At 59.8% G+C, this 57,671-nt stretch carries 50 protein-coding genes (1 of these 50 running past the window's edge); 27 read left to right on the top strand and 23 right to left on the bottom strand.

Features of this window, described 5'->3' with window-relative positions; genetic code table 11:
• The 7 genes from algG to yaaA all read right to left on the bottom strand — a co-directional run.
• Positions 1-854, bottom strand: the 5' portion of a protein-coding gene (algG, locus tag ACYYKW_RS13465) for a mannuronan 5-epimerase AlgG (protein WP_090288431.1). It extends 733 nt beyond the left edge of the window; 854 of the gene's 1,587 nt are visible here — the first part of the coding sequence; its start codon is at positions 852-854; the stop codon falls past the left edge of the window.
• A 26-nt stretch (positions 855-880) separates the two neighbouring features.
• Positions 881-2,362 carry an alginate export family protein gene (locus ACYYKW_RS13460; protein WP_090281862.1) on the bottom strand — a complete coding sequence of 494 codons (1,482 nt, stop codon included), beginning with the start codon at positions 2,360-2,362 and terminating at the stop codon, positions 881-883.
• Positions 2,359-3,870, bottom strand: coding sequence for an alginate biosynthesis TPR repeat lipoprotein AlgK (gene algK, locus ACYYKW_RS13455; RefSeq protein WP_464990345.1), 1,512 nt, complete (start codon positions 3,868-3,870; stop codon positions 2,359-2,361). The genes ACYYKW_RS13460 and algK overlap by 4 nt, the downstream gene beginning before the upstream one ends.
• A gap of 9 nt (positions 3,871-3,879) precedes the next feature.
• The gene (locus tag ACYYKW_RS13450) at positions 3,880-5,049 is read right to left on the bottom strand and encodes an alginate biosynthesis protein Alg44 (RefSeq protein ID WP_090281864.1); all 1,170 of its coding nucleotides are present in this window, start codon (positions 5,047-5,049) and stop codon (positions 3,880-3,882) included.
• A gap of 35 nt (positions 5,050-5,084) precedes the next feature.
• Entirely contained in the window at positions 5,085-6,566 is a 1,482-nt protein-coding gene (gene alg8, locus ACYYKW_RS13445; protein ID WP_162098720.1) for a mannuronan synthase, read from the bottom strand.
• 99 nt (positions 6,567-6,665) lie between these two features.
• Positions 6,666-7,982: a nucleotide sugar dehydrogenase gene (locus ACYYKW_RS13440; protein ID WP_016771595.1), complete on the bottom strand. Its 1,317-nt coding sequence runs from the start codon at positions 7,980-7,982 to the stop codon at positions 6,666-6,668.
• Between the two features lie 809 nt (positions 7,983-8,791).
• A complete protein-coding gene (gene yaaA, locus ACYYKW_RS13435) occupies positions 8,792-9,571 on the bottom strand; it encodes a peroxide stress protein YaaA (RefSeq protein WP_464990344.1) in 780 nt (259 codons plus the stop codon).
• Between the two features lie 326 nt (positions 9,572-9,897).
• On the opposite strand from yaaA, the gene ACYYKW_RS13430 reads away from it, so the two are divergent.
• The 6 genes from ACYYKW_RS13430 to ACYYKW_RS13405 all read left to right on the top strand — a co-directional run bounded on the left by ACYYKW_RS13430 (position 9,898) and on the right by ACYYKW_RS13405 (position 15,233).
• Positions 9,898-11,022, top strand: a complete 1,125-nt coding sequence (locus tag ACYYKW_RS13430; RefSeq protein ID WP_464990343.1) for a polysaccharide deacetylase family protein — start codon at positions 9,898-9,900, stop codon at positions 11,020-11,022.
• A 338-nt stretch (positions 11,023-11,360) separates the two neighbouring features.
• Positions 11,361-12,755 (top strand): PhoH family protein, encoded by a 1,395-nt coding sequence (locus tag ACYYKW_RS13425; protein ID WP_090281867.1) that lies wholly within the window; start codon positions 11,361-11,363, stop codon positions 12,753-12,755.
• Positions 12,756-12,993: 238 nt separating this feature from the next.
• Positions 12,994-13,467 (top strand): cyclic pyranopterin monophosphate synthase MoaC, encoded by a 474-nt coding sequence (gene moaC / locus ACYYKW_RS13420; protein WP_139053800.1) that lies wholly within the window; start codon positions 12,994-12,996, stop codon positions 13,465-13,467.
• Positions 13,464-13,706: a MoaD/ThiS family protein gene (locus ACYYKW_RS13415; RefSeq protein WP_090281868.1), complete on the top strand. Its 243-nt coding sequence runs from the start codon at positions 13,464-13,466 to the stop codon at positions 13,704-13,706. Before moaC ends, ACYYKW_RS13415 begins: the two co-directional genes overlap by 4 nt.
• A gap of 3 nt (positions 13,707-13,709) precedes the next feature.
• Positions 13,710-14,162: a molybdopterin synthase catalytic subunit MoaE gene (gene moaE, locus ACYYKW_RS13410; RefSeq protein WP_038357637.1), complete on the top strand. Its 453-nt coding sequence runs from the start codon at positions 13,710-13,712 to the stop codon at positions 14,160-14,162.
• 294 nt (positions 14,163-14,456) lie between these two features.
• The gene (locus ACYYKW_RS13405) at positions 14,457-15,233 is read left to right on the top strand and encodes an ABC transporter substrate-binding protein (protein ID WP_093104546.1); all 777 of its coding nucleotides are present in this window, start codon (positions 14,457-14,459) and stop codon (positions 15,231-15,233) included.
• Positions 15,234-15,341: 108 nt separating this feature from the next.
• On the opposite strand, the gene ACYYKW_RS13400 is transcribed toward ACYYKW_RS13405, so the two are convergent.
• The 5 genes from ACYYKW_RS13400 to ACYYKW_RS13380 form a co-directional block, all read right to left on the bottom strand.
• Positions 15,342-15,968, bottom strand: coding sequence for a helix-turn-helix transcriptional regulator (locus ACYYKW_RS13400; RefSeq protein WP_464990342.1), 627 nt, complete (start codon positions 15,966-15,968; stop codon positions 15,342-15,344).
• 90 nt (positions 15,969-16,058) lie between these two features.
• Complete coding sequence (locus ACYYKW_RS13395) at positions 16,059-17,186, bottom strand: NAD(P)/FAD-dependent oxidoreductase (RefSeq protein ID WP_090281872.1); 1,128 nt, start codon at positions 17,184-17,186, stop codon at positions 16,059-16,061.
• 149 nt (positions 17,187-17,335) lie between these two features.
• Complete coding sequence (locus ACYYKW_RS13390) at positions 17,336-18,280, bottom strand: ornithine cyclodeaminase family protein (protein ID WP_464990341.1); 945 nt, start codon at positions 18,278-18,280, stop codon at positions 17,336-17,338.
• A 117-nt stretch (positions 18,281-18,397) separates the two neighbouring features.
• Complete coding sequence (rhlB, locus tag ACYYKW_RS13385) at positions 18,398-19,888, bottom strand: ATP-dependent RNA helicase RhlB (RefSeq protein WP_464990340.1); 1,491 nt, start codon at positions 19,886-19,888, stop codon at positions 18,398-18,400.
• A 96-nt stretch (positions 19,889-19,984) separates the two neighbouring features.
• On the bottom strand, positions 19,985-20,641 hold the full coding sequence (locus tag ACYYKW_RS13380) for an alpha/beta hydrolase (protein ID WP_336354929.1): 657 nt from the start codon (positions 20,639-20,641) through the stop codon (positions 19,985-19,987).
• Between the two features lie 468 nt (positions 20,642-21,109).
• Here ACYYKW_RS13380 and ACYYKW_RS13375 point away from each other — a divergent pair, with 468 nt between their 5' ends.
• The 4 genes from ACYYKW_RS13375 (at position 21,110) to ACYYKW_RS13360 (ending at position 25,272) form a co-directional block, all read left to right on the top strand.
• The gene (locus ACYYKW_RS13375; protein ID WP_090281876.1) at positions 21,110-22,141 is read left to right on the top strand and encodes an amino acid ABC transporter substrate-binding protein; all 1,032 of its coding nucleotides are present in this window, start codon (positions 21,110-21,112) and stop codon (positions 22,139-22,141) included.
• Between the two features lie 66 nt (positions 22,142-22,207).
• Complete coding sequence (locus ACYYKW_RS13370) at positions 22,208-23,389, top strand: amino acid ABC transporter permease (RefSeq protein ID WP_464990339.1); 1,182 nt, start codon at positions 22,208-22,210, stop codon at positions 23,387-23,389.
• Between the two features lie 10 nt (positions 23,390-23,399).
• Positions 23,400-24,494 carry an amino acid ABC transporter permease gene (locus tag ACYYKW_RS13365; protein ID WP_090281878.1) on the top strand — a complete coding sequence of 365 codons (1,095 nt, stop codon included), beginning with the start codon at positions 23,400-23,402 and terminating at the stop codon, positions 24,492-24,494.
• Between the two features lie 13 nt (positions 24,495-24,507).
• Positions 24,508-25,272 carry an amino acid ABC transporter ATP-binding protein gene (locus ACYYKW_RS13360; protein ID WP_016771581.1) on the top strand — a complete coding sequence of 255 codons (765 nt, stop codon included), beginning with the start codon at positions 24,508-24,510 and terminating at the stop codon, positions 25,270-25,272.
• Positions 25,273-25,324: 52 nt separating this feature from the next.
• Here ACYYKW_RS13360 and ACYYKW_RS13355 read toward each other — a convergent pair whose 3' ends face one another.
• Together ACYYKW_RS13355 and ACYYKW_RS13350 are read right to left on the bottom strand one after the other, a co-directional pair.
• Positions 25,325-25,807 carry a type II toxin-antitoxin system MqsA family antitoxin gene (locus ACYYKW_RS13355; RefSeq protein ID WP_093104526.1) on the bottom strand — a complete coding sequence of 161 codons (483 nt, stop codon included), beginning with the start codon at positions 25,805-25,807 and terminating at the stop codon, positions 25,325-25,327.
• Positions 25,804-26,115: a type II toxin-antitoxin system MqsR family toxin gene (locus ACYYKW_RS13350; protein ID WP_464990338.1), complete on the bottom strand. Its 312-nt coding sequence runs from the start codon at positions 26,113-26,115 to the stop codon at positions 25,804-25,806. Before ACYYKW_RS13350 ends, ACYYKW_RS13355 begins: the two co-directional genes overlap by 4 nt.
• 166 nt (positions 26,116-26,281) lie before the next feature.
• On the opposite strand from ACYYKW_RS13350, the gene ACYYKW_RS13345 reads away from it, so the two are divergent.
• The 5 genes from ACYYKW_RS13345 (at position 26,282) to ACYYKW_RS13325 (ending at position 30,274) form a co-directional block, all read left to right on the top strand.
• The gene (locus ACYYKW_RS13345; RefSeq protein WP_464990337.1) at positions 26,282-26,941 is read left to right on the top strand and encodes a FadR/GntR family transcriptional regulator; all 660 of its coding nucleotides are present in this window, start codon (positions 26,282-26,284) and stop codon (positions 26,939-26,941) included.
• Positions 26,931-28,235: a CynX/NimT family MFS transporter gene (locus tag ACYYKW_RS13340; RefSeq protein WP_464990336.1), complete on the top strand. Its 1,305-nt coding sequence runs from the start codon at positions 26,931-26,933 to the stop codon at positions 28,233-28,235. The genes ACYYKW_RS13345 and ACYYKW_RS13340 overlap by 11 nt, the downstream gene beginning before the upstream one ends.
• Positions 28,236-28,440: 205 nt before the next feature.
• Entirely contained in the window at positions 28,441-28,911 is a 471-nt protein-coding gene (locus ACYYKW_RS13335) for a nuclear transport factor 2 family protein (protein ID WP_464990335.1), read from the top strand.
• A 40-nt stretch (positions 28,912-28,951) separates the two neighbouring features.
• Positions 28,952-29,254 carry a GIY-YIG nuclease family protein gene (locus tag ACYYKW_RS13330; protein WP_083366939.1) on the top strand — a complete coding sequence of 101 codons (303 nt, stop codon included), beginning with the start codon at positions 28,952-28,954 and terminating at the stop codon, positions 29,252-29,254.
• An 84-nt stretch (positions 29,255-29,338) separates the two neighbouring features.
• On the top strand, positions 29,339-30,274 hold the full coding sequence (locus tag ACYYKW_RS13325) for a glutathione S-transferase family protein (protein WP_464990334.1): 936 nt from the start codon (positions 29,339-29,341) through the stop codon (positions 30,272-30,274).
• A 116-nt stretch (positions 30,275-30,390) separates the two neighbouring features.
• On the opposite strand, the gene ACYYKW_RS13320 is transcribed toward ACYYKW_RS13325, so the two are convergent.
• Both ACYYKW_RS13320 and yejK read right to left on the bottom strand, forming a co-directional pair.
• Positions 30,391-30,741 (bottom strand): glutaredoxin family protein, encoded by a 351-nt coding sequence (locus ACYYKW_RS13320; protein WP_464990333.1) that lies wholly within the window; start codon positions 30,739-30,741, stop codon positions 30,391-30,393.
• Positions 30,741-31,745, bottom strand: coding sequence for a nucleoid-associated protein YejK (yejK, locus tag ACYYKW_RS13315; RefSeq protein WP_093104504.1), 1,005 nt, complete (start codon positions 31,743-31,745; stop codon positions 30,741-30,743). Before yejK ends, ACYYKW_RS13320 begins: the two co-directional genes overlap by 1 nt.
• 395 nt (positions 31,746-32,140) lie before the next feature.
• Between yejK and ACYYKW_RS13310 the strand changes: the two genes are divergently transcribed.
• Entirely contained in the window at positions 32,141-32,422 is a 282-nt protein-coding gene (locus ACYYKW_RS13310) for an HU family DNA-binding protein (protein ID WP_003221909.1), read from the top strand.
• A gap of 192 nt (positions 32,423-32,614) precedes the next feature.
• Here the strand turns inward: ACYYKW_RS13310 and rlmF are convergent, their stop codons facing one another.
• Together rlmF and ACYYKW_RS13300 are read right to left on the bottom strand one after the other, a co-directional pair.
• Positions 32,615-33,634 carry a 23S rRNA (adenine(1618)-N(6))-methyltransferase RlmF gene (gene rlmF / locus ACYYKW_RS13305; protein ID WP_464990332.1) on the bottom strand — a complete coding sequence of 340 codons (1,020 nt, stop codon included), beginning with the start codon at positions 33,632-33,634 and terminating at the stop codon, positions 32,615-32,617.
• Positions 33,635-33,867: 233 nt separating this feature from the next.
• Positions 33,868-36,714 (bottom strand): valine--tRNA ligase, encoded by a 2,847-nt coding sequence (locus ACYYKW_RS13300; RefSeq protein WP_464990331.1) that lies wholly within the window; start codon positions 36,712-36,714, stop codon positions 33,868-33,870.
• A gap of 359 nt (positions 36,715-37,073) precedes the next feature.
• On the opposite strand from ACYYKW_RS13300, the gene ACYYKW_RS13295 reads away from it, so the two are divergent.
• Complete coding sequence (locus ACYYKW_RS13295; protein ID WP_464990330.1) at positions 37,074-39,830, top strand: RHS repeat domain-containing protein; 2,757 nt, start codon at positions 37,074-37,076, stop codon at positions 39,828-39,830.
• Positions 39,831-39,881: 51 nt separating this feature from the next.
• Here ACYYKW_RS13295 and ACYYKW_RS13290 read toward each other — a convergent pair whose 3' ends face one another.
• The 3 genes from ACYYKW_RS13290 to ACYYKW_RS13280 are packed head-to-tail and all read right to left on the bottom strand — an operon-like array spanning position 39,882 to position 42,262.
• On the bottom strand, positions 39,882-40,277 hold the full coding sequence (locus tag ACYYKW_RS13290; protein WP_464990329.1) for a DNA polymerase III subunit chi: 396 nt from the start codon (positions 40,275-40,277) through the stop codon (positions 39,882-39,884).
• An 8-nt stretch (positions 40,278-40,285) separates the two neighbouring features.
• Positions 40,286-40,714: a DNA polymerase III subunit chi gene (locus tag ACYYKW_RS13285; RefSeq protein ID WP_464990328.1), complete on the bottom strand. Its 429-nt coding sequence runs from the start codon at positions 40,712-40,714 to the stop codon at positions 40,286-40,288.
• A gap of 57 nt (positions 40,715-40,771) precedes the next feature.
• Positions 40,772-42,262, bottom strand: coding sequence for a leucyl aminopeptidase (locus ACYYKW_RS13280; protein ID WP_464990327.1), 1,491 nt, complete (start codon positions 42,260-42,262; stop codon positions 40,772-40,774).
• Between the two features lie 575 nt (positions 42,263-42,837).
• Here ACYYKW_RS13280 and lptF point away from each other — a divergent pair.
• The 8 genes from lptF to pdxJ all read left to right on the top strand — a co-directional run bounded on the left by lptF (position 42,838) and on the right by pdxJ (position 51,241).
• On the top strand, positions 42,838-43,959 hold the full coding sequence (gene lptF / locus ACYYKW_RS13275; protein ID WP_090281892.1) for an LPS export ABC transporter permease LptF: 1,122 nt from the start codon (positions 42,838-42,840) through the stop codon (positions 43,957-43,959).
• Positions 43,952-45,013 (top strand): LPS export ABC transporter permease LptG, encoded by a 1,062-nt coding sequence (gene lptG, locus ACYYKW_RS13270; RefSeq protein WP_090281893.1) that lies wholly within the window; start codon positions 43,952-43,954, stop codon positions 45,011-45,013. Before lptF ends, lptG begins: the two co-directional genes overlap by 8 nt.
• A gap of 173 nt (positions 45,014-45,186) precedes the next feature.
• Positions 45,187-46,983 (top strand): translation elongation factor 4, encoded by a 1,797-nt coding sequence (lepA, locus tag ACYYKW_RS13265; RefSeq protein WP_090281894.1) that lies wholly within the window; start codon positions 45,187-45,189, stop codon positions 46,981-46,983.
• Positions 46,984-46,992: 9 nt separating this feature from the next.
• Positions 46,993-47,847 (top strand): signal peptidase I, encoded by an 855-nt coding sequence (gene lepB / locus ACYYKW_RS13260; RefSeq protein WP_336354937.1) that lies wholly within the window; start codon positions 46,993-46,995, stop codon positions 47,845-47,847.
• Positions 47,848-48,016: 169 nt separating this feature from the next.
• On the top strand, positions 48,017-48,706 hold the full coding sequence (rnc, locus tag ACYYKW_RS13255) for a ribonuclease III (RefSeq protein WP_024011703.1): 690 nt from the start codon (positions 48,017-48,019) through the stop codon (positions 48,704-48,706).
• Positions 48,699-49,601: a GTPase Era gene (gene era, locus ACYYKW_RS13250; protein WP_064586098.1), complete on the top strand. Its 903-nt coding sequence runs from the start codon at positions 48,699-48,701 to the stop codon at positions 49,599-49,601. Before rnc ends, era begins: the two co-directional genes overlap by 8 nt.
• A 167-nt stretch (positions 49,602-49,768) precedes the next feature.
• On the top strand, positions 49,769-50,458 hold the full coding sequence (recO, locus tag ACYYKW_RS13245; RefSeq protein WP_464990326.1) for a DNA repair protein RecO: 690 nt from the start codon (positions 49,769-49,771) through the stop codon (positions 50,456-50,458).
• A gap of 39 nt (positions 50,459-50,497) precedes the next feature.
• Positions 50,498-51,241, top strand: a complete 744-nt coding sequence (pdxJ, locus tag ACYYKW_RS13240) for a pyridoxine 5'-phosphate synthase (RefSeq protein ID WP_464990325.1) — start codon at positions 50,498-50,500, stop codon at positions 51,239-51,241.
• A 126-nt stretch (positions 51,242-51,367) separates the two neighbouring features.
• On the opposite strand, the gene mltF is transcribed toward pdxJ, so the two are convergent.
• A complete protein-coding gene (gene mltF, locus ACYYKW_RS13235) occupies positions 51,368-52,828 on the bottom strand; it encodes a membrane-bound lytic murein transglycosylase MltF (RefSeq protein ID WP_090281899.1) in 1,461 nt (486 codons plus the stop codon).
• 285 nt (positions 52,829-53,113) lie between these two features.
• On the opposite strand from mltF, the gene purL reads away from it, so the two are divergent.
• Together purL and ACYYKW_RS13225 are read left to right on the top strand one after the other, a co-directional pair.
• Complete coding sequence (purL, locus tag ACYYKW_RS13230) at positions 53,114-57,010, top strand: phosphoribosylformylglycinamidine synthase (RefSeq protein ID WP_093104476.1); 3,897 nt, start codon at positions 53,114-53,116, stop codon at positions 57,008-57,010.
• Between the two features lie 20 nt (positions 57,011-57,030).
• Positions 57,031-57,342 (top strand): NGG1p interacting factor NIF3, encoded by a 312-nt coding sequence (locus ACYYKW_RS13225; RefSeq protein WP_464990324.1) that lies wholly within the window; start codon positions 57,031-57,033, stop codon positions 57,340-57,342.
• Here the strand turns inward: ACYYKW_RS13225 and ACYYKW_RS13220 are convergent.
• Positions 57,312-57,671, bottom strand: a 360-nt coding sequence (locus ACYYKW_RS13220) for a hypothetical protein (RefSeq protein WP_464990323.1), incomplete at its 5' end; no start/stop codon positions are given. The two genes, ACYYKW_RS13225 and ACYYKW_RS13220, sit on opposite strands and share 31 nt — an antisense overlap.

Raw genomic sequence — 57,671 nt, 5'->3', positions numbered from 1 at the left:
AAGCCGTACCACATGTCCGAGAACTCGGAGCCGACGATCCAGCCGGTCGGTTCAGGACGCTTGAGCACCTTGGCCATGTTCGGCGTGTACTGGGAAATACTCACCCCGTACGACTTACTGTTGGCGTAGCCGAAGCTGGCCATCTTGCTGTTGACGATGTAGGTCTCGGTGCCGCCCCAGGCGAGCAGGAACGGGCGGAATTCCTTCGGCGAACGGAAGGTTGCCGGGCCGTTTTCCTTTTCGCGCCAGCCAGTGACTTTGGTGTCACGCACAAACAATTGGCCGTCGTTGACCAGGAACGAACCGGCCTCTTGGGACAGACGCAGTTCCTGGGTCTGACCGTCGATTTCGAGGATGCCTTTCTCGCCGACCACGATCGGCAGTCTGGCCAGGTACACGCCTGGAGCGGTCTCGCTGAAGTACTGCTTGGGCAGTTTCTTCGCCAGATCCTTGAGGTTCATGTAGCCGTCGTCGATGAAGATCGCCTGCGGGATGCCGTGCTGACGCACCACCCATTCGGCCATCTTGTTATCGCCGCCGATGAAGTCCTTCAGGGCGTTTTCCTGCATCATCCGGCGCACGCTGATCTTGCCCGGCTTGCTGCGCACGATCTTCGCCGCAGCGGCTTCGGCGGTGAAACCGGAAAGGTCAGGCAGGGTCGGTTTGGCCAGTTGCAGCGCCTCGGTCGGCGCGCTGCTGACGGTGTAGGTCTTGGCCTGTTGCAGCTCTTTGGTCACAGTGGCCGGCTTGCCCGCCTGGGGCGCGACCGGTTCCACGTTGGCAAAGGCGCCAGCGCTGGCCAGCAGCATCGCGCCGGCCAGCAGGCTGAGTGAGCCTGTTCTGGTGCTGATCATGTCGGGCACTCCCTTGGCGGTTTGCATCAGAAGCGCCAGATCACGTCGATGAATGCGCGGTGCATGTACGAATCGACCTGGCTGCCATAGGCATCGCCCGGCTTGAACACACCGCCACGGAAACGCACCAGCGCCGAAGGCTCGTCGATCGACTGGCTCAACGCCGCTGGCAACAGGCCCTGCTTGAAGTACTTGGTGACGACCAGGTCCATCTCCTGACCCAGATCCTTGTTGCCGTCTTCAAGCGGCAGCGAGGTGCTGGAAAGGATCGCGCCGGTGACGTCGTCGGTGTTGTTTTCCACGGCGTTGATGCCGTTGCTGCCCACCGGCTTGTTGCCGTCGACACGCCAGAACTTGTGGTAGATCAGGCTGGCGTCGTATTCGTCGTTGACCATCCACGAACCGAACAGGGTCGCGGTCTGCATGTTGTTCATTTCGCCGCGGAACGCTTCACCGAAACGGTGTACGCGCGAACGAGTACCGGTGTAGTTGGAGCGGTTGCTCTCCAGACCGTTCTGTTCGTAATCGGCGCTGGCGCGGGCATAGGCACCGCCGACTTGCCACTGCGGATCGAGGCGCAGACGCACACCGACATCGGCCGCCCAGCCGCTGATGTCATCGCTGCGCTTGGCTTGTGCAGGACGGCTGCCATCGGCGTTCAGCGCGTTGACCGTGTCACGGTCGCCGCTCATGCCGGTGATGCTGCCCCAGTAGTTGACGGTGTTGGTGTTGCGCCAGTTGTAGGCGTCGCTGTCAGCGGTCAGGCCGATCCAGCTGATGTCGCCGTTCTCGGTCTTGTCCAGCGAATCACGCGCTACACCCGGTTCGGCGTAATCGAGCTTGCCGTCATCGTGGGTGTGGTGACCGCGAATGCCGACCCACTGGCCCGGCGTCCACTGGTAAGCGGCGTCGGCGTAGGCGTGCAGGCGATCCTTGTCTTTGGGCGCCAGCTCTTTCAAATCGGTGCGGTATTCGCTGAAGCGCTCGGCAACACCAGCGTTGGCACGCAGCAGGGTGGTGTCGAAGGTCCAGTTCAGCGCTTCGATGTTGGTGTCGCGCCATTGGCCGTCGTCATTGCGCAGACGCTGGCGACCGAACTTGAGGATCTCGCCAGGATAGGGCGTGAAGCCGCTGTAGCCGACCCAGAATTCGCGCATCGCCAGGTAGTTTTTCTTGGTTTCGCGATCACCGCTGTCGGTGGTTTGTGCACCGTCGGATTGTTGCAGGGTGTCGGTCTCGATGATGTCGGTCGAGGTCACCGCCTGGCCCATGGCGTAGGCGCTCCACGCGCCGCTTTCGCCGTAGATCCACGGACGCAGATCAAGGCCGACGCCGTTGACGTCGCCGCCACGGGCGGTGCCGAGGTCGCGGTCGTCTTCGGACTGGCCGGTGAGTTTCACTTCCAGGCCGAAGTTCTTGCTTTCAGTCATCGCGGCCAGTGTCGGGCAAGACCAGATCAGCGCGAAAGTGAGGCCAATGCCGGCCTTCACGAATGGGTTCAGCTTCATAGTTTTTCCTCGCCGTCTTCTTCTTGCAGGGCGTGCAGTTGCAGCGTGTTCGGGTTCAGCGAGCCACGGCTGGCTTGCTCTTGTTGCAGCAGGCGGCGAGCTTCAGGCAGACGCTCGGGCGGCAGCTGCGCCTCGAGGGTCGCTGCCAGCTCAGCGGCTTGCGGAGTGTTTTGCGCCTTGGCCAATTGGCTGAAGACGTAGGCGTTCAGTGGGTCGGGCTTGGTGCCTTTGCCTTGGGAAAACAGTTGGGCAATGGCGAAGTCGGCGCTGTTCTGACCGTTGCGCGCAGCGGTCAGCAAATGGTCGAGGGCCTTCTGCGGATAGACCTTGCCCAGGTAGCCACGGCGATAGATCTGGCCGAGGTAGTAATCGGCGGCGACCTCACGGCCCACGGCTTTCTGGAAATGTTCCTCGGCGACTTTCGCGTCGGCCGGGACCAGTTTGCCTTCGTAGTAGACCTTGCCCAGCAAAAGCTCGGCGCGTGGCTGGTCGGCGGCGCGGCCGTTGTCCAGGTACTTCATCATCTGATCGACGTCGCCCAGTTCCGGGAAATCGTAGAGCAGTTGCGCGAGGCTGACCCACGCCGCCGGGTAGCCCGGAGCGATCGGTTCGAGCAGTGACTGCGCGGTTTTCTCGTCAGTCTTGCCCAGAGTCGAATCGGCGAGCACGCGGGCGACCGAGTCAACGCGCTGGGCGGTGACGGTGCCACGGCTGTAACCGGCCCGCATCTGCTTGATCAGCTCGGCCTGTTGGTCCGCTTGGCCACGTTTCTGGTAAACGGTGGCCAGTTCGACGTAGCAGATATCGGTGGTGTTGAGCGCGGCCTTGCAGATTTTTTCCACGTCATCCAGGTGCTGGTCGTAGGTGCCTTGGGTGCGATACAGCAGCACCTGGGCCAGACCGGCTTCCGGGTAACCGGCCTTGCGCCACTGATCGATCTGCTGCTGAGCGTTGATGTTGGGGAAGCTGTGCGGGTATTGCAGATACAGCATCGCCAGCGGGATCAACGTGTTGCCTTCGCCATTGGCGGCGGCTTTTTTCAGCAGGGTTTCAGCTTCGTGGTGCTCGGCTTCGGTGGAGCCCGGTTTGGCCACCAGCAGACGACCGAGACGGGCCTGGGCACGCGGCGACACGCTGGCCGCGGCGCGGTAAGTCGCTTCGGCCTGTTTCATTTGCGCCGGGTCGCGGCTGTCGACCTGGATATCCGCCAGGCCGACTTGCGCCTCGCTGTAACCCAGGTCGGCCAGTTGCTGGTAGTTCTGCGCAGCGGTGGCGGTGTCGCCACGCTTGAGCGCTTCGTTGGCCAGACGCTGGTCGGGCAGACCGGCGCAACCGGCCAGAGAAACTGCCAATGCCAGCGAGCACACCATCAATCCCTTGTGGGAGCCAGCCTGCTGGCGATTCAGGCGACGCGGTGTTTCAGCTGTACCGCGCTGATCCAATCGCTGGCAGGCCAGCTCCCACAGGGATCGCGGTGTTTTCAGGATGGGTGGAGTAGTCACAGGCATGTCCTCGACTTAAAGACCGGCAGCCATGGCTTTGTCGATCAGCCAGTTCAGGTTCGGGCCACGGTCGCTGTTCACTTCCACCGGGCGGCCGGCGAAGCTGCTGTCGAGCGGCTCATCAGGCTGGATCTGCACGCGGATGTCGGAGGACAGGTCGGCGCTCTTCAAGCTGGTGCTGCTGACGATCTTGCCGGTGCGGGTCTTGTCTTCGCCGGCGATCTGGAAGCTCACTGGCGTACCCGGACGCACATCGCCGAACTGGCGATAGGAGAAGCGCGCATCGACGGTGGCCTGGGTGTTGCGCGGCACCAGTTGGAAGATCACGTCACCCTTGCTCGCGTACTGACCGTCGGCGACCAGTTGCTGGGCCACGGTGCAGTCGCACGGCGAGGTCAGGGTGCCGGTCATTTGCTTGCCGAACAGTTCTTCAACCTTGGCCGGGGCCAGTTGGTCTTCGGCCAGATGACCCTTGAGCACATCGAGCATGCTGGTGCTGAAGGTCGCCAGCGGCGCGCCTTTGGCGGCAACGCCGTCGGATTTGACCAGGCTCTGCACGGTGCCGTCACGCGGCATGGTGATGTTCATCCCCGGCACGCTGACCAGACCGGCCTGGGCGTGGCTGACGAAGTACATGCCGTACACCGATTTGAAGATGAAACCGGCTGCGACCAGACCGACAGCGAAAATACCGGCGCTGAACGTCACCGCTTTCAGACGGCCGAACGCGGTCATGCCGGTGTCGTTGCTCTTGTTCTTGCGCGCCTTGGTGAAGTTGTCACGCTGCAGGGTCGCCAGCACTTCGCCGATGCTGACGATGTCGCCGGCCAGGTGCGAAGTGATCAAGTGGCGCAGGGTGGAGATGTCCTGCGGCTCGAGGTTCTGGAACTGGCAACCGGCGCGGCCAGTGGCGCGATCGAAGGAACGCACCTGCAGTTCAACGTCCATGGCCAGGCCGAGGTTGTCGATGACAAATTGCAGACGCGCCTTGTACACCTCGCCGATGGTCAGCGGCATCTGCCCGGCGTTGAACGCCAGACCGCCAGCCGACAGGTCCAATACCCGCGCTTCGACCGGAGTCCGGTCAGGGCCGAAGAAACGCAGCTTGGCCGGGATTTTCACGCGAGCGTGCTGGCGCTGGGCTTCGGATTCATGCACTACGTTGACGTTGACGGCGGTATTCATAGGGGCGATTTCCTTGTTAATTCAATAGGAGCGGGTCAGACCATCATCAGCAGCACGGCGACAAAAATGCTGCCGGCGGAGAAGGTCATGGTCCGAGACGACCAGGTGTTGAACCAACGTTGAAAGCTGGCGAGGTCACGGGTCAGGGAAGTGGGCTGGCGAGTCCACGATTGTTGGTCGAGGCGGAAGAACACGTAGATCTTCACCAGCGCGCCAACGATCTGGTTGTAATACAGAATCGCCGGGTAAGCCGGGCCGATGCGGTGGCCGGAACACGACAGCAAGAGCGTCAGGATCAGGCGGGTGATACCGATCCACAGCAGGTACACGAGGATGAACGCGGTGCCGTACTTGAAGCTGGCGATCAGCGCTACGGTCAGGCCGAGCAGCGAAGTCCACATCGACACACGCTGGTCGAACAGCACCACTGAAGTGAACGCGCCGAGACGACGGATACCCAGGCCCAGTGCACGCGAGTTCTGCCGCAGGTTGTTGCCGTACCAGCGGAACATCAGCTTGCGGCTGGCCTTGATGAAGCTCTTTTCCGGCGGATGCTCAACGGTGTTGATCGCCGCGTCCGGCACGTAGAAGGTGTCATAACCCAGGCGCATCAGGCTGAACCAGCTCGACTTGTCGTCACCGGTCAGGAATTTGAAGCGGCCCAGACGCCAGTGTTGCAGCGAGTCGCTTTCAACGTCGGCGATGAATTCCGGATTGGTCACCACGGACGCTTTGAACACCGACATACGACCGGTCATGGTCAGTACGCGCTTGGACAAAGCCATCGAGCACATGTTGATGTGGCGCTGGGCGAAACGCAGCTTGTGCCACTCGCTCATGATGTAGCCGCCGCGCACTTCGCAGAATTCGTTGGTGGTCAGGCCGCCGACGTTGCCGAACAGCTGGAACCAAGGCACGGTCTTGCGCACGACGCCTTCGCCGAGCACGGTGTCGCCGTCGATCACGGCCACTACGGCACGGTCATCCGGCAGGTGACGGGAGATCGCGCGGAAACCGAAGGCCAGGCCATCGCGCTTGCCGGTGCCGGGAATGCGCACGAAGTCGAGCTTGACCCGCTCCGGCGGATTCATCCGTGCCCACAGCGCCTTGACGAGCAGTTCGTCGGACATTTCCACGATCGAGCAGACGATGGTGGTCGGCAGTTCGCAATCGATGGCTTCGCGGATCACCGAGCTGTAGACCTGCGCGGTGGTCAGCGCGTCAATACGGAAGCTGGTGACCATCAGGAACACATGCGATGGATCGGCGGCCTTGCCCAGCTTGCGCACTTTGCGGCGCAGGTGCGGGTAGACGATGTAGAGAAAAATCATGCCGCGCACAAAGTGCGTTGCACCCATCGAGTAGCGCCAGATACCCACGGCGCCAATCAGGAAAATGAAGTCCTTCGACTCGGAGTCGAATGTGGACGTGGGCAGCATCAAGGCCAGGCCCATCAGCAGACTGAGATAAAAAAGCCAGCCGGCTGATTGCAGAAAAAAATGTTTGAGCTTGGTCATAACCGTCATCCGAAGGTAAGGGAAGCCGCAAGTTGCAAGCTTCAAGCTGCAAGCCAATCGCGTTGACTTGCAGCTCGACGCTTGTCGCTTGGCGCTGCGTTACCAGCAAATACCTTCGGTGCGGCTACCGGCGCTGGTGGCCTTGGACATGAAGCCCACCAGGTCGATGACTTGCTTGCCCTGCGGCGCTTCCTGGGCCAGCGAACGGAATTTCTCGTCGCGGTTGCCGAGGATGATCACGTCGGAGTTGTCGATCACCGAATCGAAGTCCGAGTTGAGCAGGGACGATACGTGCGGGATCTTCGACTCGATGTAGTCTTTGTTCGCGCCGTGAACACGGGCGTACTCGACGTTGCTGTCGTAGATGCTCAGGTCGTAACCCTTGCCGATCAGCATTTCGGCCAATTCGACCAGCGGGCTTTCGCGCAGGTCGTCAGTGCCGGCCTTGAAGCTCAGACCGAGCAGGGCGACTTTGCGTTTTTCATGGCTTTCAACGATGTCAAAAGCGTTCTGCACTTGCGATTCGTTGCTGCGCATCAGCGAGTTCAGCAGCGGCGCTTCGACGTCCAGGGAACCGGCGCGGTAGGTCAGGGCGCGGACGTCTTTTGGCAGGCACGAACCGCCGAAAGCGAAGCCTGGGCGCATGTAGTACTGAGACAGGTTGAGGGTCTTGTCCTGGCAGACCACTTCCATCACTTCACGGCCATCGACGCCGACCGCTTTGGCGATGTTGCCGATCTCGTTGGCGAAGGTCACTTTGGTCGCGTGCCAGACGTTGCAGGTGTACTTGATCATTTCGGCAACGGCGATGTCCTTGCGGATGATCGGTGCGTCGAGTTCTTCGTACAGCGATTGCAGAACGTCACCGGAGGCGGTGTCGAACTCGCCGATGACCGTCATCGGTGGCTGATCGTAGTCGGCGATCGCAGTGGATTCGCGCAGGAACTCAGGGTTGACCGCAACGCCGAAGTCGACGCCGGCTTTCTTGCCCGAGCAGTCTTCGAGAATCGGGATCACCACGTTAGCCACGGTGCCCGGCAGAACGGTGCTGCGCACGACGATGGTGTGACGGGTGGTTTTTTCACGCAGAACAAAACCGATCTCGCGGCATACCGCTTCGATGTAGTTGAGTTCCAGGTCGCCGTTCTTTTTGCTCGGTGTACCGACGCAGATCATCGACAGGTCGGTGTCGCGAATGGCTTCGGCGAAGTTGGTCGTGCCGCGCAGACGACCGGTCTGGATTCCCTGTTGTAGAAGTTCGCCCAGACCCGGTTCAACGATCGGCGATTTACCGGCGTTGATCATGTCGATCTTGTCTTTGGCAACATCGACGCCAACTACGTCATGGCCCCGTGCAGACAGGCAACCGGCACATACTGCGCCAACGTAACCCAAACCAAATATGCTGATGCGCATCGCAATTACCTCTGTATATATCAGGCCTTAGAGGCCGGAGTTAATGGTGTTCAGCGGACACTAGTGCACTCGAAAGTGCGGCTTACAGGCGCCACAATGCCGTGTGCAGGCATACTAAGTTTCGAGTGTCTAAATAAGTGCACTCAAGATGTGCGCAACCAGGCCTTATTGTTATGACTTGCCCTGTTATGCAGCGGATCTTCTTTCTGAAGACTCTTGTGCAATCGTCTTGCGCGCTTGATGCGGAGATGAAAATCCCTGTAAATCAAGCGGTTCAGTGCTCAGGCGAGCACGTTTAAAGGGTACGACCATGGCCTTTGCAGGAGATATCAATGGTGCGTATCGCCTGTCCATCGTTTCGTTTTCAGACCCGTTAGTCATCTAGTCAAGTTGCTGTGACAAGTTGGTTACATGGCTATCAGTCCTGCGTAAGTTATCTCGTACAAACTCGCCGAGAATCGTTACCGGTGGTATGAGCTACGCATTTGGACATAGTTCCAGCCCGCTCATCGTGCCACCTGAAATTTTTTGAAATATTGGTAAAGATGGCACTGCTTTCAATTTGATAGCACTAGCGATTTCGCCCTTTAGTTCTGGGGCTATAAGCGTGCTAGATAGTTTTGTGCCACTACTGCAAAAAAATTTAGGTGCCACTACTGAAAAAACTGACGAGTGTCGAGTGAAAGAATTCTTAGAAAAGACAGGGGTATTTTTTTGGCGCCATTAAACTGGCGAAATGCGGCGGGGGAGTTCTGACATCGTGCGAGGTGCACGACTCTGGAGGAAAAGAGTCGTGCATTGGGCATGCTTTATTCCGGGGCGTGATCGCGCAGAAATACCAGATTGTCGGGTTTCGACTGCTCGGCGCTGTAGCGATAACCCTGCACATCGAAGTGCTTGAGTTGCGTCGGATCGTTGATCTTTTCCTGGATCACGAAACGGCTCATCAGACCGCGGGCTTTTTTCGCGTAGAAACTGATGATCTTGTACTGGCCGTTCTTCTGATCCTTGAACTCGGTATTGATGATCCGCGCGTTCAGGGCGGTGCGTTTGACGGCCGAGAAGTACTCGTTGGATGCCAGGTTGAGCAGCACATCATCGCCTTGTTCGGCCAGCGCTTCGTTGAGCCATTCGCTGATACGCGTGCCCCAGAAGGCATAAAGATCTTTGCCACGGGCGTTGGCCAGTCTGGTGCCCATTTCCAGGCGATAGGCTTGCATCAGGTCGAGGGGGCGCAGCAAGCCATAAAGGCCGGAGAGCATGCGCAGGTGTTTTTGCGCGTAATCGAAATCTTTTTCGCTGAAAGACTGCGCGTCCAGACCGGTGTAAACGTCGCCTTTGAAGGCGAGCAATGCCTGCTTGGCATTTTCTGGCGTGAAAGCCGGCGTCCAACTGCCGAAGCGCGCGGCGTTGAGCCCGCCGATCTTGTCCGATACGTGCATCAGCTCGCTGATCTGCGCCGGGCTCAGCTCGCGCAATTGCTGGATCAGTTCCTGGGAATGGTCCAGGTATTGCGGCTGGGTAAAGCGCTGGGTCGCCGGCGGTGTTTCGTAGTCGAGGGTCTTGGCGGGGGAAATCACCATCAGCATGAAGTCGTCTCCTTTAATCGTGGGGCGATTCTAGGGGGTTGGCGGGGTTGACTCCAGCTATGGGGGTCATAGGTCGGTGCAAGGGCCCAGGATTTGCGACGGTCGGTGGATCTTTTCCCTCACCCCAGCCCTCCCGGAGGGAGAGGGGGCCGATCTTCGCTGGTTTCTAAATTTGGGTTCGACTCGGTAGTTCAGGTAGGCGGATATCGAAAGAACGACTCGGTCGGCTCCCTCTCCCCCGGGAGAGGGCTGGGGTGAGGGGCGGCGACCTCAAGCCGTGCACATCAGCTATAGTGCCGCGCGGGTTTTGTTATGGAGACGTCCCCTTGCGCATTGTTCTTTTATTCACCGCCTGGCTGTTGAGTTTCGCTGCCGTCGCCGCGCCCGGCGATCCGGCGACGCTGGACCGCAGCACCTGGCCAGAACAGCTCAGCAGCCCGACGCTGTTCGACGTCGCGTCACGCGCAGAGATTCTGATGTTTGCCCGTGGCCTGCTCGGCACCGAGTCGATCGACGAGGCCGCGCTGGCCCAGCGCCTTGGGCTGCGCACGGTCAATATCGACGCGGTCAATCAATTGCGCCAACGTCTCTGGCAGCGCCTGCTCGCCAATTACAACCATGCCCAGCAAAGCTGCGACCAGGACGCCTCGTTCTGCTTTCTCGTCGAGGACCTGCCGACGCTGCGTGAGCAAGCCGCCAAGTTTGTGGTCAGCGACGACAGCTATTACACCAAGTGGGCCGAACCGAGCCGGATCTTCCATCTGCAATATCTGTATGAACTGCTGCGCAAGGCTGCGCTGTTTCCGCAGTCCAGCAGCGAAGTCGATCGTTTCGGCGACTATGAGCGCAACGGCGACGACATGCACGATCGCCTGTTTCTGCTGACCTTCGACAGCGCCGCCAACGTCCAACCGGACAACACCGACTGGCTCACCGAGTACCTGCGCAAATCCAATATGAGCGGCACGTTCTTCGTCTTGGGCAAGGATATCCAGGCGCGGCTGGCCGATCGTTCGGTCAGCAGCCTGCAAGCGAGTTTTTCGACCCAGTGCGTAGGCGTGCAAGGCTGGGAGTTCCGCTCCCACAGCCACTGGCAGGACTGGCAGGACTCGGTGCGGCGCAGCGCCGATCTGGTGAAAAACAAACTGCCGGAAAACTACGTACCGCTGTTCCGCCCGCCCGAAGGCCAGCGTCGCAGCGATGCGCAAGGCTTCTTCAACTCCCAGGGCCTGCAAGTTGCCCTGTGGGACATTGATGCTCAGGACGGCGCTGGCAGGCTCAAGGGCCCGGCGAGCGCGCAGCGGGTACTGACCCTGATGCTGTTGTGGCGCCACGGTGTGATCAATTTCAACATGAAACAGGATGCGGTGAAGACCTCGTTGCCGTGGCTGATCACGCAAACCGCGCAAAGCGGCATCGGTTGGGAAGACTGTCAGGACGCGCTTCGATGACTAACACCAAAAGCCCCGGAAACATTGGGCTTTGGGCAATTTTTCGACGGGATTCGATGCAGGCGGACTTCCGACTTTAGCGGTGTCTGGTGAGTCCGCCAAGGGCTTTTCGTCACTCTGCAAAATAAACTTAAAAAAACCGTCAAAGTACTTTTTTATGTCATCGGTTTTGGAGTATTACGAAGACAGACCGCCGAAACCTGCAACACAGGTGGCGTCTTCCAAGACCCGTTTGTTTGCAGTCACTTGAATCTCCGCAGGTGAGATTTCGGCAGTCACTTCGAGGCGCAGCACCGCTCAGGTATTGCGTCTACTGGCTCTGACATAGGTGACCGAGTATGGATGATCACGGACGTAGCCCTTCCTCCAACCAGCCAATCCTGTATGTACTCGATACCAACGTATTGATTCACGATCCAAACGCCCTGCTGAATTTCGAAGAACACCACGTTGCCATCCCGATGACCGTGCTCGAAGAGCTGGACAAGCTCAAGAGCGGGCACCACAGCGTTGCCGCCGAATGCCGTCAGGCGATCCGGCTGATCGACAAGACCCTGGGCGATGCGTCTCCCGAAGACGTCGAACTGGGCGTGCCGATCCAGCGCGGCAAGGGCGGGCCGAAGGGCTTGCTGTCAATTCTGATGAGCAAGCAGGCCGAATCGAACCTGATTCTGCCCGAGCATCTGAACGACAACAAAATCATCAACCAACTGATCGACCTGCACGCCCGCGACCCGCAAAAGCCAGTGGTGCTGGTCACCAAAGACATCAACATGCGCCTCAAGGCGCGCGCCTGCGGCATCGATGCCGAGGATTACAGCACCGACCAGCTGGTCGATGACGTGTCCCTGCTGCCCAATGGCTACCACACCATGACCGGCTCGTTCTGGGACCGCGTGAGCAAGGTCGACACCCGCCAGGATCACGGCCGCACCTGGCATCAAGTGCAACTGATCGACAACCTGCCGGCAGTGCACATCAACGAGTTCATCATCGACGAACAGGGTTTCGTCGGCTGGATCAAAGAGATCGATGAAGCCAAGTTGCTGATCCTCGATTTGCATCAGGAACCGCTGTTGCACCAGGAAGCCTGGGGGCTCAAGCCACGCGACATTTACCAAAGCCTGGCGCTGTACGCGCTGCTCGACCCGGACATTCACCTGGTCAACCTGTCCGGCGCTGCCGGTTCCGGTAAAACCATTCTGGCCCTGGCCGCGGCGATCGAGCAGACCATGGTCAGCAAGCGCTACCGGCGCATCATCGCCACCCGCAGCGTGCAGGGCCTGGACCAGGAAATCGGCTTCCTGCCCGGCACCGAAGCGGAAAAAATGGAGCCTTGGCTGGGCGCCATCACCGACAACCTCGAAGCCTTGCACATGGATGACGAAAACACCCATGGCAGCGTCGATTACATCCTCAGCAAAGTGCCGTTGCAGTTCAAATCGCTCAACTACATTCGCGGTCGCAGCTTCCAGCAGAGCCTGATCCTGATTGACGAATGTCAGAACCTGACGCCGCACCAGATGAAAACCATCATCACCCGTGCCGGCGCCGGTTCGAAAGTGGTGTGCCTGGGCAACCTCGCACAGATCGACACTCCCTACCTGTCCGCGACCAGTTCCGGGCTGACCTACCTGACCGAACGCTTCAAGGATTTCCCCAACGGTGTGCACATCACCCTGCAAGGGGTGCCTCGCTCGATTCTGGCCGAATACGCCGAATCTCATCTGTAACGCCTCAAACGAAACCGGGCGGCCCTCAAGCCGCCCGGTTTTTTTATGCCGAACACAAAACCAATGTAGGAGTGAGCCTGCTCGCGATAGCGGTGCATCAGCCACCATGAATGCTGAATGTCATACCGCTATCGCGAGCAGGCTCACTCCTACAGGGATTTAGGGTGAGGCGGTAATCGCGCTCGCGGATATCTGACCCACGGGTTTACAATCCACGCTCCTGATCAGGAGTAATTCCGTGCTGACTCATCTCGATTCCCAAGGTCGCGCCAACATGGTCGACGTCACCGAAAAAGCCGTGACGTTCCGTGAGGCGACGGCCCAAGCGCTGGTGCGCATGCTCCCTGAAACTTTGCAGATGATCGTCAGCGGCGGTCATCCCAAGGGTGATGTGTTTGCCGTGGCACGCATCGCCGGGATTCAGGCGGCTAAGAAAACCAGCGATCTGATTCCGCTGTGCCATCCGCTAATGCTCACCGGCGTCAAGGTCGAGCTGAGCGCCGAAGGTGAAGACAGCGTGCGCATTGTTGCCCGCTGCAAGCTCTCCGGGCAGACCGGCGTCGAGATGGAAGCACTGACCGCCGCCAGCGTCGCCGCCCTGACCATCTACGACATGTGCAAAGCCGTGGACCGCGGCATGATCATCGAAAGCGTGCGCCTGCTGGAAAAAGTCGGCGGCAAGAGCGGCCACTTTCAGGCGGAGCAGCCATGAACCTGACCGTGAAATTTTTCGCTCGATACCGTGAAGCGCTGGGCGTCGAGTCGGTAAAGGTTGAAGGGGATTTTGCTACGGTCGATGACGTGCGCAGTCTGTTGGCACAGCGTGACGGCGCCGAAGTGTTGCGCGAGCAGAACCTGATGTGTGCCCGCAACGAAGACCTCTGCCAGCTCGACGAGCCGGTAGCCGATGGCGACGAAGTGGCGTTTTTCCCCACCGTGACCGGAGGCTGAGCCATGGCGATTCGCGTGCAGGCCACGCCGTTCGATCCAGGTGCTGAGGTCAATGCCATGCATGCGGCCAACGTCGGCGTCGGCGCGGTGGTGAGTTTTGTCGGTTATGTCCGCGACTTCAACGACGGCCTCGACGTGGCAGGGATGTTTCTCGAGCACTATCCGGGCATGACCGAAAAAGCCCTGGGCAAGATCGCTATCGAAGCCGAACAGCGCTGGCCGCTGCTGAAGCTGGAAGTGTTGCATCGCATCGGCGCGCTGGAGCCGGGCGAGCCGATCGTCTTCGTCGGCGCCGCCAGCGCCCATCGCCAGGCCGCGTTCGATGCCTGCGCCTTCGTCATGGACTACCTGAAAACCCGCGCGCCGTTTTGGAAGAAAGAAAACACCAGCGACGGCCCGCGTTGGGTGGAGGGGCGGGACAGTGATCATGCGGCGGCGGATCGCTGGAAAAAGTAAGTCCTCTAGCGCCTTCAAATCCGCCATCGCTGGCAAGCCAGCTCCCACAGGGTTTGCGTCGTGCACCTGTTTTTTATGCACTGCTGCAACTGTGGGAGCTGGCTTGCCAGCGATTGCGCCATCTGCAACACCAAAAACCTCGAAGACACTCTCTCGTACCTGATTGACGATTTGTACCTTTGAGTCCAGTATGGATTTCCAAGTACAAAAAAGCTGCTGTCTTGCCGCTTATTGCCCGTCGCTTGTAACTGCTCTTCTTCGCCAAACCAACAACAACCCCGCGAGAGAACGAACATGAAGAAACTCCCCCTCATCACCGGCCTGGCCCTCAGTCTGTTGGCCTGCGCCAGCGCCTTCGCCGCCGAGAAAACCCTGCGCATCGGCATTGAAGCCGCTTACCCGCCATTCGCCTCGAAAACCGACAAGGGTGAAATCGTCGGTTTCGACTACGACATCGGCAATGCGCTGTGCGCGCAGATGAAGGTCAAGTGTGTGTGGGTCGAGGGTGAGTTCGACGGGCTGATTCCGTCGTTGAAAGTGAAGAAGATCGACATGGCCCTTTCGTCGATGACCATCAACGAAGATCGCAAAAAGTCAGTGGATTTCACCCACAAGTATTACTTCACGTCTTCGCGTCTGGTGATGAAAGAAGGCGCCAGCGTCGATGATCAATACGCCAGCCTCAAGGGCAAGAATGTCGGCGTCCAGCGCGCGACCACCACTGATCGGTTTGCCACCGAGGTGTTCGAGCCCAAGGGCGTCAACGTCAAGCGCTACAGCAACAATGAAGAGATCTACATGGATCTCGCGGCAGGGCGGCTCGACGCGATTTTTGCCGACACCATTCCGCTGAATGACTTTCTATCGATGCCACGCGGCAAGGGCTATGCGTTTGTCGGGCCGGAGCTGAAGGATCCCAAGTATGTCGGCGAAGGCGCGGGGATTGCGGTGCGCAAAGGCAACTCGGAACTGGTCAGCCAGTTGAACGGGGCCATCGATGGCATTCGTGCGAGTGGCGAGTATCAGAAGATTTCCGAGAAGTATTTCAACACCGATATCTACGGCGATTGATAGTCCGCTATCGCTGGCAAGCCAGCTCCCACAGGATTTGTGAACGCCACAAAACCCCTGTGGGAGCTGGCTTGCCAGCGATGGGGCCGCACCTGCCAATGCAGATATCTAGCCCTTCACTTCCTTCAAATGCTTGTAAACCGTCGCCCGCCCCATATTCAGCACATTGGCCACATAGTTCGAGGCGCTCTTGCCCTTGAACGCACCCTCGGCGTGCAGCGCCAGCACCAGTTCACGTTTGTGATCGCGGTTCAGCACATTCAGGCTCAACTGGCGTTCGCGCAGCCAGGCATGCAGGAAGGTGTTGATACGCTCCTGCCAGTCATCGCGAAACAGGGCGTCCGGTTGCGGGATCAGTTTGCTCGGCGAGAGGAACAGGTCGAGCGCTGCCTTGGCATTTTCGAACAATGAAATATTCAGGTTGATGCACAGCACCGCCAGCGGTGCGCCTTCGCTGTCGCGCAGGACGCTGCTCAGGCTGCGGATCTTCTGACCGTCCCAATTGAGCTTTTCGTACGGGCCGATGTTGCGATCGCTGACATCCTCGCTGAGCATGTCTTCCAGTGACGAATCGTCGCCGATCTCGCGTTTTGACAGGTTGTTGGCGATGTAGTCGACCTTCTGCGTTCGCAGGTCATGCAACACCACTTCGGCATGCGGGAAAAACAGCGTGGCGATGGCATCGGCGATGGCGCGGAAGTTATCCAGCGCCGGGTCGAGTTCGGGGGCGGTCATGACAGTGGAGCTCCAGGCAGCGTCAACGCCTCTGTGATCAGGAGGCGCAGGGAGTGTGCCGCAATCCGTGGCGCGCGTCACCGCAGGGATTCAGCGCAGGCGAGCAGGGGAGAGCATGGCGCTGTTCAGCCCGAATTGCTGCAGGTGTTCGGGCAGTGGCTGGCCACGCACCAGTGCCGCGCTGGCCTGGCCCATCGCCGGCGACGTCTGAATGCCGTAGCCACCCTGCGCCGCCACCCAGAACAACCCCGGCACCCGCGGATCGAAACCGCTGAGCAAATCGCCGTCGGCGACAAAGCTGCGCAACCCGGCCCAGGTGCGGGTCGGGCGGCGAATGGTCAGGGTGGTGGCTTCTTCGATCTGATAGATGCCCATGGCGATGTCCAGTTCTTCGGGCTGGACATCATGCGGTTCGACCGGATCGGCGTTGGCCGGCGAGCCAAGAAACATCCCAGCGTCGGGCTTCATGTAAAAGGACTCGTCGAGGCTGACCAGCATCGGCCAGTGATGAATATCGACGCCCTCAGGCCCGGCGAAGATGAACGCGGCACGGCGTTTCGGTTGCAGGCCCAGCGCAGTTGCACCGGCCATAGTGCCGATCTTGTCGGCCCAGGCGCCGGCGGCGTTGATGATCACCGGGGCGCTGAACGTCTGGCCGTTGGTTTGAACGTGCCACAAACCTTCGGCGTCGCGGCTCAGGCCGAGCACTTCACAGTCGGTGTGCACTTCGCCGTTGTGGCGGCGGATGCCGCGCAGGTAACCCTGATGCAGAGCATCGGTATCGATATCGCTGGCGCTCGGATCGTAGATTGCGCCGTGGACTTTTTCCCGGCGCAGAATCGGCAGGCGCGCGCAGGCTTCGTCGGCGCTGAGCAGTTGCATCTGCGGCACGGTGGCTTTGGCGCTGAGGTATTGGTTGTTCAATTCGGCGGCGTCACCGGTGAAATCCACAGTCATTTCGCCGCGTGGCGTCAGCAATGGGTGTTCGCAGAAACCGGCCGGTGGATGGTCGAAAAACGCACGGCTGGCTTGAGTCAGCGCGCGCACCTGTGGCGTGCCATAAGCCGCGGTGAACAGCGCGGCGGAGCGGCCAGTGGAGTGATAGGCCGGATGGGATTCACGCTCGAGGACAATGACTTTGGCGTGTGGTGACAGCCAGAAACCGGTGGAAGCGCCAGCAATTCCGCCGCCGATGATGATGAAATCTGCCTGGTTCATAAGGGGCTCCGGTGTGTACACCATATTCAGAAATTGCACTGTCCCCTGTAGGAGTGAGCCTGCTCGCGATAGCGATCTATCATTCAACGATGCATCGTCTGATATACCGCGATCGCGAGCAGGCTCACTCCTACAGGGGCTTTGTGCGTTCAGTGATGAAGGTGATAAATGGCATTGGCCAGGGCAATGTCCTCCAGCCCCAAACCGATCGAGCGAAAAAACACATGACGCCGGTAATCGGGACGCTGCACCTTCTCGCTGAGCAGATCCGCCAGGTCGCCCACAATTGAATCTTTGCTCCAGCCATGCTGCTCAGCCGCAATCAGCATTTCACCCGCCGAACCTGGTGTGGTCAGACGATAGTCGCAGAACACCTGCATGTCGTTGAGGTTTTGCGGCGGCACTTCGTGTGCGCGCGGGGCGTTGGTGCTGATCGAGGTAATCAGTGCCGGTCTGCTCAACTCGGCCGGCTCGATCACCGGCCCGGCGGACGACGTGCACAGCATGATGACGTCTGCATCAGCGAGAGCGGTTTCGCGGCTGGCGGCGATTTTCAGCCCCGGCGCGATGGCTTTCAATGCGGCCTGTGTTTCAGCATCTTCCAGCAAGGAGGGAGAATGCACGCTGATGCTTTGCCAGTCGCGCAACGGTTTCACATAGTGCAGATGCGCCTGGGCAACCTTGCCGCTGCCGATTATTGCCAGCCGTGTAGCGTTTACGGGGGCAAGGGCGTCGATCGCCACAGCGGTGGTCGCCGCAGTCCGCGCGGTGGTCAGTTCGCCGGCATCGCACAGCAACAGTGGCTGGCCAGTTTGCATCGACATCAGCAGTGTCCACGCTGTCACCAGCGCGCCTTGCTCGCGGACGATGTACGGCGAAGTCTTCACGCCGTACACGCCGTCTTCGGCCAGCACGCCCAGATAGTTGATGAAATCGCCGGCGCCTTGCGGAAATTCCACCCATTGCTGCGCCGGCTGCACGGCGCTGCCGGCCGCAAGATCGCGGAACAGCTTGCGCAAAATCTGCGGCACATCGATCTGGGCCAGCAGTTCACGAGCCTGGGCCTGGTCGATCACGTAGGGCGTGCTGGACATGATGCGCTCCGAAATTAAACTTATTTTTCCATTATGGACTTTTAGTTCTTTCGAGCAATACGCGGGCGAAAAAAAAGCGCAGTCCGTTGCCGGCTGCGCTTTTTTGTCGGGCGTCGCTTACTGCGGACGCTTTCGCTCAACCGGGCGCAACAGATGCGTCGGCGGCGTTTCACAGCTGATCTTGCGGCCGAGCTTTTCTTCGATGGACGGCAACTGGTAGGAGTCGTCCTCGCCGGCGAAGCTGATCGACACCCCATCGGCCCCAGCGCGACCAGTACGGCCAATGCGGTGCACGTAATCGTCCGGGACTTCCGGCAGGGTGAAGTTGATCACATGGCTGATGCCATCGATGTGAATGCCGCGACCGGCCACATCGGTGGCGACCAGTACGCGAATCTTGCCTTCGCGGAAACCTTCCAGGGTCTTGATGCGCTTGTGCTGCGGCACGTCGCCGGACAGTTGCGCGGCATTGATGCCGTCGCGCACCAGACGCTCTTCGATACGGCGCACTTCGTCTTTGCGGTTGGCAAACACGATGACCCGTTCCCAGCCGTTATCGTTGACCAGGTTGTAGAGCAGTTTGTATTTGTCGGCAGCGGCTACGGCGTAGATGTGCTGCTCGACATTCTCGTTGGCGACGTTGGTGATTTCGATTTCGACAATCGCCGGATCGGTGGTCCATTGCTTGGCGAGGTTCATCACGTCTTCGGTGAAGGTCGCGGAGAACAGCAGGGTCTGGCGCTCGGACTTCGGCGGGGTCTGGCGAATGATCTGCCGGACTTGCGGGATGAAACCCATGTCGAGCATGCGGTCGGCTTCGTCCAGCACCATCACTTCGACCATGTCCAGGTGCACGTCGCCACGCTGGTTGAAATCGAGCAGGCGGCCCGGGGTCGCCACGAGAATGTCGCAGTGCCGCGCTTCGAGGTGCTTGAGCTGCTTGTCGAAGTCCATGCCGCCAACGAAAGTCATCACGTTGAGGCCGGTGTATTTGGTCAGGTCAGCGGCGTCCTTGGCGATCTGCACCACCAGCTCACGGGTTGGCGCGATGATCAGCGCACGGGGTTCACCCATGTAGCGTTCTTTCGGCGGTGGCGTCTGCAACAGCTGGGTAATGATCGAGATCAGGAACGCGGCGGTCTTGCCGGTGCCGGTCTGCGCGCGGCCGATGGCGTCTTTGCCGGCGAGGGTGTAACCGAGCACCTGCGCCTGGATCGGCGTGCAATACGGAAAGCCCAGATCCTGGATCGCGTGCATCAGTTCTGGGGAAAGTTTGAAATCGTGGAAGCGGGTTTTGCCTTCCTGGGGCTCGACGACGAAGTCTTCGAGTTTCCATGGAATCACCGGGGCCTTGGGCTTCGGTTCGCGGCGTGGTCTGGCCGGTTTCGGCGCTTCGCTGCGTGCGGGCTCGGCGGCGATTGGCGCGGCCGTGGCAGGTTGCGGCGGTTGTTTCGGTGCTGGCTTCGGTGCCGCTACGTGAGCGGTGCGGTCGGCCTGCGCGGCATCGTTGCGATGACCGGCGGCGTGCGACGGCGCACTGGGAACTGGCGCGAGCTGCTCAGCCTCGCTTTTACCGAACATCTTCTTGAGTGCTTTGAGCACGGTCATCTCATCAGTTGGTTAAGGAATGTACGCCGGCCAGTGTAATGCAAGAAACGGGCGCGGCGTAGGGGGAGGCGCAAAGGCTGCCAATAAAGCCGACCCTTAGCGCAGGCGTTCGCTCAACCAGACACCGATGTCGCGAATTTCTTCGGGTAACACTTCGTGCTCCATTGGGTATTCCTGCCATGTCACGGTGACACCATGCTTGAGCAAGTGCTCATAGGCGCTGCGGCCCATCGAGCTCTGCACCACGCCATCGTACTGGCCGTGCAGGCACAGTGCCGGAATCCGCTGCTGACTGGCGGATAATTCCAGTTCATCGCTGAACGTCGGCGCGTAGGTCGACAACGCCAGAACCCCACCCAATGGCCCCTGCCACTTCACAAAAGCGGTGTGCAGCACCACGGCGCCGCCCTGGGAAAAGCCGGCGAGAAAAATCCGCGAGGCGTCTATTCCGCTGGCGCGCGCGGTTTCGATCAATTCAATGATGCGATCCGCCGACGCTTCCAGCTGGTCACGGTCAATCGCCCGGGCCGGGCTCATGGCTTTGATGTCGTACCAGCTGGGCATGGCATATCCGCCATTTATCGTCACCGGAAGGGTCGGCGCCTGCGGGAGCACAAAGCGTGTGCTCAGCAGACTTTCCTGCAGCGCCTCGGCCACCGGCAGGAAGTCATAGCGGTCGGCGCCGAGGCCGTGCAGCCAGATCACGCAGGCATCTGCGGGCTTAACAGGCTGAAGAATCAAGGGCTCGGTCATGGCTGCTCCAAAAATGTGCGGGCGCTCTCATTCAGTGCGTGATGGAAGTGCGCGCCCGGTTGATCCGTTAAGAAGATGTCGCAAGGTTACAAGTTTTGCTATTGACGTGTCGCGCAAACACTTTGGCAAGCGGTGTGGTACGGCGTTTGCTATGGAGGTTTCTGTACGAAGCGTCCTACGCGTGGCGGTAACACTATCAGTCTACGTCGCGCGATGGGACAGCAACGAATCCGGTGATGGATGTTCGCCAATGGCCGCTACGGGCTTAGCGAACGTGAAAGGGCTACAGCCCGTTCGGCCGATTGGTGAGAAGTGAGTGATCCATGATGTGGATTTTCTCCTACTAGACTCATAGCGAAGGTCTTACGTCGGTTGACCCCAAAAAAAGCCAACACGGGTCAACAACGCCTCAAAAGGGTGCGACTGGACTCAAGCTCCGACACAACAAGAGCAAAACTGGAGGTTTGAATGAAGATGTTGAAATCCACTCTGGCGGTCGTGACTGCTGCAGCAGTACTCGGCGTCAGCGGGTTCGCTCAGGCGGGTGCAACCCTGGATGCGGTACAAAAGAAAGGTTTCGTGCAGTGTGGCGTGAGCGACGGTCTGCCAGGCTTCTCGGTACCGGACGCAACCGGCAAGATCCTCGGCATCGATGCTGACGTCTGCCGCGCTGTGGCCGCCGCCGTTTTCGGCGACGCGAGCAAGGTCAAGTTCAGTCAGTTGAACGCCAAGGAGCGCTTCACCGCGCTGCAATCGGGCGAGATCGACATCCTCTCGCGCAACACCACCATGACCAGCTCTCGCGACGCGGGCATGGGCCTGAAATTCCCGGGCTTCATCACCTACTACGACGGTATCGGCTTCCTGGTTAACAACAAGCTGGGCGTGAAAAGTGCCAAAGAGCTGGACGGCGCGACCATCTGCATCCAGGCCGGTACCACCACCGAGCTGAACGTTTCCGACTACTTCCGTGGCAACGGTCTGAAATACACCCCGATCACTTTCGACACCTCCGATGAAAGCGCCAAGTCGCTGGAATCCGGTCGTTGCGACGTGCTGACCTCCGACAAGTCGCAACTGTTTGCCCAGCGCAGCAAGCTGGCCTCGCCGAAGGACTACGTGGTTCTGCCGGAAACCATTTCCAAAGAACCTCTCGGCCCGGTCGTGCGTAACGGCGACGACGAGTGGCTGGCCATCGTCCGTTGGGTCGGCTACGCGCTGCTCAACGCAGAAGAAGCCGGCATCACTTCGAAGAACGTCGAAGCAGAAGCCAAGTCGACCAAGAACCCGGACGTGGCCCGTATGCTCGGCGCTGACGGCGAGTACGGCAAAGACCTGAAACTGCCGAAGGACTGGGTAGTACAGATCGTCAAACAAGTCGGCAACTATGGCGAAATCTTCGAGAAAAACCTCGGCAAGAGCACTCCGCTGGAAATCGACCGCGGCTTGAACGCCCTGTGGAACAACGGCGGCATTCAGTACGCACCACCAGTGCGCTAATGGTTCTATCGCCCGGCGGGCCAACCGCCGGGTGATGTTCTTGTTCCATTTCTTCCGGGGCACTTCATGCAAAATTCAATCGGCGCACCAAAGCAGAGGCTCAGCCTCAGCGATCCACGAGTGCGTGCGTGGCTATTCCAGATCATCACCGTTGTGGCGGTGGTCTCGCTTGGCTGGTACCTGTTCGACAATACGCAAACCAACCTTCAGCACCGGGGCATCACCTCCGGCTTCAGCTTTCTGGAGCGCAGTGCCGGTTTCGGCATCGCTCAACACCTGATCGACTACACCGAAGCGGACAGCTATGCCCGCGTCTTTGTCATCGGTCTTCTCAACACCTTGCTGGTAACCGTGATCGGTGTGGTTCTGGCGACGATTCTCGGATTCATCATCGGCGTGGCACGGCTGTCGCAGAACTGGATCATTGCCAAACTGGCGACGGTGTATGTGGAAGTGTTCCGCAATATTCCGCCGCTGCTGCAAATCCTGTTCTGGTACTTCGCGGTGTTCCTGACCATGCCGGGGCCGCGCAACAGCCACAACTTCGGCGACACCTTCTTCGTCAGCAGCCGTGGCCTGAACATGCCGGCCGCACTGGCTGCCGATGGCTTCTGGGCCTTCGTGATCAGCATTGTGGTGGCGATCGCCGGCATCGTGCTGATGACCCGCTGGGCCAACAAGCGCTTCGAAGACACCGGCGTGCCGTTCCACAAGTTCTGGGCCGGCTTGGCGATCCTGCTGGTGATCCCGACCTTGTGCGCGCTGATTTTCGGCGCTCCGCTGCATTGGGAAATGCCTGAGCTGAAGGGCTTCAACTTTGTCGGCGGCTGGGTGTTGATCCCGGAGCTGCTGGCGTTGACCCTGGCCCTGACCGTTTATACCGCAGCGTTTATCGCCGAGATCGTGCGTTCCGGGATCAAGTCGGTCAGCCACGGCCAGACCGAAGCGGCACGTTCGCTCGGCCTGCGCAACGGCCCGACCCTGCGCAAGGTGATCATTCCGCAAGCCCTGCGCGTGATCATCCCGCCGCTGACCAGCCAATACCTGAACCTGGCGAAGAACTCTTCGCTGGCGGCCGGTATCGGTTACCCGGAAATGGTTTCGCTGTTCGCCGGCACCGTGCTCAACCAGACCGGTCAGGCGATCGAAGTGATTGCCATCACCATGAGCGTCTACCTGGCGATCAGTATCAGCATTTCCCTGCTGATGAACTGGTACAACAAGCGCATTGCGCTGATCGAGCGGTAAGGAAAAGCGCATGAGTACTCATACTTTCAAACCCGACATGCCACCACCGAACAGCAGCATTGGCGTGGTCGCATGGATGCGCGCGAACATGTTCTCCAGCTGGCTCAATACCCTGCTGACCCTGTTTGCGTTCTATCTGATTTATCTGGTTGTGCCGCCGATCCTCAGCTGGGCGATTGTGGATGCCAACTGGGTCGGCACCACGCGCGCCGACTGCACCAAGGAAGGCGCCTGCTGGGTGTTCATTCAGCAGCGCTTCGGCCAGTTCATGTACGGCTATTACCCGACCGAACTGCGCTGGCGCGTTGACCTGACCGTGTGGCTGGCGGTCATCGGCGCAGCACCGCTGTTCATTTCGCGGGTGCCGCGCAAAGCGGTCTACGGGCTGTGCTTCCTGGTGCTGTACCCGATCATTGCGTTTACCTTGCTGCACGGCGGGTTTGGCATGACCACCGTGCCGACCAGCCAGTGGGGCGGCCTGATGCTGACCTTGGTCATCGCTACGGTTGGTATCGCCGGGGCCTTGCCGTTGGGCATCGTACTGGCGCTGGGCCGGCGCTCGAACATGCCGGCTATTCGCGTGGTCTGCGTGACCTTCATCGAGTTCTGGCGCGGCGTGCCGTTGATCACTGTGCTGTTCATGTCCTCGGTGATGCTGCCGCTGTTCCTGCCCGAAGGCATGAACTTCGACAAGCTGCTGCGTGCACTGATCGGCGTGATCCTGTTTCAGTCGGCCTATGTTGCCGAAGTGGTGCGCGGCGGCCTGCAAGCGATCCCTAAAGGCCAATACGAAGCCGCGGCGGCGATGGGCCTCGGTTACTGGCGCTCGATGGGCCTGGTGATTTTGCCGCAAGCCCTGAAGCTGGTGATTCCCGGCATCGTCAACACGTTCATTGCGCTGTTCAAGGACACTAGCCTTGTGATCATCATCGGCCTCTTCGACCTGCTCAACAGCGTCAAGCAAGCCGCTGCCGATCCGAAATGGCTGGGCATGGCCACCGAAGGCTACGTGTTCGCCGCCCTGGTGTTCTGGATTTTCTGTTTTGGTATGTCGCGCTATTCCATGCATCTGGAACGCAAGCTCGACACTGGCCACAAGCGTTAGGAGTTCTCTGTAAATGAGCGAAGCAATCAAAAAGCCTGTGGGCCCTGAAGGCATCATCCAGATGCAGGGCGTCAACAAGTGGTACGGCCAGTTCCACGTACTGAAAGACATCAACCTCAACGTCAAACAGGGCGAGCGTATCGTCCTGTGCGGACCGTCGGGCTCGGGCAAATCGACGACGATTCGTTGCCTCAATCGCCTCGAAGAACACCAGCAGGGTCGCATCGTTGTCGATGGCGTGGAGTTGACCAACGACCTCAAGCAGATCGAAGCGATCCGTCGCGAAGTTGGCATGGTGTTCCAGCACTTCAACCTGTTCCCGCACCTGACCATTCTGCAGAACTGCACCCTGGCGCCGATGTGGGTGCGCAAGATGCCCAAGCGCAAGGCCGAGGAAATCGCCATGCACTATCTGGAGCGCGTACGCATTCCGGAGCAGGCGCACAAGTACCCGGGGCAACTGTCCGGTGGTCAGCAGCAACGTGTGGCGATCGCTCGCGCGTTGTGCATGAAACCGAAAATCATGCTGTTCGATGAGCCGACTTCAGCGCTCGATCCAGAGATGGTGAAGGAAGTGCTCGACACCATGATCGGCCTGGCGGAAGACGGCATGACCATGCTTTGTGTAACCCACGAAATGGGCTTTGCCCGCACCGTGGCCAACCGCGTGATCTTCATGGACAAGGGCGAGATCGTTGAGCAGGCCGCGCCGAACGACTTCTTTGATAATCCGCAGAATGACCGGACCAAGTTGTTCCTGAGTCAGATTTTGCATTGATGATTGATGAGTGAAACCAACCCGGCCATGTGCCGGGTTGGTTTTTTTTGGGTCAGGAAACCGAAAGGGATTCATGCTCTTTGTGGACGATGTGCTCGAAACCTCTCAAATCTGCACCTTCGCCAAGAGTCTTTGCATCGGTTAGCAAATACGGGTAACGATCCAATAAACGCATCAACAGTATGAGTGCCTTGGGCGGCAAGATTTCGCCGCGCTCGTAGCGAGAGAATGCGTTATGCCCACCACCAGACAGCAGTTGCACCGTCTCTTTTTGCGTCAGATGCAATTTGCGGCGAATTCTTCTCATCTCGTTGCCGACCATTTTCCTGCTGGCGATAACGAGTTCATCGCATGCATCTGAATAACGTTGCCCGCACATTTCATCGAGCTCGACCTCTCCGCACTTTTGACATTCCCACCCCGACAGGTTGTCAATCCGGCGCTCCATCCCTTTGACGCTCACCGTTTCGCCTCGGCCGTCGAAATGCACCATGCCTTCAGCGGCACCGCAACTGAAACACTGTTGCGTACTCATGAGTTGTTCTCCTTGAAAGAGATCACAGGTGGGCGCTTGTCGTAGTGATATGACACCTTTATGTAAATCTCCAGACCATGTGAATTGATGTGATAGACATCCTGCCAAATACGGTGGTTGTCATAAGTCGTCATCGACTTGTAGAGCATGCTGCGCTGTAGCCTGAAAACTACTTCCTGCATGTCTGCGAGCGTCAGCTCCAGCTCAGATCCGCTTCTTCTGGCAGTGTTCGTGAACGCTCTCCAGCCTAGCCTCCTGACATCCGCCTTGATCACCGCCAAGTCGTAATGGGGCGTGTTCTTTTCCATAAGAAGCCAAAAACCCTGTCCCTGAAATTACCCTTAAAGGGTAATTTTGACCAATCGAAAATGCCGCTCCATGTGTCTCGATTGACCCTAGGTGGTTGCCGTCCTACATGGGTCTGACTAACATGTCGGAAAATTCATCCCATGATTGGATGAAAGGACGAGACCTATGTCAGACATTTCTCCACTCATCAAACGGTCGCTGGTCGATCAGGCGCTGGATCAGTTACGCCAGCGCATCAACAGCGGCGCATGGCAGGTCGGCGAACGCTTGCCGACCGAGCCTGAGCTGTGCGCCGAGCTGGGCATCAGCCGCAACACCGTGCGCGAAGCCATGCGCGTGCTGGCGTTTTCCGGGCTGATCGAGATCCGTCAGGGCGACGGCAGTTATCTGCGCGCGCTGGTCGATCCACTGGATACGCTGAAGGCGTTGTCGCGGTGTTCGCTGGATCAGGCGCGGGAAACCCGGCACATCCTCGAAGTCGAGGCTATCGGCCTGGCAGCGTTGCGCCGCACCGACGAGGATCTGGCGGCACTGCGCGAAGCGCTCGGCACCAGCGGCAGCCATTACCACGGTGACCTCGACACCTACATCGCCTGCGATCTGGTGTTTCACCGGCGTCTGGTCGACGCTGCGCACAACCCGACGCTCAGCGAGCTGTATCGCTATTTCTCCAGCATCGTCGGCGCGCAATTGCGCCAGACCCTGAACATCGTCCCGCGCCGTCAGGAAGTGTTCGATCTGCACATTGCGCTGCTCGAAGCGGTCGAACAACGCGACCCGGAACGGGCCAAAGCCTTGTCGAGACAGTTGATCAATGAACCTTGAAACCGAGAAAACCATGTCCCGCAGTGAGTTATCCACAGCGCCGAATCGCACCACCGAACTCGAAGAACTGCTGATCGATGCCGAGGCGGATGACGAGCAAGTGCAGCAAAGTCATCCGCTGGTGAAGCGTCCGTGGCTTTTGCTGCTTGGGTTGATTCTGGTAGCGCTTAACCTACGCCCGGCACTGTCGAGCATGGCGCCGCTGCTCAGCGATGTCTCCAAAAGCCTTGGATTGTCTGCGGCGCAGGCGGGTTTACTGACGACGTTGCCCGTACTGTGCCTGGGTTTGTTCGCACCGCTGGCACCGATTCTGGCCCGGCGTTTCGGTGCTGAACGGGTGGTCCTGGGGATTCTGCTGACGCTGGCTGGCGGGATTATCCTGCGCAGCAATTTTGGTGAGATCGGCCTGTTCGCCGGCAGCGTCCTCGGCGGCGCCAGTATCGGCATTGTCGGCGTCTTGTTGCCCGGCATCGTCAAGCGCGACTTTGCCAAACACGCCGGGACCATGACCGGCGTCTACACCATGGCCCTGTGTCTGGGCGCGGCGATGGCGGCAGGTTCGACCGTGCCGTTGAGTGAGCACTTCGGCAACAGCTGGGCGATGGGGCTGGGCTTCTGGGTGATTCCGGCGCTGCTGGCCGCGGTGTTCTGGCTGCCGCAAGTCGGCTCGAAACACGGCGCGCACAACGTCGCTTACCGCGTACGCGGGCTGTTGCGTGACCCATTGGCCTGGCAAGTCACCTTGTACATGGGCCTGCAATCGTCACTGGCCTACATCGTGTTCGGCTGGTTGCCGTCGATCCTTATCGGTCGTGGGCTGACACCGACCCAGGCCGGTCTGGTGTTGTCCGGTTCGGTGATCATTCAACTGGCCAGCTCGCTGGCCGCGCCATGGCTGGCGACGCGCGGCAAGGATCAGCGTCTGGCCATCGTCGTCGTCATGGCGCTGACCCTCGGCGGCCTGTTCGGTTGTCTGTATGCGCCAATCGAAGGCCTGTGGGGCTGGGCGATCCTGCTCGGCCTGGGGCAGGGCGGCACGTTCAGTCTGGCGCTGACGTTGATCGTGCTGCGCTCGCGTGATTCCCATGTCGCGGCGAACCTGTCGAGCATGTCCCAGGGTTTCGGTTATACGTTGGCCTCGATGGGGCCGTTTGCGGTCGGCGTGGTGCATGACTGGACGGGTGGCTGGAATGCCGTGGGCTGGATTTTCGGCATCATTGGTACCGGCGCGATCATCGCCGGCCTCGGTGCCGGGCGAGCGCTTTATGTGCAGGTGCAAAGCGAGCGAATCTGACACGCTTCAACTTGTAGGAGTGAGCCTGCTCGCGATGGCGGTGGATCAGTCAGTACGATGTTGACTGCCAGGAGGCTATCGCGAGCAGGCTCACTCCTGCAGGGTTTTATGTACTGCCAGTATTCGGTTTGCGAATGCCGATAGTGTTTCCGCGCTCGCCAGATTATGGTGCTGGCAATCTGTACCTCTTTCTTTGGAGATTGCCTTGAGCGAAGCCTACAGCGCCCTGATCACCCGCTTCTACGAAGCCTTCCAGCGCCTCGACGCCGAAGCCATGGCCGCATGCTACACCGACGATGTAGTGTTCAGCGATCCGGCCTTCGGCGAATTGCACGGTCGCGACGCCGGCGACATGTGGCGCATGCTCACCACCCGCGCCAAGGATTTCTCGCTGACCTTCGACAACGTCCGCGCCGACGAGCGCACGGGTGGCGCGCACTGGGTCGCTACGTATCTGTTCAGCCAGACCGGCAACATTGTGATCAACGACATCCAGGCTCGTTTCGTCTTCCGCGACGGCAAGATTTGCGAGCACCACGACCACTTCGATCTGTGGCGCTGGTCGCGGCAGGCGTTGGGCTTCAAAGGCCTGCTGCTGGGCTGGACGCCGCTGGTGCGCAACGCCGTCCGCGCGCAGGCGCGCAAGGGATTGAAGGCATTCCAGGCCGGGCGCTGATAAGATCGCCGCCTGTTTTCCTACACGTCCCGATCCCGAAGTGACCAGCCTCAGCGAAAATTCTGTCGATGTTGCCGAACCGGTGAGCAAATCCTGGTTCGTCTATCTCGTTCGCGCCGCCAATGGCTCGTTGTATTGCGGAATCAGCGACGACCCTGTGCGCCGTTTTGCCAAGCACCAAAGCGGCAAGGGCGCGCGGTTCTTCCTTTCCAGCCCGGCGATGGCGCTGGTCTATACCGAACGGTGTCGTGACAAAAGCGATGCGTTGCGCCAGGAACGGCTGATCAAAAAGCTGCGCAAGAGCGCCAAGGAATGTCTGGTCGCATCTTATCAATCTGACTGATAGGTTCCCATCAGGCGGATCTGTAGGCTGCTAAGCAAATGCGCGCTAAGCTGCGGGCTCATTATCTGAGCGGCGGAGCCGAGCATGTCCGAGTTGATTCTCCATCATTACCCGACCTCCCCATTCGCCGAGAAGGCCCGCCTGCTGCTGGGTTTCAAAGGTTTGTCGTGGCGCTCGGTGCATATCTCGCCGGTGATGCCGAAACCGGATCTGACCGCCCTGACCGGTGGCTATCGCAAGACCCCGGTGTTGCAGATTGGCGCGGACATTTATTGCGATACCGCGCTGATCGCCCGTCGCCTGGAACAAGAGAAAGCCCTGCCTGCGTTCTTCCCTGAAGGCCAGGAAATGGTCAGCGCCAGTTTCGCCGCGTGGGCCGATTCGGTGGTGTTTCAACATGCGGTGAGTCTGGTGTTTCAGCCAGAATCGGTGGCGGTGCGTTTCGGCAAGTTGCCGCCGGAAGCGATCAAGGCGTTCATTGCCGACCGCGCCGGGCTGTTCAGCGGTGGTAGCGCGACGCGCCTGAGCGCCGAGCAGGCCAAGCATCAATGGCCAACGATCATGGCGCGTCTGGAGCAGCAGTTGCAGCGCGAGCAGGGCGACTTCCTGTTCGGTGAGCCATCGATTGCCGACTTCGCGCTGGCGCATCCGCTGTGGTTCCTCAAGGCCACTCACGTGACCGCACCTCTCGTCGATGAGTATCCGGTTGTCGTAGCGTGGCTGGGGCGGGTGCTGGGCTTTGGTCATGGCGCGGCGAGCGAAATGTCCTCCGCCGAGGCGCTGGAAGTGGCGCGTAACGCCACGCCGGCCGCATTGCCGGATGAGCAGTTCGTTGACCCGAACGGTTTCACTGCTGGGCAGCAAGTGGCGATTGCCGCCATCGACTATGGTGTCGACCCGGTGGTCGGTGAGTTGCTGTTTGCCGGTCGCGAGGAATTGATCATCCGCCGCGAAGACGAGCGCGGCGGCGTGGTGCACGTGCACTTCCCGCGTTTTGGTTTCCGCATCGAAGCACGCTGATCTCTCAAGTCTGATGCAAAACCCTGTAGGAGTGAGCCTGCTCGCGATAGCGGTGTGTCAGTTGATAAATCCGCCGACTGACACACCGCTATCGCGAGCAGGCTCACTCCTACAGGTTATTTCAGGGCGGCGAGGATTTCGTCCGGGTCAAACCCGCGAATCAGCGTACCGTTCACATCGATCAGCGGAATCCCGCGTCCACCCAATGCCTCGTACGCCTTGCGCGCCTCGGCATCCTTCTCGATATCGAATTCCTTGAACGGGATGCCCTTGCTGTCGAGAAAGCGTTTGGTCTGTTTGCAGTAGCCGCACCAGTCGGTGGCATAGAGCACGACATTGGCCTGCACGCGGGTCTGCTCAGAAACCATTTGCGACGGATTGAAAACTCGCTCGATCTTGCCCCAGTTCTGATAGACCACAACGACCAGCAGAACCAGGACAACCTTCTTCAGCACATTGCCGAGCATCAATTGCGTCGCTTGAGCTGATCGGTCAGCGAAGTCGGCAGGCCTTTGATGATCAGGGTGCCGTTCTCTTCGTCGTATTCGATCTTCGAGCCCAGCAGGTGCGCTTCGAAGCTGATCGACAGGCCTTCGGCGCGGCCGGTGAAACGACGGAATTGATTGAGGGTGCGCTTGTCCGCCGGGATCTCCGGCGACAGGCCGTAGTCCTTGTTGCGGATGTGATCGTAGAAGGCTTTCGGGCGTTCCTCGTCGATCAGCTCCGAGAGCTCTTCCAGGCCCATCGGCTCGCCAAGCTTGGCCTGGCTGCTGGCGTAGTCGACCAGGGTCTTGGTCTTCTCGCGGGCGGAGTCTTCCGGCAGGTCTTCGCTCTCGACGAAGTCACTGAAGGCCTTGAGCAGTGTGCGGGTCTCGCCCGGGCCGTCGACGCCTTCCTGGCAGCCGATGAAGTCGCGGAAGTATTCCGAGACCTTCTTGCCGTTCTTGCCCTTGATGAACGAGATGTACTGCTTGGACTGCTTGTTGTTCTGCCACTCGGAGACGTTGATCCGCGCCGCCAGGTGCAACTGGCCGAGGTCGAGATGGCGCGACGGGGTCACGTCCAGCTCGTCGGTTACCGCCACGCCTTCGCTGTGGTGCAGCAGAGCGATCGCCAGGTAATCGGTCATGCCTTGCTGATAGTGGGCAAACAGCACATGGCCGCCGACCGACAGGTTGGATTCTTCCATCAGCTTTTGCAGATGCTCGACCGCAACTTTGCTGAATGCGGTGAAGTCCTTGCCGCCGTCCATGTACTCCTTCAACCAGCCGCTGAACGGGAACGCGCCGGACTCCGGATGGAACAGACCCCAGGCTTTGCCCTGTTTGGCGTTATAGCTCTCGTTGAGGTCGGCGAGCATGTTTTCGATGGCTGCGGACTCGGCCAGTTCGGTGTCACGGGCGTGCAGAACTGCGGGCGTGCCGTCGGGTTTCTTGTCGATCAGGTGGACGATGCAATGACGGATCGGCATAGGCTTCTCGGCTGTTGGAAGGGAGGAGGGCAGGCTCCCCCGAAAAAGCGCCCAGTGTACCGCAACCACTGGTTTTGGCGCGGGTTGCAGGGCAAAACCGGGGGGAGCGCCCGGCCTTATGCGGTTTTTTACCGGTTTAGAGCAATAAAGCTGACCAAATGGGTAGCTAGAGGCGGATATTTCCTTGTCGCTGTGCTAGTTTTGCCCGGTCTTACGCGAAGTCACTGCGTTAAGCGTGCATTCAGCATTTGTCAGGTCGAACCAAACCCTGATTTCGGCATCTATAACCCGACTCGTCGTGGTTATCGCCGAGGGTGCCAGATCCAGAAGATCGGGCTCGATGGCTGACACTGCACTCTGCAATCCATATGAATTTGATAGGGAAGGAACACTACATGGCTCTTACTAAAGACCAACTGATCGCCGACATTGCTGAAGCTATCGACGCGCCGAAAACCACCGCGCGTAACGCTCTGGACCAACTGGGCCAAATCGTTGCCGATCAGCTGGAAAATGGCGGCGAAATCACCTTGCCAGGTATCGGCAAGCTGAAAGTGACCGAGCGTCCTGCCCGCACCGGCCGTAACCCATCGACTGGCGCTGCCATCGAAATCCCTGCAAAGAAAGTGATCAAGCTGGTTGTGGCCAAAGGCCTGACCGACGCTGTGAACAAGTAAGACGCAGCGATAAAAAAAACCGTGCTCCGGAGCGATCCGGGCACGGTTTTTTTGTGGCTGTGATTTGTCGATGCACCTTGAACCTTTACAAGGAGCGAGCCTGCTCGCGAAAGCGGTGGGTCAGTCAATTTGATGTCGGCTGATACACCGCTATCGCGAGCAGGCGAAGGCCTACAGGGGCTCTGCTGTGTGTCAGCGGGTCCAGCGCTCACGCCGCCAGATCTGCTGCTCGGACTTGGTCTGGAACGTCCAGGCCACGAAGCGGCTCTGCTTCTGCCCCTGGGACATCTCCACCACCTGGCTTTCCAGCACTCCCGCTTTCTTCAGCGCGGTTTCGATCGCCGGCAGGTTCGATGCCTTTGAGACCAGCGTGGTGAACCACAAGACCTTGTGCTGGAAGTTGGCACTCTCGGCAATCAGTTGCGTCACAAAGCGCGCTTCACCGCCTTCACACCACAGTTCCGCCGACTGGCCGCCGAAGTTCAGCACCGGCAATTTGCGTTTCGGATCGGCCTTGCCCAGTGCGCGCCATTTGCGCTCGCTGCCCTTGGTCGCTTCGTCCATCGAGGCGTGGAACGGCGGGTTGCACATGGTCAGGTCGAAACGCTCGCCCGGTTCCAGCAAGCCGATGAGGATGTGCTTGCGGTTCTCCTGCTGACGCAGCTTGATGACCTTGCTCAGGTCGTTGGACTGCACGATGGCGCGGGCGGCAGCCACGGCAGTCGGGTCGATCTCCGAGCCAAGGAAGTGCCAGCGGTACTCACTGTTGCCGATCAGCGGGTACACGCAGTTGGCGCCCATGCCGATGTCCAGCACGTTGACGATCGCGCCGCGTGGAACCTTGCCGTCGTTCATGCTTGCCAGCAAATCGGCGAGAAAATGCACGTAATCGGCGCGGCCCGGCACGGGCGGGCAGAGGTAGTCGGCCGGGATATCCCAATGCTGGATGCCATAGAACGACTTGAGCAGCGCCCGGTTGAACACGCGCACCGCGTCCGGGCTGGCGAAGTCGATGCTTTCCTTGCCGTACGGGTTGGTGATCACAAACTTCGCCAGTTCCGGCGTGGTCTTGATCAGCGCCGGGAAGTCATAACGACCCTGATGGCGATTGCGCGGATGCAGGCTGGCCTTTTCACGCGGCTCGACGGCTTTGCTCGGGGACGCAGCGTCGGGCTTCTTGCGCGCAGGTTTGGGGGTGCGGGGGGCGGTCATGGGCGTGGTCGATTCGGGTATGGCTGAAAGTGGCGGGTATTGTCCCACATCTGAAGGCAACACCGTTCAAACCTGTGGGAGCGAGCCTGCTCGCGAATGCGCTTTCACGTCCGGCAGATTTGTCGACTGAGCCACCGCTTTCGCGAGCAGGCTCGCTCCACTGGGGATTTGTGGTGTTTGGGAATAAAAAAGGGAGGCCATTGCGGCCTCCCTTTTTCAGTGCGAATTACCCGTTACAGACTGGCAATCCGCGCATGCTGCTCGGCCAGCTTGCCCAGGGCCTGTTCGGCCTCGGCCAGCTTGGCGCGTTCCTTATCGATGACTTCGGCCGGGGCCTTGTCGACGAAACCGGCATTGGACAGCTTGCCGCCGACGCGCTGGACTTCGCCCTGCAGACGCAGGATTTCCTTGTCCAGACGCGCCAGCTCCGCCGCCTTGTCGATCAGACCGGCCATCGGCACCAGCACTTCCATCTCGCCGACCAGTGCGGTGGCGGACAGCGGCGCTTCTTCGCCAGCGGCGAGTACGGTGATCGATTCCAGACGCGCCAGTTTTTTCAGCAGCGCTTCGTTCTCGGTCAGGCGACGCTGGTCTTCAGCGCTGACGTTTTTCAGGAAAATCGGCAGCGGCTTGCCCGGGCCGATGTTCATCTCGCCACGGATGTTACGCGTGCCGAGCATCAGTTCCTTGAGCCATTCGATGTCGTCTTCGGCGGCCGGATCGATGCGCTCTTCATTGGCCACTGGCCAAGGCTGCAGCATGATCGTCTTGCCCTGAACACCGGCCAGCGGCGCGATGCGCTGCCAGATTTCTTCAGTGATGAACGGCATGAACGGATGCGCCAGGCGCAGCGCCACTTCCAGCACGCGAACCAGCGTACGGCGGGTGCCGCGCTGACGTTCGACCGGCGCGTTCTCGTCCCACAATACTGGTTTGGACAGTTCCAGATACCAGTCGCAGTACTGGTTCCAGATGAACTCGTACAGCGCCTGCGCCGCGAGGTCGAAACGGAACTGATCGAGCTGACGGGTCACTTCGGCTTCGGTGCGTTGCAGCTGCGAGATGATCCAGCGATCAGCCAGCGACAATTCGTAGGCTTCGCCGTTCTGGCCGCAGTCTTCGCCCTTGTCCAGCACATAACGTGCGGCGTTCCAGATCTTGTTGCAGAAGTTGCGATAGCCTTCAACGCGGCCCATGTCGAACTTGATGTCGCGACCGGTGGAGGCCAGCGAGCAGAACGTGAAGCGCAGGGCGTCGGTGCCATAACTGGCGATGCCGTCGGCGAATTCTTCGCGAGTGGCTTTCTCGATCTTTTTCGCCAGTTTCGGCTGCATCAGACCCGAAGTGCGTTTTTGCACCAGGGTTTCCAGATCGATGCCGTCGATGATGTCCAGCGGGTCCAGAACGTTGCCCTTGGACTTGGACATCTTCTGGCCCTGGCCGTCGCGCACCAGACCGTGTACGTAAACGGTCTTGAACGGAACCTGCGGCGTGCCGTCTTCGTTCTTCATCAGGTGCATGGTCATCATGATCATCCGGGCAACCCAGAAGAAAATGATGTCGAAACCCGTCACCAGCACGTCGGTGGAGTGGAATTTCTTCAGGAACTCGGTCTGCTCAGGCCAGCCCAGCGTGGAGAAGGTCCACAGGCCGGAACTGAACCAGGTGTCGAGGACGTCGTTGTCCTGTTGCAGCGCAACGTCCGGGCCGAGGTTGTGCCTGGCGCGCACTTCGGCTTCGTCGCGGCCGACGTAAACTTTGCCCGACTCGTCGTACCAGGCCGGAATCCGGTGGCCCCACCACAGCTGACGGCTGATGCACCAGTCCTGGATGTCGCGCATCCACGAGAAGTACATGTTTTCGTACTGCTTGGGCACGAACTGAATGCGGCCGTCTTCAACGGCAGCGATGGCAGGTTCGGCCAGAGGCTTGGTCGACACGTACCACTGGTCGGTCAGCCAAGGCTCGATGACGGTGCCGGAGCGGTCGCCTTTCGGCGTTTTCAGGTTGTGATCGTTGATGCTCACCAGCAGGCCGGCGGCGTCGAAGGCGGCGACGATCTGCTTGCGCGCTTCGAAACGCTCCAGGCCAGCGAACTCGGCGGGAATCTTGCCGTCGATGCTCTCGTTCAGCGTGCCATCGAGGTTGAATACCTGTGCGGCAGGCAGCACGTTGGCGTTCTTGTCGAAAATGTTCAGCAGCGGCAGGTTGTGGCGCTTGCCGACTTCGTAGTCGTTGAAATCGTGGGCCGGGGTGATTTTCACGCAACCGGTGCCGAATTCAGGATCGCAATAATCGTCGGCGATGATCGGGATGCGGCGGCCAACCAATGGCAGCTCGACGAACTTGCCGATCAGGGCTTTGTAGCGCTCATCGTTCGGGTTAACTGCGACGGCGGAGTCGCCCAGCATGGTTTCCGGACGGGTGGTCGCGACGATCAGGAAGTCATTGCCCTCGGCGGTTTTTACGCCGTCGGCCAATGGATATTTCAGATTCCACAGGAAACCTTTCTCTTCGTGGTTCTCCACTTCGAGATCGGAAATCGCCGTGTGCAGTTTGGTGTCCCAGTTGACCAGGCGCTTGCCGCGGTAGATCAGGCCGTCTTCGTGCAGACGCACGAACGCTTCCTTGACCGCTTCCGAGAGACCGTCGTCCATGGTGAAGCGCTCACGGCTCCAGTCAACGGACGAGCCGAGACGACGGATCTGCCGGCTGATGTTGCCGCCGGACTGCTCCTTCCACTCCCAGACTTTCTCGAGGAATTTCTCGCGACCCAGGTCGTGACGATTCTGGCCCTGGGCTTCCAGTTGGCGTTCCACCAGCATCTGCGTGGCGATACCGGCGTGGTCGGTGCCCGGCTGCCACAAGGTGTCGCGACCCTGCATGCGGCGGAAACGGATCAGTGCGTCCATGATCGCGTTGTTGAAACCGTGACCCATGTGCAGGCTGCCGGTGACGTTCGGCGGCGGGATCATGATGGTGTAGGACTCGCCCGCGCCTTGCGGGGCGAAGTAGTTCTCGGACTCCCAGGTCTTGTACCAGGAAGTTTCAATGGCGTGCGGCTGGTAGGTCTTATCCATGCGCGGCGGGACCCTATTGGCATTTATTCAGGAAAAGCCGGCAAGTATAGCGGGGCATGGTGAGTAGGGCGAGCGGGGCGCGACCGGTCAGCAGCGCGCGGGCGGTGGTGCAAGTTGTCTGCTAGTACTTTTCCAACAGGGAACGAAGGGCAGATCAAATGTGTGCATCTCCAACATCGCTGCATGCCAACACTCCATCGATCACGGTACTGGATAACCGCTGCCTTCGTGTGCGGGATGTACGTTACCACCGCCATCCCGATTCACCCGCTGTTACAAGCGAACGCATCAGCCGTCACCATTACGATGGTCGCGGGTTCCTGATACGCAGCGCTGACCCCCGATTAAGCGAAGGCGGATTGGCCAATTTCATTTATGTCAGCAGTCTGTCCGGGCGCGTGTTGAGTCAGCAGGGTGTAGACAATGGCGGCAGCGTGGCGTTACCTAACGCTTTCGGTCGTTCTTACAGCGTGGCAAGCAATATTCCAGACCCTGACCACGAACATGGAAACACTACTCAGGTTGTTACCAGCACCTACCAATACGAAGAAAGCGATCTTCTCGGTCGTCTGACCAGCATTTCCGAACAGGTGGGGAACGAGCGCCCGAAAATCAGCGAGCGAAGGGTCTATGCCGCAAACACTGAGGCTGAAATCGCGCTGAACCTGGCCGGCCGGTGCGTGAGCCACTACGACACGGCCGGTCTGACGAAGACTGATAGCGTGGCGCTGACAGGTGTGCCGCGCTCGATTAGCCGTCGTTTCTTCAAGCGCGCAGACAACCCGGGCGAGGTGGTCGATTGGCAGGGTGACAACGCCTCCGACTGGAATGACGGCCTGGATGACGAGACCTTCACCAGTCTGGTTACCACCGATGCGACGGGCGCGCTGCATAGATCTACGGACGCAGCGGGCAACCTGCAGCGCGTTGCTTACGATATGGCAGGAGCAATCCGGGGGCACTGGGTGACGCTCAAGGGCAGCGCGGAACGGGTTGTCGTGAAGTCGCTGACGTATTCGGCGGCGGGTCAGAATCTGCGTGAAGAGAGCGGCAACGGTGTGGTAACCACTTGGAAATACGAGCAGGAAACCCGGCGCCTCTCGGGAATCAGAGTGGAACGACCGCTCGGGCATGCGGCGGGAGCTAAAGTGCTACAGGATCTGAAGTACACCTATGATCCGGTTGGTAACGTCAGCGTTGAGCGCGACGATTCGCAGACACCATGCTTCTGGCGAAATCAGAAGATGCTGGCGCAAAACACTTATATCCATGACTCGCTCTATCAACTGACCAGCGCAACCGGACGCGAGATGGCGAATGCCGAGGGGGCATGCGGCTCCCCTCTGGTCTGCGGTTCTGACGACGCCGCTTACACCAGTTACACCCGCACTTACCGCTACGATATGGCCGGCAATCTGATTCAGATACGCCACATCGCACCAGCCTCGCAAAATAATCACACCACCAAGGTCACGATCAGCAACCGCAGCAATCGCGGTGTGTTGGACACCTTGGCTACAAATCCCGAGGAGGTGGAAGCATTTTTCTCGGCGGGCGGGCAGCAGACCACTTTGCAGCCCGGGCAGCGGCTTGTCTGGACCCCGCGCAACGAACTTTTGCAAGTGACCCCGGTGATGCGTAATGGCGCGATGGATGACCATGAGACGTATCGCTATGACAGTGCCAGTCAGCGAGTGCTGAAGTTCAGCGCGCAGAAAGTGTGTGGTTGCATACACAAGCAGCGGGTCGTTTACCTGCCGTCACTGGAACTCAGAACGAAGGGTATCAGCGCAACAGTGGCGGAGCGTCTGCACGTCATCAACGCAGATGCGTCAGGTCGATCCCGACTGCGAATCTTGCATTGGGACAGTCCGAGGCCGCCGAACGCCGATAATGACCTGCTGTATTACAGCTATGACAACTTGATTGGCAGTAGCGCAGTGGTCCTGGACGGTGAGGGGAAGCTTGTAAGCCAAGAGGAATATTACCCATTCGGCGGCACAGCCATATGGATGGCGCGAAGTGCCATTGAGGCGGATTTCAAAACCGCCAGATACTGCGCAAAGGAACGCGATGCCACGGGACTTTACTACTTTGGCTGGCGCTACTATCAGTCCTGGGCAGGGCGCTGGTTAAGTGCTGATCCGGCAGGAACGGCGGACGGTATGAACCTGTTCATGATGGTCGGCAATAATCCCGTCACGTTTTTTGATAGCAATGGTTTGTACAAGGAAGGGCAAGAAGCCAGGCAAATGGTTGGCGAGTCATTTATCCATCCATTGCATATGCCTGCCTTCGAAAAAATATCGAAAGAACACAATGTAGCAATAAGCGTTAGAGAGTCCGGAAGTTACACCATCAAGGCTTTGGGCGAAGGTGCCGCTGCCAAGGGCCATAACATTCTTGAAAAGACCATCAAACCGTCTTCCTTGAAAGCAGTTTACGGGGATGGCGCTGAAGCGATGCTCGCGCAGGCAGAAAAAAGCGGGTTGGTCGGGCGAGTGGGGCAGTGGGGCCGGGCTGGTGTTCGAGGACTTTATGCGCGCAATAGGATCAGCGATGAAGATGTTTCCTACAGCGTTAATCTGCAAAGTCCCATCGAACACGAACTCCTGGATGCCTGGGTGAAGTTCAAAGTCGTCACGCCCTACACGGGTGACTACGATATGCACGATGTTATTCAGTCAAGACAAGGAAAAGGTAGTGTTCCGCGCTCGGGAAGTAGCGAGGAGGCGCAAGTCATGAATTTGATCAATCATGCTATCGCCGAACTGGATTCCGCGAGACCGTTCGATAACACTCCGATGAATGTGATCCGTCATGGTCCGCAAGTGAACTTCGTTTCACATATGTGGAGTCATGAATTCGACAAGGTCAAACAGGACAACGGATATTTGGAGGCGGTTGCCCGGCCAGGCCCGTTTCCGATAGCCATGGTGCACCAGGGGCAGTGGTCGATTATCGAAAACACCCGCGAACTGTTCGATTTTTACGGGGCGTTGAACACCGCAGTTCCGGAGCACTGGGCGCGAGAGTTTGTGAGTCGGGGAAAAGGCATGGTTGCCACGCCCCGACATGCCAGAACACTGGATTGGCATCGCAGCAACACCGTCTAGAAGTCAGGTTTGCCGGGTTGCCAACTCAGTGCTGATCGTGGGGTGCCAAGGCTACTCGTACTGGCTCAGCAGCCGCTCCATTCGCGCATCGAGACGACGTTTGATCTCGGTTTCGATGTGCGGGGCGAAGTCGTCGATCACGTCTTGCATGATCAATTGCGCGGCGGCGCGCAGTTCGCTGTCCAGATGCAGCAGGGCGTCCGGGCCTTTTTCGACCGGTGCGGCCGGTTGTGCAGTGGCTGTCGGCGCGGGTGCGGCGGGCGGTGCGACGGCGGGCGGCTCGTTGCCGACCGGGTCGAACAGCATCGGAATCTGTTCCTGTTCGCCTTCGTCGACCGTATCGGTCAGCAAGGGCGGTTGCAGGTTGTCATCGCCGAGCAACTGGCGGATCGATTCGAGATCGTCCAGCAGGTGTGCGGACTTCTGTTGCGGTTTCGGAGTGTCCATTGGAGTGCTCAGAGTCGCTGTAAACGGTGGTCTTGCAGAGAATAGCCCTGTTCGCGGTAGAAGCGGAAACTCTCCCGCGCGGCCGCTCGAATCGTCGGGTCTTCGACCACTACTTCCGCCACTCGGGCGAATTTGTTGGCGAAGGCCGGGACTTTCAGGTCGAGATTGACCAGCAAATCCTGATGCAGACCGCAATCCTCACCCAGGCCCAGTACGATCAAACCTTCCGGTTCGCTGTCTGCCGGGCCGTGCGGCACGAAGCTTTCGCCCTTGAACGCCCACAGGCGCGCATCGAGATCGTCACGCTGGGCGGCATCACTGCAATGCAGGTAGATGCGGTGGCCCATGCGCCAGGCTTTCTCGGTGAGCTTGCAGGCAAAGTCCAGGCGAGCCGAAGGATCGGCGCTGGGCAGGATATAGAAGTCGACTTTGGTCATTACGGGTCCAGGGCAGCAAGCAGCGTCACCCGAGAGTGACGCCACTTGTCAGCGGGTTCAGGCTTTGGCGCGATCCAGCAGGTATTGGGTCAGCAACGGCACCGGACGGCCGGTTGCGCCCTTGTCCTTGCCGCCGCTGGTCCACGCGGTGCCGGCGATGTCGAGGTGCGCCCAGTTGAGGTTCTTGGTGAAGCGCGACAGGAAGCACGCGGCGGTAATGGTGCCGGCTTTTGGCCCGCCAATGTTGGCGATGTCGGCGAACGGGCTGTCCAGTTGCTCCTGGTACTCATCGAACAGCGGCAGTTGCCAGGCGCGGTCGTCGGCGGCCTGACCGGCGCTGAGCAACTGGCCGATCAGTTCGTTGTTGTTGCCCAGCAGGCCCGAGGTGTGCGCGCCCAAGGCTACGACGCAAGCGCCGGTCAGGGTGGCGATATCGATGACCGCTTGTGGCTTGAAACGCTCGGCATAGGTCAGCGCATCGCACAGCACCAGACGGCCTTCGGCGTCGGTGTTGAGGATTTCCACGGTCTGGCCGCTCATGGTGGTGACGATGTCGCCCGGACGCGAAGCGTTGCCGCTCGGCATGTTTTCCGCGCAGGCGAGGATGCACACCAGATTGATCGGCAGTTTCAGCTCGAGCACGGCGCGCAGGGTGCCGAACACGCTGGCGGCGCCGCCCATGTCGTATTTCATTTCGTCCATGCCGGCGCCCGGCTTCAGGCTGATGCCGCCAGTGTCGAAAGTGATGCCTTTACCGACCAGCGCGTACGGCTTCTCGGATTTCTTGCCGCCGTTGTATTGCATGACGATCAGGCGCGGCGGCTGGGCGCTGCCCTGGCCAACGGCATAGAACGAACCCATGCCGAGGGATTTGATCTTCTTCTCGTCGAGCACTTCGACTTTCAGATCCTTGAACTCTTTGCCGAGGTTCTTGGCCTGTTCGCCCATGAAAGTCGGGTGGCAAATGTTCGGCGGCAGGTTGCCCAGATCGCGGGTGAAGGCCATGCCGTTGGCAATCGCCGTAGCGTGATTGACCGCACGCTGTACTTCGGCCTGCGCCGCCTTGATGGTCAGCAGGGTGATTTTCTTCAGAGCGCGCGGTTCGGCTTTCTGGCTCTTGAACTGGTCAAAGGTGTAGCCGCCGTCGACCAGGGTTTCTGCCAGCAGACGGGTCTTGCCGTAGCTGTCGCGACCTTTGACGATGACTTCGTCGAGCGCCAGTACCGCATCGCCGCCGCCCAGACCTTTAAGGGTGTTGAGGATGCCGGCAGCGATTTTGCGGAAGGGACGGTCGCCCAGTTCTTCGTCCTTGCCCACGCCGACCAGCAGCACGCGCTCGGCTTTCAGGTTCGGCAGGCTGTGCAGCAGCAGGCTCTGACCAACCTTGCCGGCCAGATCGCCACGCTTGAGGACCGCGCTGATCGCGCCGCCGCTCAGTTCATCGACTTGGCTGGCGGCCACGCCGAGTTTGCGGCCTTCGCCGACGGCAACCACCAGGGTGGCGGTTTTCAACGTTTCTGGGCTAACGCTTTTTACAACCAGTTCCATGTCCGGATCCCTGAATGAATGGTCAACACGCAGGCGTTCGACGCTGTCCGCAGTCGCCTGCTTATAGATAGAAGAGACGCAGGCCAAAGCCTGCGACAAGGGCCGCAGTTTGAACCTCGCTCCCCGCGCCTGACAACCCTAGGGGGCGTTCTCAATTAGTTTTCATACCGCGTTGTCGCCTTAAAGCCAGCCAGGCAAGGCGCAGGCCGCTGGGAATGGTTGTTCCCTTTCCAAGGCCTGCAACGCAGACTGGCCGGCTTTAAGGCACAACCCGAAGGGCCGGGCCTGCTGTTGTGCAGGGCTGCGTTGCTCGAAGCTTATTTGGAATGACCAAACCACGCTTCTCGCGCCTTGCCCTGCACAACAGCAGACTCGGCGCGGTGTGAAAACTAATTGAGAACGCCCCTAGGTTGTACGATCAGCAAAGGATTACAGCGAAGGATGAGTGTGCGCAGTGACAGGCGCACCCAATCACAGGATAATGCCGCATCTTTTTTCGACCGCTCTGCGTTGCGGGCCGGTCGATGTGCTTGCTTGTTTGGCCGCCTTAGCCTGACAACCCTGGAGTGTCTGGTTTGATCGTCTTCCGTTATCTGTCCCGCGAAGTCTTGTTGACCCTCAGCGCCGTAAGTGCCGTGCTGCTGGTCATCATCATGAGCGGTCGCTTCATCAAATATCTGGCTCAGGCCGCTGCCGGCCAGCTCGATCCGGGCTCGCTGTTCCTGATCATGGGCTTTCGCCTGCCGGGTTTCCTGCAACTGATTCTGCCGCTGGGCCTGTTCCTCGGGATCCTGCTGGCCTACGGTCGCCTGTACCTTGAAAGCGAAATGACCGTGCTCTCGGCCACCGGCATGAGCCAGCAGAAATTGTTTCGCATGACCCTGTTCCCGGCGACCCTGGTGGCGCTGGTGGTGGCATGGCTCAGTCTGGGCCTGGCCCCGCAAGGCGCAAACCAGTTCCAGCTGCTGCTGAACAAGCAGGATGCGCTGACCGAGTTCGACACGCTCGAACCCGGGCGTTTCCAGGCGCTGCGCGACGGTACCCGGGTGACCTACACCGAAACCCTGAGCGACGATCGGGTCAATCTGGGTAGCGTGTTCATTTCGCAGAAAAACCTCGGCGCCGATCAAAAGGATCGCGGCATTTCCGTGCTGGTCGCCGAATCGGGCCGTCAGGAAGTCCGCCCTGACGGCAATCGCTATCTGATCCTCGACAACGGTTATCGCTATGACGGCAGCCCGGGTCAGGCCGATTACCGCGCCATTCACTACGAGACCTACGGCGTGTTGCTGCCCAAGCCGGACGTCAGCGAGGAAGTCACCGACCGTGACGCCATGCCGACTTCGTCGCTGCTGGGCAGCGATGACATCCGTTCCCGAACCGAACTGCAATGGCGTTTGTCGCTGCCGCTGCTGGTATTCATCGTGACCCTGATGGCGGTGCCGCTGTCGCGTGTCAACCCGCGCCAGGGGCGTTTCCTCAAGCTGCTGCCGGCGATTCTTCTTTATATGGCTTACCTGACCATCCTGATTGCCGCGCGCGGCGCCCTCGAGAAGGGCAAGATCCCGCCGGCACTCGGTTTGTGGTGGGTGCACGCGATTTTCCTGCTGATTGGCCTCGGCCTGCTGTACTGGGAGCCGCTGCGCCTGAAAATGGCCAGCCGTCGCTCCGCTGCGCTGGAGGTGGCCCGTGGTTAAACTCGACCGCTACATCGGCAGCAGCGTGTTCATGGCGATCATCGCTGTGCTGGCGATCATCCTCGGTCTGGCGACGCTGTTCGCCTTCATCGATGAAATGGGCGACGTCAGCGATACCTACACGCTGCTCGACGTGCTGAGCTTCGTGCTGCTGACCGCGCCGCGCCGTCTCTATGAAATGCTGCCGATGGCCGCGCTGATCGGTTGCCTGATCGGCCTCGGCAGTCTGGCCAGCAGCAGCGAGCTGACGGTGATGCGCGCCGCTGGCGTGTCGATCGGCCGTATCGTCTGGGCCGTCATGAAACCGATGCTGGTGCTGATGCTGGCCGGCGTGCTGATCGGCGAATATGTCGCCCCGGCCACCGAAAGCATGGCGCAGGCCAATCGTTCGCTGGCGCAGGGCAGCGGCGATGCACAAAGCGCCAAGCACGGCATGTGGCACCGTCAGGGTGAGGAATTCATCCACATCAACGCCGTGCAACCGAACGGCCTGCTGTATGGTGTGACCCGCTACCACTTCGACAAAGAGCGCCACCTGCTCAGCTCGAGTTTCGCCAAGAAGGCCGAATTCGATGGTGATCACTGGCAGCTCAGCGAAGTGTCCACCACGCTGTTCAAGGATCGCAGCACTGAAGTGGTGAATACGCCGACCGAGCGCTGGGACGTGTCGCTGAGCCCGCAATTGCTCAGTACCGTGGTCATGGCGCCGGAATCGCTGTCGATCAGCGGTCTGTGGGGTTATATCCACTATCTGGCCGAACAAGGCTTGAGTAACGGCCGTTACTGGCTGGCATTCTGGGTCAAGGTGTTGCAGCCGCTGGTTACCGCCGCGCTGGTGCTGATGGCGATCTCCTTCATTTTCGGTCCGCTGCGTTCGGTGACTCTCGGTCAGCGAGTTTTCACAGGTGTACTGGTGGGGTTCACCTTCCGGATCGTCCAGGATCTGCTTGGGCCTTCGAGTCTGGTGTTCGGTTTCTCGCCGCTGTTTGCGGTGCTGGTACCAGCTGGTGTGTGTGCCTTGGCGGGTGTCTGGCTGCTCAGACGGGCGGGCTGATGAACAAGCTTTCATTCAGCGCTTGAACCCTGAAAACGCCCCGCTCGCAAGAGTGGGGCGTTTTTGCATGCAAACCAGATGACAGGCGAACGTGACGCTTGCGCGGACTATCAGGTACAATTCCCGGCTATTTTTCGGCGGGCCATGCCTGCAGCCTTTTTGAGTGTTGATCCGTGAGTGATTTGAGTCATATCCGCAATTTCTCCATCATCGCCCACATTGACCATGGCAAGTCGACGCTGGCCGATCGCTTCATCCAGATGTGCGGCGGCCTGGCCGAGCGTGAAATGGAGGCACAGGTCCTCGATTCCATGGACCTTGAGCGTGAACGCGGGATCACCATCAAGGCCCACAGCGTCACCCTTTATTACACCGCCAAAGACGGCATCAAGTACCAGCTGAACTTCATTGACACCCCGGGCCACGTCGACTTCACCTACGAAGTCAGCCGTTCCCTGGCCGCGTGTGAAGGTGCATTGCTGGTGGTCGATGCCGGTCAGGGCGTGGAAGCCCAGTCCGTGGCCAACTGCTACACCGCGATCGAGCAGGGCCTGGAAGTCATGCCGGTGCTGAACAAGATCGACCTGCCGCAGGCCGATCCCGATCGCGTCAAGGACGAGATCGAGAAGATCATCGGCATCGACGCCACCGACGCCGTGACCTGCAGCGCCAAGACCGGCCTGGGTGTCGACGAAGTCCTCGAGCGTCTGGTGCACACGATTCCGGCGCCGACCGGCAACATCGAAGATCCGCTGCAAGCGTTGATCATCGATTCGTGGTTCGACAACTATCTGGGCGTTGTCTCCCTGGTACGTGTGCGTCACGGCCGGGTGAAGAAGGGCGACAAGATCCTCGTCAAGTCCACCGGCAAGATCCATCTGGTCGACAGCGTCGGCGTGTTCAACCCGAAACACACCGCCACCACTGACCTGAAAGCCGGTGAAGTGGGCTTCATCATTGCCAGCATCAAGGACATTCACGGTGCACCGGTCGGTGACACCCTGACCCTGGCCTCGACCCCGGACGTTGAAGTGCTGCCCGGCTTCAAACGCATCCAGCCACAGGTTTACGCCGGTCTGTTCCCGGTCAGCTCCGACGACTTCGAGGATTTCCGCGAAGCGCTGCAGAAGCTGACCCTCAACGACTCGTCGCTGCAGTACACCCCGGAAAGCTCCGACGCCCTGGGCTTCGGCTTCCGTTGCGGCTTCCTCGGCATGCTGCACATGGAAATCATCCAGGAGCGTCTCGAGCGCGAATACGACCTGGACCTGATCACCACCGCGCCGACGGTAATCTTCGAGCTGGTGCTGAAAACCGGTGAAACGATTTACGTCGACAACCCCTCCAAGCTTCCGGATGTGTCGTCGATCGAAGACATGCGCGAGCCGATCGTGCGGGCCAATATCCTGGTCCCGCAGGAACACCTGGGCAACGTCATCACCCTGTGCATCGAAAAACGTGGTGTGCAGGTCGACATGCTGTTCCTGGGCAATCAGGTGCAAGTGACCTACGACCTGCCGATGAACGAAGTGGTCCTGGACTTCTTCGACCGTCTCAAGTCCACCAGCCGTGGCTATGCTTCGCTGGACTACCATTTCGATCGTTACCAATCGGCTAATCTGGTGAAACTGGACGTGCTGATCAACGGCGACAAGGTCGATGCCCTCGCATTGATCGTGCACCGTGACAACTCGCACTACAAAGGTCGCCAGTTGACCGAGAAGATGAAAGAGCTGATCCCGCGGCAGATGTTCGACGTAGCGATTCAGGCCGCCATTGGCGGGCAGATCGTTGCGCGGACAACCGTCAAGGCACTCAGAAAGAACGTATTGGCCAAATGCTACGGTGGTGACGTCAGCCGTAAGAAGAAACTGCTGGAGAAGCAGAAGGCCGGTAAGAAACGCATGAAGCAGGTCGGCAACGTGGAAATTCCACAGGAAGCCTTCCTTGCCGTGCTCAGGTTGGAATAGTCAGGTCCTATGTCACTAAATTTCCCGCTGTTGCTGGTCATCGCCGTGTTCGTCTGCGGCCTGTTGGCGTTGCTCGATCTGTTGATTCTGGCGCCGCGTCGCCGGGCGGCCATCGCGTCCTATCAGGGCAGCGTCAGCCAGCCAGATGTCGTGGTGGTTGAAAAGCTCAACAAGGAACCGCTGCTGGTCGAATACGGCAAGTCGTTCTTTCCCGTGTTGTTCATCGTGCTGGTGCTGCGTTCGTTCCTGGTGGAGCCGTTCCAGATTCCTTCCGGCTCGATGAAACCGACCCTGGACGTCGGCGACTTCATTCTGGTGAACAAGTTTTCCTACGGGATCCGCCTGCCGGTGATCGACAAGAAAATCATCGAAGTCGGTGATCCGCAGCGCGGCGATGTGATGGTGTTCCGCTACCCGAGCGACCCCAACGTCAACTACATCAAGCGTGTGGTCGGCCTGCCGGGCGACACGGTGCGCTACACCGCTGACAAGCGTCTTTTCGTCAATGGCGAATCGATTGCCGAGCAGATGGTCGGTTCCGAGCCGGGCACGCTGGGCAGCGCTGAACTCTACAAAGAGAAACTGGGCGCCGCCGAGCACCTGATCCGCAAGGAGATGAGCCGCTATCGCGCCACGCCGGACCGCTCTTGGACCGTGCCTGCCGGGCACTACTTCATGATGGGCGACAACCGCGACAACTCCAATGACAGCCGTTACTGGGATGATCCGAACATTCCCAAGAACCTGCTGGGCATGGTTCCCGACCAGAATATCGTCGGCAAGGCCTTTGCGGTCTGGATGAGCTGGCCGGAGCCAAAACTCAGCCACCTGCCGAATTTCTCGCGGGTTGGCCTGATCAAGTAATCACACACGGCGCTGTTGACCACAGCGCCGAATGCATTTCTGGAGCCGGTACAATCGGCTTCACAATCGCCAGGATTTAATTTTTGAACACAGCGTTAATTGTCCCAGGCCTGCGCCGCACCCCGGCGATGGCAGTGGAATCCAGCCACGAACTCAGCGTGGGTAAACCGTGAGCGTTTCTCTAAGCCGTCTCGAGCGCCAGCTCGGTTACACCTTCAAGGATCAGGAGCTGATGCTGCTGGCCCTCACGCACCGCAGTTTTGCCGGGCGCAACAACGAACGCCTGGAATTCCTCGGTGATGCCATCCTCAATTTCGTCGCCGGCGAGGCATTGTTCGATCGCTTTCCGCTGGCCCGCGAAGGCCAGTTGTCGCGTTTGCGCGCACGCCTGGTAAAAGGTGAGACGCTGGCCGTACTGGCGCGCGGTTTCGACCTTGGCGATTACCTGCGACTGGGTTCCGGTGAGTTGAAAAGCGGCGGCTTCCGTCGCGAGTCGATTCTGGCCGATGCCCTCGAAGCGTTGATCGGTGCGATCTACCTCGATGCCGGCATGGACGTCGCCCGCGAACGCGTACTGGCCTGGCTGGCCGGCGAGTTCGAAGGCCTGACGCTGGTCGACACCAACAAGGACCCGAAAACCCGTCTGCAGGAACACTTGCAGTCGCGCGGTTGCGAACTGCCGCGCTACGAAGTGGTGGATATCCAAGGCGAGCCGCACTGCCGAACCTTCTTCGTCGAATGCGAAGTGGTCTTACTGAATGAAAAAAGCCGAGGTCAGGGTGTGAGCCGTCGTATTGCCGAACAGGTAGCGGCCGCCGCAGCACTGATTGCCCTGGGCGTGGAGAATGGCAATGACTGATACAAACGCAACTCGCTGTGGCTACGTTGCCATCGTCGGCCGTCCCAACGTCGGCAAGTCGACGCTGCTCAACCACATCCTCGGCCAGAAGCTCGCGATCACCTCGCGCAAGCCGCAGACCACCCGCCACAACATGCTCGGGATCAAGACCGAGGGCGATGTGCAGGCGATCTACGTCGACACCCCCGGCATGCACAAGGGCGGCGAAAAGGCCCTGAACCGTTACATGAACAAAACTGCTTCGGCGGCGTTGAAAGACGTCGACGTGGTGATCTTCGTGGTCGACCGCACCAAGTGGACCGAAGAAGACCAGATGGTCCTCGAGCGTGTGCAATACGTCACCGGCCCGCTGATCGTCGCGCTGAACAAGACCGATCGCATCGAAGACAAGGCCGAGCTGATGCCGCACCTGAGCTGGTTGCAGGAGCAGTTGCCGAACGCCCAGATCATCCCGATTTCCGCGCAGCACGGGCATAACCTCGAGGCGCTGGAAAAGGTCATCGCCGACCACCTGCCGGAAAACGATCACTTCTTCCCCGAAGACCAGATCACCGACCGCAGCAGCCGCTTCCTCGCCGCTGAACTGGTGCGTGAAAAAATCATGCGTCAGATGGGCGCCGAGCTGCCATACCAGATCACCGTCGAGATCGAAGAGTTCAAGCAGCAGGGCAAGACCCTGCACATCCATGCGTTGATCCTCGTCGAGCGTGACGGCCAGAAGAAAATCATCATTGGCGACAAGGGCGAGCGCATCAAGCGCATCGGCACCGAAGCGCGCAAGGACATGGAGCTGCTGTTCGACTCCAAGATCATGCTCAACCTGTGGGTCAAGGTGAAGGGCGGCTGGTCCGACGACGAGCGTGCGCTGCGTTCGCTGGGTTATGGCGATCTGTAAGCACCAAACCTGATAACACCGATACCCGCTGTGGGAGCGAGCCTGCTCGCGAAGGGGATGTAACATTCAGCATTGATGTTGACTGTCACTCCGCTTTCGCGAGCAGGCTCGCTCCCACAGTAGTTTTGGGTTGTGTATAAAAACTGCGTTTGTTCATCGAGAACTCAATGTCGCAATACCCGCCTCCCGCCCAACCTGCCTACGTCCTGCATTCGCGCGCCTACCGCGAAACCAGTGCGCTGGTCGACTTCCTGACGCCGCAAGGTCGGCTGCGGGCGGTGTTGCGCAGTGCGCGTGGCAAGGCCGGCACGCTGGCGCGGCCGTTCGTGGCGCTGGACGTCGAGTTTCGCGGCAAGGGCGAGTTGAAGAATGTCGGGCGCATGGAAAGCTCCGGCACGTCGGCGTGGCTCAACGGTGAGGCGTTGTTCAGCGGTCTCTATCTCAACGAGCTGTTGATTCGTCTGCTGCCGGCCGAAGATCCGCACCCTGCGGTGTTCGATCACTACGCCGCGACATTGCTTGCACTGGCTGAGGGGCGGCCGCTGGAACCGTTGCTGCGTTCTTTCGAATGGCGCCTGCTCGACGACCTCGGCTATGGCTTCTCGCTGAACACGGATGTGCACGGCGAACCCATCGCCGAAGACGGCCTCTATCGTCTGCAAGTGGATGCCGGGCTTGAGCGGGTGTTCCTGCTGCAACCCGGCCTGTTCAATGGTGTGGAACTGCTGGCGATGGCTGAAGCCGACTGGTCAGCCACCGGCGCGCTGTCAGCGGCCAAGCGCCTGATGCGTCAGGCATTGGCGGTACATCTGGGCGGTCGACCGCTGGTAAGCCGCGAGCTGTTTCGCAAGCCCTGATATGCTGTGCGCCGAATTCTTCCCTTCAGGAGCGCACTCGTGACCAACAGCAATCGCATTCTTCTCGGCGTGAACATCGACCACGTTGCCACCCTGCGTCAGGCTCGTGGCACGCGTTACCCTGACCCGGTCAAGGCAGCGCTGGACGCGGAAGAGGCGGGCGCCGATGGCATCACCGTGCACCTGCGCGAAGACCGCCGTCACATCCAGGAGCGCGACGTCCTGCTGCTCAAGGAGGTGCTGCAGACGCGAATGAACTTCGAAATGGGCGTCACCGAAGAGATGATGGCGTTCGCCGAGCGCATTCGCCCGGCGCACATCTGTCTGGTGCCGGAGACGCGCCAGGAACTGACCACTGAAGGTGGCCTCGATGTAGCGGGACAGGAAGAGCGCATCAGGGCAGCGGTTGAGCGGCTGTCGAAGATCGGCAGCGAAGTGTCGCTGTTTATCGATGCGGATGAGCGGCAGATTGCCGCCTCCAAACGCGTCGGCGCTCCCGCGATCGAACTGCACACCGGGCGTTACGCCGACGCCGAAACTCCGACGCAAGTGGCTGAAGAGCTCAAGCGTGTCGCCGATGGCGTGGCGTTCGGGCTGGCGCAAGGCCTGATTGTCAACGCCGGGCATGGCCTGCATTACCACAACGTCGAAGCGGTGGCGGCGATCAAAGGCATCAACGAACTGAACATCGGCCATGCGCTGGTGGCGCATGCGTTGTTTGTCGGGTTCAAGTCTGCTGTTTCCGAAATGAAAGCGCTGATCCTGGCTGCCGCCAAGGTCTAAAGGACACCGCATAACACCTGTGGGAGCCAGCCTGCTGGCGATAGCGGAGTATCAGTCAACGAAGATGTTGAATGATCAACCGCTATCGCCAGCAGGCTGGCTCCCACATTTAGTTTCAGGTGTCTATCAGAGCGGGGCTGGTTCCTGCGCCGGTTTCGACTTGTCGATCCCCGGCACATGCAGATTACCCTCGGCCACCTGATCGCCTTCAAGCTGCGGTTGGGTCACCCAGGTGAGGATGTCGTAGTAGCGACGGATGTTCGCCACGAAATGCACCGGCTCGCCGCCGCGGGCGTAGCCATAGCGGGTCTTGCTGTACCACTGCTTCTGCGACAGGCGCGGCAGGATCTTCTTCACGTCCAGCCACTTGTCCGGGTTCAACCCTTCCTTGGCGGTCAGTTTGCGTGCGTCGTCGAGGTGGCCGCTGCCGACGTTATACGCCGCCAGCGCGAACCAGGTGCGGTCCGGCTCCTTGATCGAATCGTCGAGCTGATCCTTCATGTACGCCAGGTACTTGGCGCCGCCCATGATGCTTTGCTTGGGGTCGAGACGGTTGGACACGCCCATTGCCTGCGCGGTGTTCTGGGTCAACATCATCAAGCCGCGCACGCCGGTTTTCGAGGTAACCGTCGGCTGCCACAGCGATTCCTGATAACCGATCGCCGCGAGCAAGCGCCAGTCGACTTTTTCTTTCTTCGCGTAATTCTTGAAGTGCTGTTCGTACTTCGGCAGACGCTGCTGCAAGTGCTGGGCGAAGGTTGTGGCGCCCATGTAGCCGAGCACGTCGACGTGGCCGTAATAACGATCCTTCAGCCGTTGCAAGGTGCCGTTTTTCTGCACCTTGTCGAGGTAGGCGTTGATTTCGTTGAGCAGGCTGTTGTCTTCGCCCGGCCCCACCGCCCAGCTCTGGCTGCGCGCATCGCCAAGGTCGAAGGCCACACGAATGTTGGTGAAGTACACCTGGTTCATCGCCACTTCGTTGGAATCGACCAGGGTCAGATCGATCTGCCCTTCATCGACCATGCGCAACAAATCGACTACCTCGACGGCGTCAGATTCTTCGTACTCAATGGCGGGAAATTTCTGTTTCAGCTCGGCCAGTTGTTCGGCGTGGGTGCTGCCCTTGAGCACCATGATCTTCTTGCCGACCAGATCACCAGGATCGGTCGGCCGCGACTGGCCGTTGCGATAGATGATCTGCGGGGTGACTTCAAGGTAGGAGTGGGAAAACCGCACCTGTTTTTTGCGTTCATCGCTGCTGACCAGACCGGCCGCGGCGAGCACCGGACCATTGGGCTTGCCTATCTGGTTGAACAGGTCATCGAGGTTGTCGGCGGTCTCGATCTTCAGCTCGACGCCCAAATCGTCGGCAAAGCGCTTCACCAGCTCGTATTCGAAGCCGGTTTCACCGCTGCGATCCTGAAAGTAGGTGGCGGGGCTGTTACGGGTGATTACCCGCAGCACACCATCCTCCTTTACGCGCTCGAGGGTGTTGGGTTTATCAACACAGCCACTGAGCATCAGGAAGAGTCCGGTTGCGATCAGCCATTTGGCGTACCGCGGACGCAAAGCCGTTGGAAAAAACATCTGCGCAGTATACGCAAACGGCCACGGGCGCCATATCTCGACAGCGCGCGAGGAGTCTGCTAAAGGTCACAAAATCGAACGAAACCCCATGAAAGCGGGCGGATCAGGCTTTTTGTTGCAGTAAAAATAAGCGGTTGTTACAAGGGTGATTTACCTGACCCCGGAGGCAGAAACACAGAAGGGCAGGCGAATGCAACCGCGCGTAGCGTTTCGGGTGATGTTGAGGGCGGTTTAGGCTAGAATGCACGGCCTCAAAGCACACCCCTTCCCGAGGCTGTCCCGAAGATGTTGATCCTGCGCGGCGCTCCTGCCCTTTCTGCCTTTCGCCACAGCAAACTCCTTGAGCAACTGAGCCAGAAGGTTCCAGCTGTCAGTGGCCTGTATGCTGAATTCGCTCACTTCGCCGAAGTCACCGGCGTCCTGACCGGCGACGAACAGCAGGTGCTTGCGCGCCTTCTGAAGTACGGTCCAAGCGTTCCGGTTCAAGAGCCGACCGGCCGTCTGTTTCTGGTGTTGCCGCGTTTCGGCACCATCTCGCCCTGGTCGAGCAAGGCCAGCGACATCGCTCGCAACTGCGGCCTGAGCAAGATCCAGCGTCTGGAGCGCGGTATCGCCTTCTACGTGGCTGGCCAGTTCAGCGAAGCCGAAGCGCAGTTGATCTCGGACGCCCTGCATGACCGCATGACCCAGATCGTGCTGGCCAACCTCGAACAGGCTGCCGGTCTGTTCAGCCACGCCGAGCCGAAGCCGCTGACCGCGATCGACATCCTCGGTGGCGGCCGCGCCGCGCTGGAAAAGGCCAACACCGAGCTGGGCCTGGCCCTGGCCGAAGACGAGATCGACTATCTGGTCAACGCCTTCAACGGTTTGAAGCGCAACCCGCACGACATCGAACTGATGATGTTCGCTCAGGCCAACTCCGAACACTGCCGCCACAAGATTTTCAACGCCAGTTGGGACATCGACGGCCAGAGCCAGGAAAAGAGTCTGTTCGGCATGATCAAGAACACCTACGTGATGCACAGCGAAGGCGTTCTGTCGGCTTATAAGGACAACGCTTCGGTGATCGTCGGCAACGTCGCCGGCCGCTTCTTCCCGAACCCTGAAACCCGCCAGTACGGCGCGGTGCAGGAGCCGGTGCACATCCTGATGAAGGTTGAAACCCACAACCACCCGACTGCGATCGCTCCGTTCCCGGGCGCATCGACCGGCTCCGGCGGCGAGATCCGTGACGAAGGCGCTACCGGTCGTGGCGCCAAGCCAAAGGCCGGCCTGACCGGTTTCACCGTATCCAACCTGCAGATCCCCGGCTTCGAACAGCCATGGGAAGTGCCGTACGGCAAGCCTGAGCGCATCGTTACCGCGCTGGACATCATGATCGAAGGCCCGCTCGGCGGCGCTGCGTTCAACAACGAATTCGGCCGTCCGGCACTGACTGGCTACTTCCGTACCTTCGAACAATCGATTACCACCCCGCACGGTGATGAAGTGCGCGGTTACCACAAGCCGATCATGCTCGCCGGCGGCATGGGCAACATCCGCGAAGAACACGTCAAGAAAGGCGAGATCGTTGTCGGCTCCAAGCTGATCGTGCTCGGCGGCCCGGCGATGCTCATCGGCCTGGGCGGCGGCGCAGCGTCCTCGATGGCCACCGGCACCAGCTCGGCGGATCTCGACTTCGCTTCCGTACAGCGTGAAAACCCTGAGATGGAGCGTCGCTGCCAGGAAGTCATCGACCGTTGCTGGCAACTCGGTGACAAGAACCCGATCAGCTTCATCCACGACGTCGGTGCGGGCGGTCTGTCCAACGCCTTCCCGGAACTGGTCAATGACGGCGACCGCGGTGGCCGTTTCGAACTGCGCAACATTCCCAACGACGAGCCGGGCATGGCCCCGCACGAAATCTGGTCCAACGAATCCCAGGAACGTTACGTCCTGGCGGTCGGCCCGGCTGATTTCGAGCGTTTCAAGGCGATCTGCGAACGCGAGCGTTGCCCGTTTGCCGTAGTCGGTGAAGCCACTGCCGAGCCGCAACTGACCGTGACCGACAGCCACTTCGGCAACAACCCGGTGGACATGCCACTGGAGGTGTTGCTGGGCAAGGCCCCGCGCATGCACCGTTCGGTGGTTCGCGAAGCTGAATTGGGCGATGACTTCGATCCGTCGAACCTCGACATCACCGAGTCCATCGAACGCGTTCTGCATCACCCGGCCGTGGCGAGCAAGAGCTTCCTGATCACCATCGGCGACCGCACCATCACTGGCCTCGTGGCCCGTGACCAGATGGTTGGCCCATGGCAGGTGCCGGTGGCCGACGTTGCCGTCACTGCCACCAGTTTCGACGTCTACACCGGTGAAGCCATGGCGATGGGCGAGCGCACGCCGCTGGCTCTGCTGGACGCCCCGGCATCCGGCCGCATGGCCATCGGTGAAACCATCACCAACATTGCCGCTTCGCGCATCAACAAGCTTTCCGACATCAAACTGTCGGCGAACTGGATGTCGGCAGCCGGCCACCCGGGCGAAGACGCGCGTCTGTACGACACCGTGAAAGCGGTCGGTATGGAACTGTGCCCTGAGCTGGGCATCACCATTCCGGTGGGCAAGGACTCGATGTCCATGGCCACGCGCTGGAACGATAACGGCGAAGACAAGACCGTGACCTCGCCGATGTCGCTGATCGTGACCGGTTTCGCGCCAGTGGCTGACATCCGTCAGACCCTGACCCCTGAACTGCGCATGGACAAGGGCACCACCGACCTGATCCTGATCGACCTCGGTCGCGGGCAGAACCGTATGGGTGCGTCGATACTTGCGCAGGTCCACGGCAAACTGGGCAAACACGCGCCGGACGTCGATGACGCCGAAGACCTGAAAGCCTTCTTTGCGGTGATCCAGGGCTTGAACGCCGACGGTCACCTGCTGGCGTACCACGACCGTTCCGACGGCGGTCTGCTGACCTCCGTGGTGGAAATGGCCTTCGCCGGCCACTGCGGTCTGAGCCTGAACCTGGACAGCGTTGCCGAATCCGCCGCGGAAATCGCCGGGATTCTGTTCAACGAAGAACTGGGTGCGGTGATCCAGGTGCGTCAGGACGCCACCCCGGACATCCTCGCGCAATTCAGCGCAGCGGGCCTTGGCGACTGCGTGTCGGTGATCGGCCAGCCGATCAACAACGGCCAGATCAATATCACCTTCAATGGCGACACCGTGTTCGAAGGCCAGCGTCGTCTGCTGCAGCGTCAGTGGGCCGAGACCAGCTACCAGATCCAGCGTCTGCGCGACAACGCCGAGTGCGCCGAGCAGGAATTCGACGTGCTGCTGGAAGAGGACAATCCGGGCCTGAGCGTCAAGCTCAGCTACGACGTCAACCAGGACATCGCCGCGCCGTACATCAAGAAGGGCATCCGTCCACAGGTGGCGGTGCTGCGTGAGCAGGGCGTCAACGGTCAGGTGGAAATGGCCGCCGCGTTCGACCGCGCCGGTTTCAACGCGATCGACGTGCACATGAGCGACATCCTCGCTGGCCGTGTCGACCTCAACGAGTTCAAAGGCCTGGTGGCCTGCGGTGGCTTCTCCTACGGCGACGTCCTCGGCGCCGGTGAAGGCTGGGCCAAGTCGGCGCTGTTCAACAGCCGCGCCCGCGATGCGTTCCAGGGCTTCTTCGAGCGTAACGACAGCTTCACCCTCGGGGTGTGCAACGGTTGCCAGATGATGTCCAACCTGCACGAACTGATTCCGGGCAGCGAGTTCTGGCCGCACTTCGTGCGCAACCGCTCCGAGCAGTTCGAAGCGCGCGTGGCGATGGTGCAGATCCAGGAGTCGAACTCGATCTTCCTGCAGGGCATGGCCGGTTCGCGCATGCCGATCGCTATCGCACACGGTGAGGGGCATGCCGAGTTCGCCAGCGAAGAAGCACTGCTGGAAGCCGATCTGTCCGGTTGCGTGGCGATGCGTTTCGTCGACAACCATGGCAAGGTCACCGAAGCCTATCCGGCGAACCCGAACGGCTCGCCGCGCGGGATCACCGGTCTCACCAGCCGTGACGGCCGCGTGACGATCATGATGCCGCACCCTGAGCGGGTATTCCGCGCGGTGCAGAACTCGTGGCGCTCGGAAGACTGGAACGAAGATGCACCTTGGATGCGCATGTTCCGTAATGCGCGAGTCTGGGTAAACTAAAAGCGGGTTAATTAAGGCCTGTGTACAAGCTCGCGTTTTTCGTTCCCGACAGTCATGTCGAGGTGGTCAAGGGCGCTGTGTTCGCTGCCGGGGGTGGGCGGATCGGTGACTATGACCACTGTGCGTGGCAGGTGCTCGGCGCTGGTCAGTTTCGGCCGTTGGAGGGCAGTCAGCCGTTCGTTGGCGAGGCGGGGCAGGTTGAGCGGGTCGAGGAGTGGAAGGTCGAGCTGGTCGTTGCGGATGAGTTGATTGTTGCTGTTGTGGCAGCGTTGAAATTGAGTCATCCGTATGAGACGCCGGCTTATGAGGTGTGGCGGCTGGAAGATTTCTGATCTTTGTGGCGGCTGAAAAGGGAAACCCGCAGATGAGTGATTGTCTGCGGGTTTTTTTTGGTCCCGAATTTGTGAGCGAGAGCCTTACAGCCGGCCAGTATCTGCTTGATGTACGCGGTTGAAACTGTGGGAGCGAGCCTGCTCGCGAAGACTTTCTTCCAGGCGCTGGTTTTTTGTTTGTGTACATATCCGTTGCTGCGGTCACGGCTGCTTAGGGTTCCGCCCTTACGGCGGGTCACCTTTTTCAAACGCCAAAAAGGTAACCCAAAACGCTTGCTCCTACGTACGGCCCTCGCAAGCTCGGGTCCCTTCGCTCCGGGATCGATCCG

This window comes from Pseudomonas sp. 15C, assembly GCF_055484735.1.
The sequence above is the reverse complement of the archived record's forward strand: the minus strand, read 5'-3'. Positions and strand labels throughout refer to the sequence as shown.

Bases quoted from the DNA above. Each gene is read 5' to 3' on its own strand.
- era (WP_064586098.1), top strand. From the start codon at position 48,699: ATGACTGATACAAACGCAACTCGCTGTGGCTACGTTGCCATCGTCGGC.
- ACYYKW_RS13425 (WP_090281867.1), top strand. From the start codon at position 11,361: ATGGATGATCACGGACGTAGCCCTTCCTCCAACCAGCCAATCCTGTAT.
- mltF (WP_090281899.1), bottom strand. From the start codon at position 52,828: ATGTTTTTTCCAACGGCTTTGCGTCCGCGGTACGCCAAATGGCTGATC.
- moaE (WP_038357637.1), top strand. From the start codon at position 13,710: ATGGCGATTCGCGTGCAGGCCACGCCGTTCGATCCAGGTGCTGAGGTC.
- ACYYKW_RS13380 (WP_336354929.1), bottom strand. From the start codon at position 20,641: ATGACCGAGCCCTTGATTCTTCAGCCTGTTAAGCCCGCAGATGCCTGC.
- ACYYKW_RS13395 (WP_090281872.1), bottom strand. From the start codon at position 17,186: ATGAACCAGGCAGATTTCATCATCATCGGCGGCGGAATTGCTGGCGCT.
- ACYYKW_RS13345 (WP_464990337.1), top strand. From the start codon at position 26,282: ATGTCAGACATTTCTCCACTCATCAAACGGTCGCTGGTCGATCAGGCG.
- lepB (WP_336354937.1), top strand. From the start codon at position 46,993: ATGTCACTAAATTTCCCGCTGTTGCTGGTCATCGCCGTGTTCGTCTGC.
- yaaA (WP_464990344.1), bottom strand. From the start codon at position 9,571: ATGCTGATGGTGATTTCCCCCGCCAAGACCCTCGACTACGAAACACCG.
- rlmF (WP_464990332.1), bottom strand. From the start codon at position 33,634: ATGACCGCCCCCCGCACCCCCAAACCTGCGCGCAAGAAGCCCGACGCT.
- ACYYKW_RS13415 (WP_090281868.1), top strand. From the start codon at position 13,464: ATGAACCTGACCGTGAAATTTTTCGCTCGATACCGTGAAGCGCTGGGC.
- ACYYKW_RS13320 (WP_464990333.1), bottom strand. From the start codon at position 30,741: ATGCTCGGCAATGTGCTGAAGAAGGTTGTCCTGGTTCTGCTGGTCGTT.
- ACYYKW_RS13360 (WP_016771581.1), top strand. From the start codon at position 24,508: ATGAGCGAAGCAATCAAAAAGCCTGTGGGCCCTGAAGGCATCATCCAG.
- ACYYKW_RS13450 (WP_090281864.1), bottom strand. From the start codon at position 5,049: ATGAATACCGCCGTCAACGTCAACGTAGTGCATGAATCCGAAGCCCAG.
- ACYYKW_RS13290 (WP_464990329.1), bottom strand. From the start codon at position 40,277: ATGGACACTCCGAAACCGCAACAGAAGTCCGCACACCTGCTGGACGAT.
- algK (WP_464990345.1), bottom strand. From the start codon at position 3,870: ATGCCTGTGACTACTCCACCCATCCTGAAAACACCGCGATCCCTGTGG.
- rhlB (WP_464990340.1), bottom strand. From the start codon at position 19,888: ATGACCGTGCTCAAAGCACTCAAGAAGATGTTCGGTAAAAGCGAGGCT.
- ACYYKW_RS13300 (WP_464990331.1), bottom strand. From the start codon at position 36,714: ATGGATAAGACCTACCAGCCGCACGCCATTGAAACTTCCTGGTACAAG.
- ACYYKW_RS13370 (WP_464990339.1), top strand. From the start codon at position 22,208: ATGCAAAATTCAATCGGCGCACCAAAGCAGAGGCTCAGCCTCAGCGAT.
- ACYYKW_RS13340 (WP_464990336.1), top strand. From the start codon at position 26,931: ATGAACCTTGAAACCGAGAAAACCATGTCCCGCAGTGAGTTATCCACA.
- ACYYKW_RS13280 (WP_464990327.1), bottom strand. From the start codon at position 42,262: ATGGAACTGGTTGTAAAAAGCGTTAGCCCAGAAACGTTGAAAACCGCC.
- ACYYKW_RS13350 (WP_464990338.1), bottom strand. From the start codon at position 26,115: ATGGAAAAGAACACGCCCCATTACGACTTGGCGGTGATCAAGGCGGAT.
- recO (WP_464990326.1), top strand. From the start codon at position 49,769: ATGTCGCAATACCCGCCTCCCGCCCAACCTGCCTACGTCCTGCATTCG.
- ACYYKW_RS13460 (WP_090281862.1), bottom strand. From the start codon at position 2,362: ATGAAGCTGAACCCATTCGTGAAGGCCGGCATTGGCCTCACTTTCGCG.
- ACYYKW_RS13390 (WP_464990341.1), bottom strand. From the start codon at position 18,280: ATGTCCAGCACGCCCTACGTGATCGACCAGGCCCAGGCTCGTGAACTG.
- ACYYKW_RS13440 (WP_016771595.1), bottom strand. From the start codon at position 7,982: ATGCGCATCAGCATATTTGGTTTGGGTTACGTTGGCGCAGTATGTGCC.
- ACYYKW_RS13310 (WP_003221909.1), top strand. From the start codon at position 32,141: ATGGCTCTTACTAAAGACCAACTGATCGCCGACATTGCTGAAGCTATC.
- purL (WP_093104476.1), top strand. From the start codon at position 53,114: ATGTTGATCCTGCGCGGCGCTCCTGCCCTTTCTGCCTTTCGCCACAGC.
- ACYYKW_RS13355 (WP_093104526.1), bottom strand. From the start codon at position 25,807: ATGAGTACGCAACAGTGTTTCAGTTGCGGTGCCGCTGAAGGCATGGTG.
- ACYYKW_RS13365 (WP_090281878.1), top strand. From the start codon at position 23,400: ATGAGTACTCATACTTTCAAACCCGACATGCCACCACCGAACAGCAGC.
- ACYYKW_RS13285 (WP_464990328.1), bottom strand. From the start codon at position 40,714: ATGACCAAAGTCGACTTCTATATCCTGCCCAGCGCCGATCCTTCGGCT.
- yejK (WP_093104504.1), bottom strand. From the start codon at position 31,745: ATGCCGATCCGTCATTGCATCGTCCACCTGATCGACAAGAAACCCGAC.
- ACYYKW_RS13405 (WP_093104546.1), top strand. From the start codon at position 14,457: ATGAAGAAACTCCCCCTCATCACCGGCCTGGCCCTCAGTCTGTTGGCC.
- ACYYKW_RS13325 (WP_464990334.1), top strand. From the start codon at position 29,339: ATGTCCGAGTTGATTCTCCATCATTACCCGACCTCCCCATTCGCCGAG.
- ACYYKW_RS13375 (WP_090281876.1), top strand. From the start codon at position 21,110: ATGAAGATGTTGAAATCCACTCTGGCGGTCGTGACTGCTGCAGCAGTA.
- ACYYKW_RS13400 (WP_464990342.1), bottom strand. From the start codon at position 15,968: ATGACCGCCCCCGAACTCGACCCGGCGCTGGATAACTTCCGCGCCATC.
- alg8 (WP_162098720.1), bottom strand. From the start codon at position 6,566: ATGACCAAGCTCAAACATTTTTTTCTGCAATCAGCCGGCTGGCTTTTT.